At 62.2% G+C, this 55,623-nt stretch carries 55 protein-coding genes and 1 tRNA gene (2 of these 56 cut by a window edge); 33 read left to right on the top strand and 23 right to left on the bottom strand.

What is annotated here, in order from left to right; translation table 11 throughout:
• The 3 genes from INQ47_RS10275 to INQ47_RS10265 all read left to right on the top strand — a co-directional run.
• Positions 1-55, top strand: the 3' end of a protein-coding gene (locus INQ47_RS10275; RefSeq protein WP_010951565.1) for an HlyD family secretion protein. Its footprint begins 821 nt before the window's first position; 55 of the gene's 876 nt are visible here — the last part of the coding sequence; its start codon lies off the left edge, out of view; its stop codon occupies positions 53-55.
• Positions 52-1,470, top strand: coding sequence for an efflux transporter outer membrane subunit (locus INQ47_RS10270; RefSeq protein ID WP_252460324.1), 1,419 nt, complete (start codon positions 52-54; stop codon positions 1,468-1,470). The genes INQ47_RS10275 and INQ47_RS10270 overlap by 4 nt, the downstream gene beginning before the upstream one ends.
• 144 nt (positions 1,471-1,614) lie before the next feature.
• A complete protein-coding gene (locus INQ47_RS10265) occupies positions 1,615-3,525 on the top strand; it encodes an FTR1 family protein (protein WP_404701626.1) in 1,911 nt (636 codons plus the stop codon).
• 62 nt (positions 3,526-3,587) lie between these two features.
• On the opposite strand, the gene INQ47_RS10260 is transcribed toward INQ47_RS10265, so the two are convergent.
• Together INQ47_RS10260 and INQ47_RS10255 are read right to left on the bottom strand one after the other, a co-directional pair.
• Positions 3,588-3,833, bottom strand: a complete 246-nt coding sequence (locus tag INQ47_RS10260; RefSeq protein WP_021782549.1) for a TIGR02647 family protein — start codon at positions 3,831-3,833, stop codon at positions 3,588-3,590.
• A 69-nt stretch (positions 3,834-3,902) separates the two neighbouring features.
• Positions 3,903-4,205, bottom strand: a complete 303-nt coding sequence (locus tag INQ47_RS10255) for a hypothetical protein (protein ID WP_021782550.1) — start codon at positions 4,203-4,205, stop codon at positions 3,903-3,905.
• Positions 4,206-4,353: 148 nt separating this feature from the next.
• Between INQ47_RS10255 and INQ47_RS10250 the strand changes: the two genes are divergently transcribed.
• Positions 4,354-5,016: a glutathione S-transferase gene (locus INQ47_RS10250; RefSeq protein WP_176685289.1), complete on the top strand. Its 663-nt coding sequence runs from the start codon at positions 4,354-4,356 to the stop codon at positions 5,014-5,016.
• A 106-nt stretch (positions 5,017-5,122) separates the two neighbouring features.
• Here the strand turns inward: INQ47_RS10250 and argH are convergent, their stop codons facing one another.
• Positions 5,123-6,517, bottom strand: a complete 1,395-nt coding sequence (gene argH, locus INQ47_RS10245) for an argininosuccinate lyase (RefSeq protein WP_021782552.1) — start codon at positions 6,515-6,517, stop codon at positions 5,123-5,125.
• Positions 6,518-6,814: 297 nt separating this feature from the next.
• On the opposite strand from argH, the gene INQ47_RS10240 reads away from it, so the two are divergent.
• The 7 genes from INQ47_RS10240 to INQ47_RS10210 all read left to right on the top strand — a co-directional run bounded on the left by INQ47_RS10240 (position 6,815) and on the right by INQ47_RS10210 (position 13,194).
• Complete coding sequence (locus INQ47_RS10240; protein ID WP_021782553.1) at positions 6,815-7,558, top strand: LytTR family DNA-binding domain-containing protein; 744 nt, start codon at positions 6,815-6,817, stop codon at positions 7,556-7,558.
• Between the two features lie 118 nt (positions 7,559-7,676).
• On the top strand, positions 7,677-8,618 hold the full coding sequence (gene hemC, locus INQ47_RS10235) for a hydroxymethylbilane synthase (protein ID WP_021782554.1): 942 nt from the start codon (positions 7,677-7,679) through the stop codon (positions 8,616-8,618).
• Complete coding sequence (locus INQ47_RS10230) at positions 8,615-9,382, top strand: uroporphyrinogen-III synthase (protein WP_404701625.1); 768 nt, start codon at positions 8,615-8,617, stop codon at positions 9,380-9,382. The genes hemC and INQ47_RS10230 overlap by 4 nt, the downstream gene beginning before the upstream one ends.
• A gap of 45 nt (positions 9,383-9,427) precedes the next feature.
• Positions 9,428-10,528: a uroporphyrinogen-III C-methyltransferase gene (locus INQ47_RS10225; RefSeq protein WP_252460318.1), complete on the top strand. Its 1,101-nt coding sequence runs from the start codon at positions 9,428-9,430 to the stop codon at positions 10,526-10,528.
• Entirely contained in the window at positions 10,525-11,763 is a 1,239-nt protein-coding gene (locus INQ47_RS10220) for a heme biosynthesis protein HemY (protein ID WP_252460316.1), read from the top strand. Before INQ47_RS10225 ends, INQ47_RS10220 begins: the two co-directional genes overlap by 4 nt.
• Before the next feature lie 222 nt (positions 11,764-11,985).
• Positions 11,986-12,492 (top strand): disulfide bond formation protein B, encoded by a 507-nt coding sequence (locus tag INQ47_RS10215; protein WP_252460315.1) that lies wholly within the window; start codon positions 11,986-11,988, stop codon positions 12,490-12,492.
• Between the two features lie 231 nt (positions 12,493-12,723).
• Complete coding sequence (locus tag INQ47_RS10210; protein ID WP_021782559.1) at positions 12,724-13,194, top strand: Rsd/AlgQ family anti-sigma factor; 471 nt, start codon at positions 12,724-12,726, stop codon at positions 13,192-13,194.
• Positions 13,195-13,202: 8 nt separating this feature from the next.
• Here the strand turns inward: INQ47_RS10210 and INQ47_RS10205 are convergent, their stop codons facing one another.
• A complete protein-coding gene (locus INQ47_RS10205) occupies positions 13,203-13,841 on the bottom strand; it encodes an FKBP-type peptidyl-prolyl cis-trans isomerase (RefSeq protein WP_404701624.1) in 639 nt (212 codons plus the stop codon).
• Positions 13,842-14,019: 178 nt separating this feature from the next.
• Between INQ47_RS10205 and INQ47_RS10200 the strand changes: the two genes are divergently transcribed.
• Entirely contained in the window at positions 14,020-14,883 is an 864-nt protein-coding gene (locus INQ47_RS10200; protein ID WP_404701623.1) for an AlgP family protein, read from the top strand.
• On the opposite strand, the gene INQ47_RS10195 is transcribed toward INQ47_RS10200, so the two are convergent.
• Entirely contained in the window at positions 14,862-15,341 is a 480-nt protein-coding gene (locus INQ47_RS10195; RefSeq protein ID WP_404701622.1) for a TIGR02444 family protein, read from the bottom strand. The genes INQ47_RS10200 and INQ47_RS10195 overlap by 22 nt on opposite strands.
• A 50-nt stretch (positions 15,342-15,391) precedes the next feature.
• On the opposite strand from INQ47_RS10195, the gene INQ47_RS10190 reads away from it, so the two are divergent.
• The 3 genes from INQ47_RS10190 (at position 15,392) to INQ47_RS10180 (ending at position 18,720) form a co-directional block, all read left to right on the top strand.
• Positions 15,392-17,302, top strand: coding sequence for an ATP-binding cassette domain-containing protein (locus INQ47_RS10190; RefSeq protein WP_103443289.1), 1,911 nt, complete (start codon positions 15,392-15,394; stop codon positions 17,300-17,302).
• Positions 17,302-17,889 carry a mechanosensitive ion channel family protein gene (locus tag INQ47_RS10185; protein ID WP_252461688.1) on the top strand — a complete coding sequence of 196 codons (588 nt, stop codon included), beginning with the start codon at positions 17,302-17,304 and terminating at the stop codon, positions 17,887-17,889. The genes INQ47_RS10190 and INQ47_RS10185 overlap by 1 nt, the downstream gene beginning before the upstream one ends.
• Before the next feature lie 198 nt (positions 17,890-18,087).
• Entirely contained in the window at positions 18,088-18,720 is a 633-nt protein-coding gene (locus INQ47_RS10180) for a LysE family transporter (protein WP_103443291.1), read from the top strand.
• 45 nt (positions 18,721-18,765) lie between these two features.
• On the opposite strand, the gene INQ47_RS10175 is transcribed toward INQ47_RS10180, so the two are convergent.
• Together INQ47_RS10175 and INQ47_RS10170 are read right to left on the bottom strand one after the other, a co-directional pair.
• Entirely contained in the window at positions 18,766-19,521 is a 756-nt protein-coding gene (locus INQ47_RS10175; RefSeq protein ID WP_404701621.1) for a slipin family protein, read from the bottom strand.
• 2 nt (positions 19,522-19,523) lie between these two features.
• Positions 19,524-20,870 (bottom strand): nodulation protein NfeD, encoded by a 1,347-nt coding sequence (locus INQ47_RS10170; protein ID WP_252461686.1) that lies wholly within the window; start codon positions 20,868-20,870, stop codon positions 19,524-19,526.
• A gap of 98 nt (positions 20,871-20,968) precedes the next feature.
• On the opposite strand from INQ47_RS10170, the gene INQ47_RS10165 reads away from it, so the two are divergent.
• The 3 genes from INQ47_RS10165 (at position 20,969) to INQ47_RS10155 (ending at position 22,439) form a co-directional block, all read left to right on the top strand.
• A complete protein-coding gene (locus tag INQ47_RS10165; protein ID WP_252461685.1) occupies positions 20,969-21,427 on the top strand; it encodes an aminoacyl-tRNA deacylase in 459 nt (152 codons plus the stop codon).
• Between the two features lie 61 nt (positions 21,428-21,488).
• A complete protein-coding gene (locus INQ47_RS10160; protein WP_404701620.1) occupies positions 21,489-21,731 on the top strand; it encodes a DUF2789 domain-containing protein in 243 nt (80 codons plus the stop codon).
• Positions 21,732-21,800: 69 nt separating this feature from the next.
• On the top strand, positions 21,801-22,439 hold the full coding sequence (locus INQ47_RS10155) for an NADH:ubiquinone oxidoreductase subunit N (protein ID WP_404701619.1): 639 nt from the start codon (positions 21,801-21,803) through the stop codon (positions 22,437-22,439).
• A 6-nt stretch (positions 22,440-22,445) separates the two neighbouring features.
• Here INQ47_RS10155 and INQ47_RS10150 read toward each other — a convergent pair whose 3' ends face one another.
• The 3 genes from INQ47_RS10150 to INQ47_RS10140 form a co-directional block, all read right to left on the bottom strand.
• Positions 22,446-22,883 (bottom strand): CBS domain-containing protein, encoded by a 438-nt coding sequence (locus tag INQ47_RS10150; protein WP_404701618.1) that lies wholly within the window; start codon positions 22,881-22,883, stop codon positions 22,446-22,448.
• A gap of 169 nt (positions 22,884-23,052) precedes the next feature.
• On the bottom strand, positions 23,053-24,783 hold the full coding sequence (locus INQ47_RS10145) for a dipeptidase (protein WP_404701617.1): 1,731 nt from the start codon (positions 24,781-24,783) through the stop codon (positions 23,053-23,055).
• 162 nt (positions 24,784-24,945) lie between these two features.
• Positions 24,946-25,022 (bottom strand) — tRNA-Arg (locus tag INQ47_RS10140).
• 24 nt (positions 25,023-25,046) lie between these two features.
• Between INQ47_RS10140 and INQ47_RS10135 the strand changes: the two genes are divergently transcribed.
• From INQ47_RS10135 to INQ47_RS10120, 4 genes are all read left to right on the top strand, one after another.
• Positions 25,047-25,271 carry an aryl-sulfate sulfotransferase gene (locus INQ47_RS10135; RefSeq protein WP_404701616.1) on the top strand — a complete coding sequence of 75 codons (225 nt, stop codon included), beginning with the start codon at positions 25,047-25,049 and terminating at the stop codon, positions 25,269-25,271.
• A gap of 219 nt (positions 25,272-25,490) precedes the next feature.
• Entirely contained in the window at positions 25,491-26,933 is a 1,443-nt protein-coding gene (gene gabD, locus INQ47_RS10130; protein ID WP_176685274.1) for an NADP-dependent succinate-semialdehyde dehydrogenase, read from the top strand.
• A 182-nt stretch (positions 26,934-27,115) separates the two neighbouring features.
• Positions 27,116-28,393 (top strand): 4-aminobutyrate--2-oxoglutarate transaminase, encoded by a 1,278-nt coding sequence (gene gabT / locus INQ47_RS10125; RefSeq protein WP_110744842.1) that lies wholly within the window; start codon positions 27,116-27,118, stop codon positions 28,391-28,393.
• 137 nt (positions 28,394-28,530) lie between these two features.
• Positions 28,531-29,790 carry an HDOD domain-containing protein gene (locus tag INQ47_RS10120; protein ID WP_404701615.1) on the top strand — a complete coding sequence of 420 codons (1,260 nt, stop codon included), beginning with the start codon at positions 28,531-28,533 and terminating at the stop codon, positions 29,788-29,790.
• 108 nt (positions 29,791-29,898) lie between these two features.
• Here the strand turns inward: INQ47_RS10120 and INQ47_RS10115 are convergent, their stop codons facing one another.
• Positions 29,899-30,927 carry a GGDEF domain-containing protein gene (locus tag INQ47_RS10115; RefSeq protein ID WP_404701614.1) on the bottom strand — a complete coding sequence of 343 codons (1,029 nt, stop codon included), beginning with the start codon at positions 30,925-30,927 and terminating at the stop codon, positions 29,899-29,901.
• A 99-nt stretch (positions 30,928-31,026) separates the two neighbouring features.
• Positions 31,027-32,211: a delta-9 fatty acid desaturase DesA gene (gene desA / locus INQ47_RS10110; RefSeq protein WP_010951599.1), complete on the bottom strand. Its 1,185-nt coding sequence runs from the start codon at positions 32,209-32,211 to the stop codon at positions 31,027-31,029.
• Between the two features lie 146 nt (positions 32,212-32,357).
• On the opposite strand from desA, the gene dibA reads away from it, so the two are divergent.
• A complete protein-coding gene (dibA, locus tag INQ47_RS10105; protein WP_252461682.1) occupies positions 32,358-34,253 on the top strand; it encodes a phosphodiesterase DibA in 1,896 nt (631 codons plus the stop codon).
• A 27-nt stretch (positions 34,254-34,280) separates the two neighbouring features.
• Here the strand turns inward: dibA and INQ47_RS10100 are convergent, their stop codons facing one another.
• The 9 genes from INQ47_RS10100 to tcyJ all read right to left on the bottom strand — a co-directional run bounded on the left by INQ47_RS10100 (position 34,281) and on the right by tcyJ (position 43,306).
• Positions 34,281-34,925, bottom strand: a complete 645-nt coding sequence (locus INQ47_RS10100) for a methionine ABC transporter permease (protein WP_252461681.1) — start codon at positions 34,923-34,925, stop codon at positions 34,281-34,283.
• A complete protein-coding gene (locus INQ47_RS10095) occupies positions 34,915-36,024 on the bottom strand; it encodes a methionine ABC transporter ATP-binding protein (RefSeq protein ID WP_404701613.1) in 1,110 nt (369 codons plus the stop codon). Before INQ47_RS10095 ends, INQ47_RS10100 begins: the two co-directional genes overlap by 11 nt.
• Position 36,025: 1 nt before the next feature.
• Entirely contained in the window at positions 36,026-36,826 is an 801-nt protein-coding gene (locus INQ47_RS10090) for a MetQ/NlpA family ABC transporter substrate-binding protein (RefSeq protein WP_252461679.1), read from the bottom strand.
• The gene (locus INQ47_RS10085; RefSeq protein WP_252461678.1) at positions 36,819-38,204 is read right to left on the bottom strand and encodes an LLM class flavin-dependent oxidoreductase; all 1,386 of its coding nucleotides are present in this window, start codon (positions 38,202-38,204) and stop codon (positions 36,819-36,821) included. The genes INQ47_RS10090 and INQ47_RS10085 overlap by 8 nt, the downstream gene beginning before the upstream one ends.
• Positions 38,204-39,385: an SfnB family sulfur acquisition oxidoreductase gene (locus tag INQ47_RS10080; protein WP_404701612.1), complete on the bottom strand. Its 1,182-nt coding sequence runs from the start codon at positions 39,383-39,385 to the stop codon at positions 38,204-38,206. Before INQ47_RS10080 ends, INQ47_RS10085 begins: the two co-directional genes overlap by 1 nt.
• Before the next feature lie 141 nt (positions 39,386-39,526).
• Positions 39,527-40,768 carry an SfnB family sulfur acquisition oxidoreductase gene (locus INQ47_RS10075; protein ID WP_404701611.1) on the bottom strand — a complete coding sequence of 414 codons (1,242 nt, stop codon included), beginning with the start codon at positions 40,766-40,768 and terminating at the stop codon, positions 39,527-39,529.
• 317 nt (positions 40,769-41,085) lie between these two features.
• On the bottom strand, positions 41,086-41,844 hold the full coding sequence (gene tcyN / locus INQ47_RS10070; protein ID WP_021782583.1) for an L-cystine ABC transporter ATP-binding protein TcyN: 759 nt from the start codon (positions 41,842-41,844) through the stop codon (positions 41,086-41,088).
• Positions 41,845-41,846: 2 nt separating this feature from the next.
• Positions 41,847-42,515, bottom strand: a complete 669-nt coding sequence (tcyL, locus tag INQ47_RS10065) for a cystine ABC transporter permease (RefSeq protein WP_176685264.1) — start codon at positions 42,513-42,515, stop codon at positions 41,847-41,849.
• Positions 42,512-43,306, bottom strand: a complete 795-nt coding sequence (gene tcyJ, locus INQ47_RS10060) for a cystine ABC transporter substrate-binding protein (RefSeq protein WP_404701610.1) — start codon at positions 43,304-43,306, stop codon at positions 42,512-42,514. The genes tcyL and tcyJ overlap by 4 nt, the downstream gene beginning before the upstream one ends.
• A gap of 241 nt (positions 43,307-43,547) precedes the next feature.
• On the opposite strand from tcyJ, the gene epsC reads away from it, so the two are divergent.
• The 10 genes from epsC (at position 43,548) to INQ47_RS10010 (ending at position 54,304) form a co-directional block, all read left to right on the top strand.
• A complete protein-coding gene (epsC, locus tag INQ47_RS10055; RefSeq protein ID WP_021782585.1) occupies positions 43,548-44,480 on the top strand; it encodes a serine O-acetyltransferase EpsC in 933 nt (310 codons plus the stop codon).
• Positions 44,481-44,792: 312 nt separating this feature from the next.
• A complete protein-coding gene (betT, locus tag INQ47_RS10050; protein WP_172402802.1) occupies positions 44,793-46,754 on the top strand; it encodes a choline transporter BetT in 1,962 nt (653 codons plus the stop codon).
• A gap of 483 nt (positions 46,755-47,237) precedes the next feature.
• On the top strand, positions 47,238-48,569 hold the full coding sequence (locus INQ47_RS10045; RefSeq protein WP_021782587.1) for an OprD family porin: 1,332 nt from the start codon (positions 47,238-47,240) through the stop codon (positions 48,567-48,569).
• Positions 48,570-48,734: 165 nt separating this feature from the next.
• Complete coding sequence (locus INQ47_RS10040) at positions 48,735-49,373, top strand: peroxiredoxin (protein WP_003255836.1); 639 nt, start codon at positions 48,735-48,737, stop codon at positions 49,371-49,373.
• Between the two features lie 219 nt (positions 49,374-49,592).
• Complete coding sequence (ssuE, locus tag INQ47_RS10035; RefSeq protein ID WP_404701609.1) at positions 49,593-50,186, top strand: NADPH-dependent FMN reductase; 594 nt, start codon at positions 49,593-49,595, stop codon at positions 50,184-50,186.
• 84 nt (positions 50,187-50,270) lie between these two features.
• Positions 50,271-51,236, top strand: a complete 966-nt coding sequence (locus INQ47_RS10030) for a sulfonate ABC transporter substrate-binding protein (protein WP_404701608.1) — start codon at positions 50,271-50,273, stop codon at positions 51,234-51,236.
• Between the two features lie 59 nt (positions 51,237-51,295).
• Positions 51,296-52,444 carry an FMNH2-dependent alkanesulfonate monooxygenase gene (ssuD, locus tag INQ47_RS10025; RefSeq protein WP_404701607.1) on the top strand — a complete coding sequence of 383 codons (1,149 nt, stop codon included), beginning with the start codon at positions 51,296-51,298 and terminating at the stop codon, positions 52,442-52,444.
• A 10-nt stretch (positions 52,445-52,454) separates the two neighbouring features.
• Positions 52,455-53,252 (top strand): aliphatic sulfonate ABC transporter permease SsuC, encoded by a 798-nt coding sequence (ssuC, locus tag INQ47_RS10020; RefSeq protein WP_404701606.1) that lies wholly within the window; start codon positions 52,455-52,457, stop codon positions 53,250-53,252.
• Complete coding sequence (ssuB, locus tag INQ47_RS10015) at positions 53,249-54,061, top strand: aliphatic sulfonates ABC transporter ATP-binding protein (RefSeq protein WP_404701605.1); 813 nt, start codon at positions 53,249-53,251, stop codon at positions 54,059-54,061. Before ssuC ends, ssuB begins: the two co-directional genes overlap by 4 nt.
• Positions 54,062-54,088: 27 nt before the next feature.
• The gene (locus tag INQ47_RS10010) at positions 54,089-54,304 is read left to right on the top strand and encodes a molybdopterin-binding protein (protein WP_008095172.1); all 216 of its coding nucleotides are present in this window, start codon (positions 54,089-54,091) and stop codon (positions 54,302-54,304) included.
• 141 nt (positions 54,305-54,445) lie between these two features.
• Here INQ47_RS10010 and INQ47_RS10005 read toward each other — a convergent pair whose 3' ends face one another.
• Together INQ47_RS10005 and gshA are read right to left on the bottom strand one after the other, a co-directional pair.
• Entirely contained in the window at positions 54,446-55,078 is a 633-nt protein-coding gene (locus INQ47_RS10005) for a TetR/AcrR family transcriptional regulator (RefSeq protein WP_176685255.1), read from the bottom strand.
• Positions 55,078-55,623, bottom strand: partial view of a glutamate--cysteine ligase gene (gene gshA, locus INQ47_RS10000; protein WP_404701604.1) — the end only. Its footprint extends 1,047 nt past the window's final position; the window shows 546 of its 1,593 coding nt (coding positions 1,048-1,593); its start codon lies beyond the right edge, outside the window — the gene reads right to left on this strand; it ends in the stop codon at positions 55,078-55,080. The genes INQ47_RS10005 and gshA overlap by 1 nt, the downstream gene beginning before the upstream one ends.

Raw genomic sequence — 55,623 nt, 5'->3', positions numbered from 1 at the left:
CATGATCGCTGGGCGTACTGCCACGGTGTCGATCATCGAGGGCCAGCGCCCATGAAACAGCTGATCCTGGCAGGCCTGTGCCTGTCGTTGGGGGCCTGCATGATGGTGGGGCCTGACTATGAGGTGCCTGGGGATGCGGCCGTGCAACGCGATGACCTGAACGGCCCTCTGCGCCAGGATGCCGGCAGCGTCGTATCGGCACCGGTCCCCGAGGACTGGTGGCAGCTGTATCAGGATCAGCGGCTGAACGAGCTGGTGCGTCAGGCGCTGAGTGCCAACACCGAACTGCGCGTGGCGGCGGCCAACATCGCCAAAGCTCGCGCCCAGGTGGAGGTGGCTGAATCGCAAGGCGGCTTCAACGGTGGCGTCAAGCTCGGCGCTCAGCGGTTGCAGGAGTCGGGCGAAGCCTTCCTGCAGCCTGAGAAGGTGCCGGTAGCCAACATCGGGGAGGCCATCATCAGTGCCTCGTACCAGTTCGACCTGTGGGGCACCTTCAAGCGTGGTACCGAGGCTGCCAAGGCAAATGCCGACGCGGTGCAGGCCGCAGCCGACACTGCCCGCATCACGCTTGTGGCGGACGTGGTCAAGGCTTATACCCAGGTGTGCTCGGCCAACGAGGAATATCACATTGCCCGTGAGTCCCTCGATTTGCAGGAGCAGAGCGTGAAGCTCAACCAGCGCCTGCGCGATGCGGGCCGTGGCGACGAAACGCAGGTCACCCGCTCGCAGACCCAGTTCAAATCCTTGCGTGCCGAACTGCCACGCTTCAAGGCCGAACGCGAGACGGGCATGTACACCCTGGCCGCGCTGCTGGCCAAGCCGGTCGACCAGTTGCCTGCCGGTACCGCCGATTGCGCCGAGCTGCCGCACCTGAACCAGCTGGTCCCGGTGGGCGATGGCGCGGCCCTGCTCAAGCGCCGCCCCGACGTGCGTCAGGCCGAACGCCAGCTGGCTGCCGCCACCGCCTATATTGGCGTAGCCACCGGCGCCTTGTACCCGGACATCAGCATTGGCGCCCAGGTTGGCACCATCGGTATCCTGGAGAACCTTGGTGAGCCTTCAACCAACCGCTGGGGTTTTGGCCCGCAGATCAGCTGGACCATCCCCACCAACGGCACCCGTGCCCGCATTCGCATGGCCGAAGCCTCGACCCAGGCGGCCCTGGCGAACTTCGATGGCGTTGTGCTGAACGCCATCCGCGAGACCCAGACCCGCCTGGCGCAGTACAGCGCCTTGCTCGATCGGCGCGATGCGCTGGCCGAGGCGGAGAAGTCGGCCAAGGAAGCGTCGGACCAGACGCACCGGTATTACCAGGCGGGGCGTGAGTCGTTCCTGGCGGATTTGCAGGCGACGCGGACGTATACCGATATGCGTGCGCAGTTGGCTGCGGCCAATAGCCAAGTGGCGCTGGGGCAAATTGGCGTGTTCCTGGCGTTGGGTGGTGGTTGGAAGGGAATCTCCAAGCCCTGACGCGATCCTTGAGGGCTGGTCCTCTATGCCACCCACTTCATCTGATTTGTAGCAAGATTTTTCATGAAATCCGCCCAAGACCCTTGAGTGAAGCAAAGTGGAAGTGAACAATGTTCTCTTTCGCATTCACCTTCGAGACTGGCCATGAATACCCGTTCCCGTCTGCTTGCCTGGCTGCCGGCTTTGCTGCTTGGCCCGGTGCTGGCGCTGTGCAGCACCTTGGCGCTGGCCGAGTCCCCCGCCGATGCTGCCAAAGCCCAGCACCTGCTGGATTACATTGGCGCCGACTACCCGCCGACCGTACAAGACGGCAAGGTGATCGACGATGGCGAATACCGCGAGCAACAGGAGTTCAGCACGGTATTGGCTGACCTTGTAAGAGGCCTGCCCGCAAATACTGAACAAGCTGCTTTGGAACAGGGCGTCAAGGCGCTGCGTCAGGCCATCGACCAGCGTCAGGAAGGTACTGCGGTCGCCAAACAGGCCCGGCAGCTGGGTGCGCGACTGGCTGTGGCCTACGAGGTCAGCCAGGCACCGGTGATTACCCCGGACCCAGCCCGCGGTGCTGCGCTGTACGCGCAAAACTGCTCGATCTGCCACGGCGAAACCGGTGCCGGCGATGGCCCGGCTGGCGTAGGTCTGGAACCTGCACCCGCCAACCTGCGTGATGTCTCGCGCCTGGACCAGTTGAGCCTGTTCGACCTCTACAACACCCTGGCCCTTGGTATCGACGGCACCGAAATGCCGTCGTTTGCCGACCAACTGGACGACCGTCAGCGCTGGGATGTGGCTGCTTATATCGCCAGCTTCACCGCCAAGCCGGAAGCGGGCAAGGGTAGCAATACGTGGAACCTCGCCGACCTGGCTCGCCAGACTCCGGCCGAAGTTGCGGCCAGCGAAGGCACTGAAGCCGTAGGGGCATTCCGTGCCCAGCGTGCCCAGCCGCCCCAAGTAAAGCGCGGCCCGGCGCAATTGCTCGAATACACTGCCAGTACACTGGACAAGAGCCTGGCGGCCTACCGCGCAGGCGACCACGATCAGGCCTATGACCTGTCGGTGGCGGCCTACCTGGAAGGTTTCGAGTTGGTGGAGAGCTCGCTGGACAACATCGACACCCAGGCGCGCAAGAACACCGAAAAATCGCTGATGGCCTACCGTCAATCCCTGCAGGATGGTCTGCCCGTGGCCCAGGCCGAACAGCGTCTGGCCGAAGCCAAAACCAAGCTCGAGCAGGCGGCCAAGTTGCTGGGAAGCGATGGCCTGAGCTGGTCGCTGAGTTATATCTCCGGTTTGCTGATCCTGCTGCGCGAAGGCCTTGAGGCGATCCTGGTGCTGGCGGCGATCCTGGCCTTCCTGCGCAATACCGGGCAGCAGTCGGCAGTACGCAGCGTCAACATCGGCTGGGGCCTGGCGCTGGTTGCCGGCTTCGCCACCTGGGCGCTGGCGGCCTATGTGATCGATGTGGGGGGGGCCCAGCGCGAGCTGCTGGAAGGCTGCACCGCACTGTTCGCTGCAGTGATGGTGCTATGGCTGGGTGTGTGGATGCATGACCGGCGCCACGCCGCGGCCTGGAAGGACTACATCAAGAGCAGCCTGGTCAGCGGTGGCGGGCGCTTCGGCTTTGCTGTGCTGGCATTCTTCTCGGTATACCGCGAATTGTTCGAAGTGATCCTGTTCTACGAGACCCTGTGGCTGCAGGCAGGCCCTGCCGGGCATCAGGCGGTGCTGGCGGGTGGCGCGACGGCATTGTTGTTGCTGGTGGGCCTGGCTTGGGTGATTCTGCGGGGTTCGGCCAAGCTGCCGCTATCGCTGTTCTTCAGCATCAACGCCGCGCTGCTGTGCGCGCTGTCGGTAGTATTCGCCGGGCATGGCGTGAAGGCGCTGCAAGAGGCCGGCGTGCTGGGCACACGGCCGGTGGCGTTCTTCGAGTTCGATTGGCTGGGGATTCATGCCGATGCCTACTCGCTGTTGGCGCAGGCGGTGGCGTTGCTGGCCATCGTGCTCCTTTACGGCCGCTCGTGGCTGGCGGAAAGGCGCAGTGCTGCGGCCAACTGAGTGGAGCGTGCGCGGTCCCACAGGGACCGCGCAAGGCCTCAGATCTTGCGCAAGCCTGATGCTCAGGCCGGCTGTGGCGCCTTGAGAATGTTCTGCAGCAGTTGGACACTTTCAACGGCGTCATGACCCAGACTGGTCAGGTAGCCGCCATCCGGTTGATCGGTCAGCCCCTTCTCATGCAGGCGTTGTGCAGCCGCGATCAGGGCGGGGGATGCGGTGCTGGTTATCTTGATGCCTTCCTGGCTGCTGTCGTGTTTGAACAGCGCGAGTACTTCCAGTTCGTCGATCAGATCGGGGGTAAAAGGCATGGCAGCTCCTGACTTCCAGACAAGGATGGCGGCACCGTCAGCGGTGCCTGATCTTCGAGTGTAGCCGGGTTATTCGTCGTCGCCTTGATCCATCTCAGGCGGCAGCTCCGGCAGTGCCCGCAGAGCGTTTTCATACCACTCGCCGTTGAACGCACGGTCCTCTACCAGCATGTTGTCAATTTCGAAGGCCAGCACATGCGCCATCAGGTTGAGAATGTCTTCACGCTCATAGCCGACCAGCGTCAGCTTGTTGAAAGTGGCCTTGGCCGCAGGCGGCTCGCCGCTCTCGATCTGGTTTTCGATGGCTTGGGTCAGCGTGGCCTCGGCGAAGGCTTCGTCGTCGTCATTGCCGATGTCGGTGGGCTCGCTCATGGCGGTACTCCTAGGATGGGATGCAACAGTGTGCCATGCCTATGGCGGCAATGCCCGAGCATTGACGCGGTGCATGACGCTGGTCAGCGGCAGGCGTTCAGTCTATAAAAGCCAGGCCAACCCCTTACGGCCTGGAGGCTGTTACCTCATGCTCAAGCTTCATGGATTCTCGGTCAGCAACTACTACAACATGGTCAAGTTGGCCCTACTGGAAAAAGGTCTGCCCTTCGAGGAAGTCACCTTCTATGGCGGCCAGGCGCCACAGGCGTTGGAAGTGAGCCCGCGGGGCAAGGTTCCGGTGCTGCAGACCGAGCAGGGCTTCCTCAGCGAAACCAGTGTGATCCTCGACTACATCGAACAAACCCAAAGCGGCAAGGCACTGCTGCCGGCCGATCCGTTCGAGCAGGCCAAGGTGCGTGAGCTGCTCAAGGAAATCGAGCTGTACATCGAGCTGCCGGCGCGTACCTGCTACGCCGAGTCGTTCTTTGGCATGTCGGTCGAACCACTGATCAAAGAGAAAGCGCGTGCTGACCTGCTGGCCGGGTTTGCCACGCTCAAGCGCAACGGGCGCTTTGCACCCTATGTTGCGGGCGAGCAGATGACGCTGGCAGACCTGATGTTCTGCTTCTCGGTCGACCTGGCCAACGCGGTGGGCAAGAAGGTGCTGAACATCGACTTCCTGGCGGACTTCCCGCAGGCCAAGGCGTTGCTGCAGCTGATGGGCGAGAACCCACACATGGCGCGGATCTTGGCGGACAAGGAAGCGTCGATGCCGGCCTTCATGGAGATGATCCGCAGCGGTAAACGCTAAATTTTGTGTTGGGACATTCGCGGGTAAACCCGCTCCTACAGGGTCAGCACAACCGTTGTAGGAGCGGGTTTACCCGCGAACGAGGGCGAAGCCCTCGCCCCGGAGGTTAGCGAGACGCCAACAGGGCCTTGCCACGAACAACGGCAGCGCGCACCTGCGCCGGCGCCGTACCACCAATGTGGTTACGGGCATTCACCGAACCTTCCAGAGTCAGCACGGCAAACACGTCCTGTTCGATCTGGTCGCTGAACTGGCGCAGTTCGTCCAGGCTCATCTCGGCCAGGTCCTTGCCAGTGTCCACACCATACTTCACCGCGTGGCCAACGATCTCGTGACAGTCACGGAATGGCAGGCCACGGCGAACCAGGTAGTCGGCCAGGTCGGTAGCGGTGGAGAAGCCGCGCAGGGCCGCTTCACGCATGATGGCGTGCTTGGGTTTGATCGCCGGGATCATGTCAGCAAAGGCCCGCAGCGAGTCGCGCAGGGTGTCGGCGGCGTCGAACAGCGGTTCCTTGTCTTCCTGGTTGTCCTTGTTGTAGGCCAGCGGTTGGCCTTTCATCAGGGTCAGCAGGCCGGTCAGGGCGCCGAACACGCGGCCGCTCTTGCCGCGTACCAGCTCTGGCACGTCCGGGTTCTTTTTCTGCGGCATGATCGAGCTGCCGGTGCAGAAACGGTCCGGAAGGTCGATGAACTGGAACTGCGCACTGGTCCACAGCACCAGCTCTTCGGAGAAGCGCGAAAGGTGCATCATCGCCACGCTGGCCGCGGCGCAGAATTCGATGGCGAAGTCACGGTCCGACACGCCGTCCAGCGAGTTGCCGGCCACGGCTTCAAAGCCCAGCAGCTTGCAGGTCAGTTCACGGTCGATCGGGTAGGTGGTGCCGGCCAGCGCGGCGCTGCCCAGCGGCATGCGGTTGGTACGCTTGCGGCAGTCGACCAGGCGCTCATAGTCGCGGCTGAGCATTTCGAACCAGGCTAGCAGGTGGTGACCAAAGGTGACCGGCTGCGCGGTCTGCAGGTGGGTGAAACCAGGCATGATGGTTTCGGCTTCACGCTCTGCCTGCTCCAGCAGGCCCTGCTGCAGGCGGGTGATTTCGCCCAGGATCAGGTCGATTTCGTCGCGCAGCCAAAGGCGGATGTCGGTGGCCACCTGGTCGTTGCGGCTCCGGCCGGTGTGCAGCTTCTTGCCGGTGATACCGATGCGGTCGGTCAGGCGTGCTTCGATGTTCATGTGCACATCTTCGAGGTCGACACGCCAGTCGAAGTTGCCGGCTTCAATCTCGCCCTGGATGGTTTTCAGGCCATCGATGATGGTGTCGCGCTCGTCATCACTGAGCACGCCGACCTGCGCCAGCATGGTGGCATGGGCAATCGAACCCATGATGTCGTGACGGTACAGGCGCTTGTCGAAATCTACCGAGGCGGTGAAACGGGCGACGAAGGCGTCGACGGGCTCACTGAAGCGGCCGCCCCAGGACTGATTGGTCTTGTCGGTGCTCATGGATTCACTCATTGCAGGCGTGAACGAAAAAGTGGCGTCGATGATAGCAGGGTTGGGCTGGCTGCCGCAGGGCGCCGGTCGAGAGAAATGCCCGGAAAATCGCAGAGAAGGATTTCAAGGAATGAACGGCAGTGTTCCACGGACCGTCTACAGTTGGACAAAGGACTGGCAGTGAATCTGCCGGGCCGAGTGAATCTTTGGCCATCGCACCGGTCTAGAGCGTGACCGCAGTGTCGCTCGAACCACACCTGTCTACGCTATACCTGTGCGAGACTCATTCAGGAATCCAGCGCAATTATGAATGTCCTGATCGTTGATGACGAACCCCAAGGCCGTGAACGCCTCAGCCGGCTGCTCGGCGAACTGGAGGGTTACACAGTGCTGGAGCCCAGCGCCACCAACGGCGATGAGGCCTTGGCGCTGATTGAAAGCCTCAAACCCGATGTGGTCCTGCTGGACATCGGCATGCCAGGCCTGGATGGCCTGCAAGTCGCCGCTCGCCTGTGCGAACGCGAGGCGCCGCCCGCGGTGGTGTTTTGCTCCGGGGATGATGAATACGGTGCAGAGGCATTCAAGGACAGTACCCTCAGCCATGTGACCAAGCCCTTCCAGGCGCAGGCCTTGCGCGATGCCTTGCGCAAGGCCGAAAAACCCAACCGCGCTCAATTGGCGGCGCTTACCCGGCCGGCCAATGAAGGCGGCGGCCCTCGCAGCCATATAAGCGCCCGCACGCGTAAAGGCATCGAACTGATCCCTTTACCCCAGGTGATCTATTTCATTGCCGACCACAAGTATGTGACCTTGCGTCACGAAGCCGGGGAGGTGCTGCTTGACGAGCCACTCAAAGCCCTGGAGGACGAATTTGGCGAACGCTTCGTGCGCATCCACCGCAATGCGTTGGTCGCCCGTGAGCGCATAGAACGCTTGCAGCGCACCCCGCTGGGGCACTTTCAGCTGTATCTGAAAGGCCTGGACGGCGATGCCTTGACAGTCAGCCGTCGCCATGTGGCCGGTGTGCGCAAGATGATGCAGACCCTCTGAGGCCCTCGGGTCCAGGCCGCTCCTGCACCTGGCTGCGTATGACCTGTTGATCCGTATCTGCAAGCGATACCGGCGATGCTGTTATCATCGGCGGTATTTCTCTGGATCGGGGCGTTTCATGTCCACTCGCGAAATCCGCATTGCCACCCGTAAAAGTGCTTTGGCCCTGTGGCAGGCCGAATACGTCAAGGCCCGCCTCGAGCAGGCCCACACCGGTCTGAAGGTGACCCTCGTACCCATGGTCAGCCGTGGTGACAAGTTGCTCGACGCGCCGCTGGCAAAAATCGGCGGGAAGGGCCTGTTCGTCAAGGAACTGGAAACCGCGCTGTTGGACAACGAAGCCGACATCGCCGTGCACTCGATGAAAGACGTGCCCATGGACTTCCCCGAGGGCCTGGGCCTGTACTGCATCTGCGAGCGTGAAGACCCGCGTGATGCCTTCGTTTCCAATACCTTTGACAGCCTTGAAGCGCTGCCCGCCGGCAGTATCGTCGGGACCTCAAGCCTACGCCGCCAGGCCCAGTTACTGGCGCGCCGCCCGGACCTGCAAATCCGTTTTCTGCGCGGCAACGTCAATACCCGCCTGGCGAAGCTGGATGCCGGCGAGTACGACGCCATCATCCTCGCCGCAGCGGGCCTGATCCGTCTGGGCTTCGAAGACCGCATCACCTCCACCATCAGCGTCGATGACAGCCTGCCGGCAGGTGGTCAGGGCGCGGTGGGCATCGAGTGCCGCAGTGCCGACGTTGAGATCCATGCACTGCTGGCGCCACTGCACCATGTCGACACCGCTGACCGGGTGATGGCCGAGCGCGCGCTGAACAAACGCCTGAATGGTGGTTGCCAAGTGCCGATCGCCTGCTACGCGGTACTTGAAGGTGACCAGTTGTGGCTACGTGGCCTGGTCGGCCAGCCTAGCGGCGGGACCTTGCTGGTGGCCGATGCCCGTGCCCCGCGTGCTGCTGCCGAGACCTTGGGCGTACAGGTGGCCGAAGACCTGCTGGGGCAGGGCGCCGAGGCCATTCTCAAGGAAGTCTACGGCGAGGCCGGTCACCCGTGAGCCAATGGCGCCTGTTGCTGACCCGGCCTGCCGAGGACTGTGCCGCGCTGGCGCAAAGCCTGGCGGCAGCGGGCGTGGGTAGCAGTTGCCTGCCTCTGCTGGAAATTGAACCTATTACCGTGCAAGCCCCACAGCGACTGTCGCTGGAGGGCTTGCATGACTTCCAGGCGATCCTTGTGGTCAGCAAGCCGGCCGCCCGGCTGTTGCTAGAGCATCTGGCCCAGGCCAGCATCCAGCCTCCGCAGCGAGGCTGGTTCACCGTGGGTGAGGCTACCGCTGGGGTGCTGCAGGGTGCAGGGCTGGAGGTAAGCTTTCCGCCGCGTGGCGATGACAGCGAAGCCTTGCTGGCACTGCCGGCCCTGCGCCAGGCACTTACCGAGCCGGCACCGCGTGTCTTGATCGTTCGCGGCGTCGGAGGTCGCGAACTGCTGGCAGAGCGTCTTGTAGAGCAAGGTGCTAGTGTCGAATATCTGGAACTGTATCGTCGCTGCCTGCCGGCCTACCCGACGGGTACGCTGATGCGCCGCATTGAAGCGGAACGCCTCAATGGCCTGGTGGTCAGCAGTGGGCAGGGTTTTGAACATTTGCAGCAGATGGCCGGTGCCGATTGGCTGCGGCTGGCCCAGTTGCCGCTGTTCGTGCCCAGCCCGCGGGTTGCCGAGCAGGCCAAGGCCGCCGGGGCCCAACAGGTTGTGGATTGCCGTGGCGCCAGTGCCACGGCCTTGCTGGCAGCCGTGCAGCGTAGCGCTGCACCTGCCTCTTAAGGCGCTAAGCTGAATGCGGTGCGCCCCCATGCAAAGGATGGATACGTGAGCGAGACTGTCTTGTCCAATAACGATCAACCGTCGGCACAGGCGCCTGCGGAACCCGTTACCGCCCCACCTGCCAAGCGCTCCGGCAGTGGCCTGGCAGCGTTGGCCTTGCTGCTTGGTGCGGCCGGGGTGGCGGTAGGAGGGTGGGGTGTCTGGCAGGTGCGTCAACTGCAGGGCAGTGAGTTCAACCAGGGCCAGCACATCGAAGCGCTGAACCAGCGCGCCGAGGCGCTGCAGCAACGTGAGCAGCAGATCAGTGCGCAACTGGCCAGTCTGCCAGCTGCCAGCGAGCTGGAAGACCGCCGGCGTTTGGTAGCCCAGCTACAGGGCGACCAGCAACGTCTCAGTCAGCGCCTGGAAACCGTGCTGGGAGAAAGCCGCAAAGAGTGGCGCCTGGCCGAAGCCGAGCACCTCCTGCGCTTGGCTACCCTGCGACTTTCGGCGTTGCAGGACATCACCAGTGCCAAAGCCCTGGTCGAAGGCGCCGACGAGATCCTGCGCGAGCAGAGCGACCCGGGTGCCTTCGCTGCCCGCGAGCAACTGGCACGCAGCCTGGCCATGCTCAACAGCACTGAGCAACCCGACCGAACCGGCCTGTTCTTGAAACTGGCTGCACAGCGTGAGTTGGTACAGCAGCTGAGCGCCCAGTCACCCGAGTTCGACAGCAATGCCGATGCGCTTGGTGCCCTGACCGCCGACGGTGATGGTGCCAGCAGGCTGTCGCAGTGGTGGGCAGAAATATCCAAGTACTTCCAGATCGACTTCAACGCCGATGAAAACGTGCGTCCGTTGCTGGCCGGGCAGCAGCTGAACCAGCTGCGCCTGGCCTTGAGCCTGACTATCGAGCAGGCCCAGTGGGCGGCGCTCAATGGCGATGCCAAGGTTTACACGCAGGCGCTGGACGACGCCCGCAGCGTACTGCTGGCCAACTTCAACGCAGACAACCCGCAAAGCAAGGCCATGCTCGACAGCCTCAATGCCTTGGCCGATCAGCCGGTGTCGGTGGTTACCCCTGACCTCAGTGAAAGCCTGGCGGCAGTGCAGGCCTATATTCAGCGCCGTCACCTGCCGGCCGAGGCTGAAGGGGGCAAGCCATGAAACGTGTCTACTTGTTGGCCGTGCTTGCGATCGTGGTTGCTGCGGCACTGGGCATCGCGGTCGCCAAGCACAGCGGCTATGTACTGATTTCCTATGGTGGCTTCCGTTACCAGTCGGGGCTGTGGGCAGCCTTGGCTGGTGTTTTGGCGGTCGTCCTGCTGCTGTGGTTGCTGCGCTATCTGGTCGGCCTGGTGCTGACTTCCAGCGGCGTGGTCAACCCCTGGTCACGGCGTAACCGCAGCCGGCGTATCCGGCTGGCGATCGAACAGGGCCAGCTCGATCTCGCCGAAGGCCGCTGGGCCAGTGCCCAGCGACACTTGCACCGTGCCGCCGAGGCTGAGCGCCAACCGTTGTTGTACTACCTTGGTGCCGCGCGCGCGGCCAACGAGCAGGGCCGCACCGAAGACAGCGACAACCTGCTGGAGCGTGCCCTGGAGCGCCAGCCACAAGCGGAGCTGGCCATTGCCCTGACCCATGCCCAATTGCAGATGGACCGTGGCGAAAGCGATGGGGCCCTGGAAACCCTGCTGGCCATGCAGGAACGCCACCCGCACAACGGCCAGGTGCTGCGCTTGCTGCAACGCCTGCACCTGGAGCGCGGCGACTGGTCTGCACTGATCCGTCTGCTGCCCGACCTGCGCAAGGGCAAGGTGCTGCCGGCCGCTGAGCTGGCTGCTCTGGAACAACGTGCCTGGGGCCAGAACCTGAGCCTGGCCACCACCCGTGGCGAAGACACGCAAAGTGCACGTCAATCCTTGGAGCGCGCCTGGCAGCAGCTGACCGCAGCCCAGCGCCAGGAGCCACAACTGGTGCTGGCGTACGCCGAGCAATTGCGCCAGGTAGGTGCCCAGAACGAGGCCGAACAAGTGTTGCGCACTGCCCTCAAGCGCGACTACGAAAGCCATCTGGCCCGCCTTTACGGTCTGGTGCGTGGGGATGACCCGGCGCGTCAGTTGCAAACCGCTGAAGGTTGGCTCAAGGCTCACCCGCAAGACGCGAGCCTGCTGCTGACCCTGGGCCGTCTGAGCCTGCAGAACCGCCTGTGGGGCAAGGCGCGTGACTATCTGGAAAGCAGCCTGCGTATGGAGCGCAACCCCGAGGCCTGTGCTGAACTGGCCCGCCTGCTCGCCGGGTTGGGCGAGACCGAGCGCAGCAACCAGCTGTTCCAGGAGGGCCTTGGCCTGCTGGACGAGCGCCTGCTGGCGCTGCCTTTGCCAGAAGGCGTACGCGCCTGACCTACCCCATGGCCCGCGCCAAGGTGCGGGCTTTGGGGGCAGGTAATTTATCTTTTCCTGTCAGTTAGATCTGAAGTCCGTTTCTTCCGTCGTCTCCTACCGAATATCTGGAAATTTCCTACGCGATTCAGCGACTTGTCGTTGCTGTCGTGCCTTGAAACAAAGCGTGTCTTTCCTCTACCGTTTCAAGCCCCTACTTTTTCCCCGGGACCTTCACTGCCCATGCTGCCGGCCCGTTTGCGCACCTTTTTTCTTCCTGCCTGCCTGCTCGCACTGGCGGTACTGGTTGCGTCTTTCCGTCTGGAAAACACAGTGGGGCTGAAGCCGTGCCCATTGTGCCTCAGCCAACGGTTGCTGCTTGGCGTGTACGCGCTGCTGTGCTTCGCAGCCGTGCTGCAGGCGCCGGGCACGCAGGGCATCCTTCGTTACGCTCGGCTGGCGCTGGGCTGCTCGCTGGCCGGCGCATTGCTGGCCGCTCGGCATGTCTGGTTACAGGGTGCTGAGGGGGGCAATGAAGTATGCCCGGTGCCGATCGGGCGAGTGTTCGAGCAATCCTGGGGTGAGGCGGCGCGGCAACTGTTGCTGGGTGGTCCGGATTGCCGTTCGCTTGCCTGGAGCTTTCTCGATCTGACACTGCCGGAATGGAGCCTGTTGGCCTTCCTGCTGCTGGCGGTTCTGCCCTTGAGTTACCTGCTGGCGTATCGTTTCCGCACCCTGGCAAGAACATGACCTGGCGCAAGGTTGCGCCATTAGCGCGACCAATGGTGATGTAACAGGGTATTAAACGCTTGTATGAACTTTGTGTGCTGCGTACCTTGAAGGGCAGCACGCGCGGGAATAATCTCCCAGCACGCATACCGGAAAAACAACTGCTCGATGCCGTCCTGCTGATGTCACCTTTGTGCTGCGCGGTCGTAGTACGAGGTGCAGCGGCATCTACCCAGAAGGGAAGAGATCGCCATGCTCGATAGTTGTCAGAACGCCCAGGAACGCTGGGGTGGGGTTCACAAGCTGATCGACCGTTGGCTGGAGGAGCGCCAGGAACTGGTGCAAGCTTTTCGCGCCCTGCGCGATGTGAAGCCAGCCTTCGCCGACAAGGACACCAACGGGGACTTTTGCTCACTTCTGGTCGACTACGTTTCGGCGTGGCACTTCGAAGTCTGCGAGCAACTGGTCAGCGAGGCCAAGGCGTTCGGAGACGAGAAGGCGCTGAAGCTGGCCGAAGAGATCAACCCACGGATCAACGACAGTACTCAGATTGCACTGGCCTTCAATGACCATTGCGCCAAGGGGGAGTGCAAGGACACCGAACGCTTTGCCGAGAAGCTGGCCAAATTGGGTGGGTTGTTGCATGAGCGCTTCGAGCTTGAAGACTGCCTGATCGAAGTGCTGCACAACGCACACAAAGAAGAGGGTGCAGTGCAGGCCTGAGGTTGGCGTCAGTCGCCAATCGCCAGCAGTTCGATTTCGAATACCAAGGGGGTGTAGGGTGCAATCAGGTCTCCCGCCCCCTCGGCGCCATAGGCTTGCGCTGAAGGAATTACCAGGCGCCATTTGGCGCCAGTGCGCATTTTCGGCAAGGCGACTTGCCAGCCTTCGATAACCGAATCCAGGTTGAACCACTGGGGTGTCTGGTTTTGGTCGAATACCGAGCCATCCGGCAATCTGCCCACATAGCGCACCTGCACTTTGCCGCCTGCTCTCGGTTGAGGGCCCGTGCCTGCTTGCAGTTCGCTGTACAGCACACCTTCCGTTAGTTCGTGTACTCCATAACGCCCACGTTCATTAGCCATGAAACGCGTTTCGGCAGCCTGCAGCTGTTGCGCAGCGGCGTCACTTTCCTGGGTTTCATGCTGCTGGAGCACCGCCTGCATGTGTGCCTTGTCGAGCTTGAGGGGTTGCCCCTGATAGGACTGTTTCAGGCCTTCGACCAGCGCATCCAGTTGCAAGCCCGGCATCTCCTGGCGCAGGCGTTCACCCAGGCTGGCACCCAGGCTGTAGGCCAAATCGTGGTCGTCGTTGTCGGCCAGGGCAAGGGGCGCCATCAGGCATAAACCTAAAAAAAGATATCGAGGCAACGCCTGACTCCCAAATACCAGCAATGATTAATTCAGCAACTACACTTTCACGCAGCTGCAAGATAACAACTTTGCCCAGGCATGCAACGCGGCGTAAATATTACGGTCAACATGCCCTAGCGGCGGTAGCAGCAGAAGCATAGTATGAGCCGCAATCTCGTCAGCCAGGAGGTAAACCATGTCGGCCAAAAAGAAGCCAGTAAGTACGCCGTTACACCTGCTCCAGCAACTTTCGGGCAGCTTGCTCGAGCACTTGGAAGAGGCCTGCTCGCAAGCGCTGGCTGATGCGGAAAAACTGCTGGCGAAGTTGGAAAAGCAGCGTGGCAAGGCGCAGGAAAAACTGCACAACGGTCGCCTGAAACTGCAAGACGCGGCCAAGGCAGGTAAAGCCAAGGCGCAAACCAAGGCGCAAAAAGCCATCGGTGAACTTGAGGAGCTGCTCGATTCTCTCAAGGAACGTCAAACCCAGACTCGCTCTTACATTCAGCAACTCAAACGCGATGCACAGGACAGTCTCAAGCTGGCCCAGGGTGTAGGCAAGGTACGCGAAGCTGCAGCCAAGGCCCTTGATCAGCGTGCAGCTAAACCCGCCAAGCCAGTTGCAGCCAAACCGGCTGCCAGGGCGACCGCTGCCGCCAAGTCTACGGCCAAACCAGCTGCCAGGGCGACCGCTGCCGCCAAGCCTGCGGCCAAACCGGCTGCCAAGTCGACCGCTGCCGCCAAGCCTGCGGCCAAACCGGCTGCCAAGTCGACCGCTGCCGCCAAGCCTGCGGCCAAACCGGCTGCCAGGGCGACCGCTGCCGCCAAGCCTGCGGCTAAACCAGCAGCCAAGGCGACCGCAGCAGCCAAGCCTGCGGCCAAAGCCCCTGCTACCAAGCCAGCCACAAAACCAGCTGCCGCCAAGGCACCTGCACGCACGGCCGCCAAGCCTGCCGAGGCCAAACCCGCTACACCGGACGCCGCAACCAACTCGGCGAGCCCGGCTGCGGCAGCACCGTCGGCACCTGTGAGCACTCCTGCTCAGGCACCTTCGGCGTCCTGAAGCGCAGCCGCTGCGACGCGCAACTGAACTAGCGCGTCATGATGCAGAGCCTGGTCCGGCGCTAGCCGGGCCAGCCAGTCGTCCGCGGGCTCATGGGAGCCCACGGGCCACTGTCGCGAGCGTTCCTGCAAGCGCTCCAGCAGAGTTTTTTCTGCCCGCAATTCCAACTCTTTCACCTGTTCACGCAACGCCGCCAGTTGTGCATCATCCGATGCTTTCGCTCGCCATTGCTGGCGCAGGCTGCGTAGCGGGGCGACCACTTCACGCTGCCAGGGCTCGGCAAGTTCTTGCAGTGCTTGCGCGCGTTCGCCCAGTACGGCCACGCCACGTGCTTGCAGCCAGGTCGCGCACAGCAGCAGGCAGACATCGCCACCCAGTGCCTGCAGTTCAAGGCAGGCGGCCTCTACGCCGGGCCTGGCATACAGGGTCAAGGCGTAATTCCACAGGTCGGTGTGCATGGTTCCACTCGCGCTATGGGCCGAGGAAGCTGGTAGACTCCGCGACCATCATGATCAGACTATCCAACCTCACTTTACAGCGTGGTCCGCAGCGCTTGCTAGAAGGCGCCGAGATGACCCTGCACGCCGGTCACAAGGCCGGCCTGATCGGCGCCAACGGCGCCGGAAAATCCAGCCTGTTCGCCTTGCTGCGCGGTGAGCTGTCGCCCGATGCCGGTGACTGCCAACTGCCCGGCGACTGGCGCATCGCCCACATGCGCCAAGAGGTCGACACCCTTGATCGCCTGGCTGTGGATTATGTGCTTGATGGCGACGTGCGCCTGCGCAAGGTCCAGGCCGAATTGGCCGCGGCCGAGCAGGCCCACGACGGCACCGCCCTGGCGCGCCTGCACAGTGAGCTGGAAAGCGCCGACGGCTATACCGCCGACGCCCGTGCGCGCAAGTTGCTGGCTGGGCTGGGCTTCACCAACGAGCAGATGGACCGCCGTGTCGGCGATTTCTCTGGTGGCTGGCGGATGCGCCTGAACCTGGCCCAGGCCCTGATGTGCCCGTCCGACCTGTTGCTGCTCGACGAGCCCACCAACCACCTCGACCTCGACGCGATCCTGTGGCTGGAAGACTGGCTCAAGGGCTACCCCGGCACGTTGCTGCTGATCTCCCACGACCGTGACTTCCTCGATGCCGTGGTCGACCATGTGCTGCACGTCGAGCAGCGCAAGCTCAACTTGTACAAAGGCGGCTATACCGCCTTCGAGCGCACCCGTGCCGAGCGCCTGGCGCAGCAGCAGCAGGCCTACGAGAAGCAGCAGGCGCAGCGCGCGCACATGGAAAAGTACATTGCCCGTTTCAAGGCCCAGGCCACCAAGGCCCGTCAGGCGCAAAGCCGGATCAAGGCCCTGGAGCGCATGGAAGAGCTGTCGGCGGCGCACGTCGATTCGCCGTTCGACTTTGTCTTCCGTGAATCGCAGAAAATTTCCAGCCCGTTGCTGAGCCTTTCCGAAGGTTGCCTGGGTTATGGCGACAAGGCCATCCTCGACAAGGTCAAGCTGCAGCTCACCCCAGGTGCTCGTATTGGTCTGCTCGGGCCCAACGGCGCCGGCAAGTCGACCCTGATCAAGAACCTTGCAGGTGAGCTGGAGCCGTTGTCGGGCCGGCTGGTTCGCGGCGAGAACCTGGCTGTAGGCTACTTTGCCCAGCATCAGCTGGACTCGCTGGACGACAAGGCCAGCCCGCTGCTGCACCTGCAGCGCATCGCCCCTACCGAGCGTGAGCAGACGCTGCGCGACTTTCTCGGCGGCTTCGATTTCCATGGTGCCCGCTGTGACGAGCCGGTGGTGAACTTCTCCGGTGGCGAAAAGGCTCGCCTGGCACTTGCGCTGATTGCCTGGGAGCGGCCAAACCTGCTGCTGCTTGACGAACCGACCAACCACCTGGACCTGGAAATGCGTCTGGCACTGACCATGGCCTTGCAGGAGTTTGCCGGTGCAGTGGTGGTGGTATCCCACGACCGTCATTTGCTCAAGAGCACCACGGATGACTTCCTGCTGGTGGCCGACGGCAAGGTCGACACCTTCGACGGTGACCTGGAAGACTACAGCCGCTGGCTGGTCGAGTACCGCCAGCGCAGTGCGCCGGCCAGTAGTGCACCGGCCAACCCGGACAAGACCGACAAGAAAGCCCAGCGCCAGGCTGCCGCAGCCTTGCGCCAGCAGTTGGCACCGCACAAGAAGGCTGCCGACAAGCTGGAAAGCGAGCTCAACCAGGTGCACGCGCAATTGGCCGAGATCGAGACCGCGCTGGGTGATGGTGGCCTTTACGACGCGGCGCGCAAGGACGAGTTGCGCGACCTGCTGGCGCGCCAGACCAAGCTCAAGCAACGCGAAGGCGAGCTGGAAGAGGCCTGGATGGAAGCGCTGGAAACCCTTGAAAGCATGCAGGCCGAACTCGAGGCGTTGTCCTGATGGAGGAACTGCGTTCGCTGCTGCCAGGGCAATGGATGGATACTTTCTGGCTGGGCTTGCAGATACTCTTGATCCTGGTCGCGGCGTTCATCCTGCAGCGTATCGTCGCCCGTGGGCTTGGCCGACTCGGCCAGCGTTACCCGTTGCCACCGGAGTTGCTGGTGCCCGTTCGTGGTGGCCTGCGCTGGCTGATCATGGGCAGCGCGCTGCTGTTCGTGCTGGAGCGCCTGGGTGTTTCGGCGACTGTGTTGTGGACAGCACTTTCCGGCTTCGTAGCGGTAGCGGCGGTGGCCTTCTTCGCCATGTGGAGCGTGCTGTCCAACCTGTTGTGCGCGGTGTTGATCTTCACGGTTGGGCCGTTTCGCATCGGCGATGTGGTCGAACTGGTCGACACCCTCGACAAGCCCGGCGTGAAAGGTCGGGTGATCGCCATCAACCTGCTGTTCACCACGCTGCTGGAAATGCCCGAGGCGGGTGGGGCGCTTGTGCAGGTGCCCAATAGCCAGTTCTTCCAGAAGTCAGTACGACGCTGGCGCGGGGCCGAGGTGCAGGCCCTGCACAAAGAAACAGCTGTCGTAGCTGACTGAACCTGTACTGGCCCCTTCGCGGGCGCGCCCGCTCCCACAGGTATCCCACAGCGTCTGAAAATGCACTGTAGGTGTGGGAGCGGGCGTGCCCGCGAAGAAGTCAGGTCAGGCACCACAAATCCATCAGAAATCACTGGTTATTTTTTCGCCAAAACCTTAGCTTAACGTTTTGCAACAAATGTTCGAGCGAGGTGTGTGATGTCGATGGAAGTATGGTTGGGCTTCTTTGCTGCCTGCTGGGTGATCAGCCTTTCACCTGGTGCCGGGGCGATTGCCTCGATGTCCAGCGGCCTGCAATACGGCTTCTGGCGTGGTTACTGGAACGCCTTGGGCCTGCAGTTGGGCCTGATCATGCAGATCGCCATCATCGCCGCCGGCGTCGGTGCCATCCTGGCCGCCTCGGCCACGGCGTTCCAGGTCATCAAGTGGTTTGGCGTCGCCTACCTGGTGTACCTGGCCTACAAGCAATGGCGTGCACTGCCGATGGACATGAGCGATGAATCAGGCGTGCGCCCGATCGGCAAGCCGCTGAGCCTGGTGTTCCGTGGTTTCCTGGTCAACATCAGCAACCCCAAGGCGCTGGTGTTCATGCTGGCGGTGCTGCCGCAGTTCCTCAACCCGCATGCGCCGCTGCTGCCGCAATATGTGGCGATCACCGTGACCATGGTCACTGTCGACCTGCTGGTGATGGCGGGGTACACCGGTTTGGCTTCGCATGTGTTGCGCATGTTGCGCACACCCAAACAGCAGAAGCGTTTGAACCGGACCTTTGCCGGGTTGTTCATTGGTGCAGCCACCTTCCTCGCGACCTTGCGCCGCGCGCCGGTCTGACAGACCGAATACAGGCCATTCGCGGGCAAGCCCGCGATTGGTCCATCACTCTTTCTCCTTGCCAGCCAGCCCCTTCAGCAAATCTATCGGCAGCGGGAAGACGATGGTCGAGCTCTTGTCCCCGGCAATCGCCCCCAGTGTCTGCATATAGCGCAACTGCATCGCCCCCGACTCTTTGCTCAGCATTTGCGCGGCTTGCATCAGTTTCTCCGACGCTTGCAGTTCACCTTCGGCATGAATCACCTTGGCCCGACGTTCGCGCTCGGCCTCGGCCTGGCGGGCGATGGCGCGTATCATCGACTCGTTCAGGTCAACGTGTTTGATCTCGACGTTGGCCACCTTGATGCCCCAGGCATCCGTCTGTGCATCCAGGACCTGGCGGATGTCCAGATTCAGTTGCTCGCGCTCTGCCAGCAGCTCATCCAGTTCGTGTTTGCCCAGCACCGCTCGCAGGGTGGTCTGGGCCAGCTGGCTGGTCGCCACCAGAAAATCCTCGACCTGAATGATCGCTTTCTGCGGGTCGAGCACGCGAAAGTACAACACTGCGTTGACCTTGACCGAAACGTTGTCGCGGGTGATCACATCCTGCGGCGGCACATCCAGTACCACTGTACGCAGGTCGACCCGTACCATTTGCTGAATCACCGGGATCAACAGGATCAGCCCCGGCCCTTTGACCTGCCAGAAGCGCCCCAGCTGGAACACCACGCCGCGCTCGTATTCGCGCAGGATGCGAAACGCCGACAGCACCAGCATGGCCAGCACGATCAGCACTGCGCCGAAACCGAATTGCATGAACATGCTCATTCTCCTTGCGTCGCAGGGGCGGCGGCGCTCACTTCCAGCATCACGCCATGGCGCGCGGTCACCCGCACGTTCTGGCCAGTTTGCAGCGGCGTTGCGCACCGCGCTTGCCATGGCTCGCCCTGAGCCAGCACGACACCACGGAATGGGTCGCTTGCCATCACTTGGGTGACGGTGACCAGGCTGCCGACCAAGCCGGCGTCGCCACTGACCAGCGCCCGTTGTCGGGCCTTGAGAGCCATGCCCAGCACGCCACCGATCAGTAATGCCGAGAGCAGCGCCAGGGTGCCGACCAAGGCCAGCGGGATGCCGAAACCGGGGGCGTCGGTGTCGATCAGGATCAACGCGCCGACCACAAAGGCAACGATGCCGCCGAAGCCGACCACGCCGAAACTGGGCAAGAAGGCTTCGGCGATCATGAAGGTAATGCCAAGCAGGATCAGCGCCACCCCGGCGAAACTCACCGGCAATAGCTGCAGCGCATACAGCGCCAGCAGCAGGCAGATACCACCGACCACACCACCCACCGCAGAACCGGGGTTCATGAATTCGAACAACAGGCCGTAAACGCCGATCATGATCAGGATCAGTGCCACGCTGGGGTTGGTGATCACCGCCAGAACCCGTGTGCGCCAGTCCGGCAGATGCTCGACCACGCGGGCGCCTGCGGTCTGCAACTGCCGTGGCTGGCCGGCCACCTGCAGCGTTTTGCCGTCGAGCTTGCGCAGCAGGTCAGGCAGGTCATCGGCCACCTGATCGATCACGTTCAGGCGCAAAGCCTCGCTGGCGGACAGGCTGACCGCTTCGCGCACGGCCTTCTCCGCCCAGTCGGCGTTGCGGCCGCGCATTTGCGCCAGTCCACGGATGTAGGCAGCAGCGTCGTTGACCTGTTTGCGTGCGAGGGTTTCATCGTCGCCGCCTTTGGCCTTGTCGTCATCGGGCGTGCCAGGCGAGCCGCCGATCCGCACCGGCGTGGCAGCACCCAGATTGGTCCCGGGCGACATCGCCGCAATATGGCTGGCGTAGAGAATATAGGTGCCGGCGCTGGCGGCGCGGGCTCCGCTGGGGGCAACGTAGCTGGCGACCGGCACAGGACTGGCGAGAATTGCCTTGATCATCTGGCGCATGGCGCTGTCCAGCCCGCCCGGGGTATCCATGCGGATAACCACCAGTTGCGCGCCTTGCGCCTGCGCCTGGCCGAGGCTGCGTACCAGGTAGTCGGCGCTGGCCGGGCCGATGGCGTCGTCGATGCCCAGCACCCACACCGCGCCGGGCGCTGCCTGGCCACCTGGCGTGATGCCAAGCAACAACAGCAGCAACAGCCAGCGCCAGCAGTGGGCGATCACCTGTCGTCACCTCATTTGCGCGTATTACACAAGTTTAGCCCCGACCACCCGTACCCGGCCTAAAATTGAAGATTGGGGGGCGAAACCGGAGGTGCATCATGCGTATGGCAAAGACCCTGCAGGCCAGCCTGGACAAGGCCAACTGCGACTACGACATCATTCCCCACCCACATTCGGCCACCAGCCTGGAGTCGGCCCGTATGGCCGGCGTGCCCGCCGAACGGGTCGCCAAGGCGGTGATGGTCGATGACCGTCACGGCAACTACATCATGGCCGTGCTACCGGCCAACCGGCATCTGGACATGGACAAGGTGCGTATGTCCGGGGCCTGGCATCTGACCCGTGAAAGCGGTCTGCCGAGCCTGTTCAATGACTGCGAACGCGGTGCTGTGCCGGCCCTTGGCGATGCTTACCAGATAAAAATGCTGCTCGACCCGAGTCTTACCCGCCAAGGCGATGTCTACCTGGAGGCGGGTGATCACGATCACCTGATTCACATGAGCATGGAGCAGTACATGAAACTGGTGCCGCACGCCGAAGTGTGCGAGCTGTGCTGATGTTTTCAAACCAATGCCAGGCGGGCGTCGTGGACGGCTTGCCTGGCGCTCAGGAGGAACCATGGAAGCGCCGATCCATCCCTTTGCCGACCTGTTCAAGCAGTTGGGCTTGCCCGACGATCCCAAGAGTATCGATCAGTTCATTACCAGTCATTCACCGCTGAAGAACGAGATCAAGCTGGTGGATGCGCCGTTCTGGACCGACGCTCAGCGTGCATTTCTCAAGGAAAGCATCATTGACGACTCTGATTGGGCTGTGCCCTTCGATCAACTCAACGAAGCATTGCGCCGCCCCCGAAAATAAAGCGCCGAGTGGCACCTGACGAGTGATCGGCCGTTGCTATGCTCAGGAAAACAATAAGGGGATAGCGCGATGAAAGATCCCTACGCACCAGGTTTCTGGTGTTCCGTGACGATCCTGGGCACCCTGACGGCCAGTTACTTCTATGGCATCAGGCAGACGCAACAGATGGACCAGGCGGTGCATTTCCTGTATGCCGCTGCAGCAGTCACTGTGGCGGTTGCTCTGGTGGCGCTGACATGGATCGCCTGGCAGCAGTTGCGCCTGAACAAGCGCGAAGTGGTGCAGGGGCGAACGTTGCTGACCATCTGGAACACCAAGGTTGCACTACGCCGCGTCGAGACGGTTTTCGACCGCTATTTCTGGGGCAGCTACTGGCATTCGGGGCGTACCTTCGAAGAGGTCATGGGCGAGCTCAGGGGCACTCCGCTGGAGCAGAGCCTGGATGCGCTGAAGCGCCAGTGCCGGGTGCTCGACCGCGAAATCCATGACCGCCATCACCACTGGCTGGCCAATGCTCGCGACCTGTCCAGCGTGGCACAGGCTATGGCCCGTGAACGCTACCAGCTGGACCTCGGCGAGCCGACGCACAGCGGCCACGGCAATACGGCAGTGCTCAACCGTGACCTGGAAGTGCTGGTGTACACCTGGTCGGCGCGCTTGCGTAGCTTCGACCATCAGCTGGACGAGCTGGAGCGCGCCTACCATTGAGGCGCTTCATTCGCCGCGGATGTACTGCTCCATTTGCTTGATCAGGCTGGCCTGTTCGGCGATGGTTTCCTTGACCAGGTCACCGATCGACAGCAGGCCGAGCAATCTGCCGTTTTCGACCACCGGCAGGTGACGCAGGTGGCGGTCGGTCATCAGGTTCATGCAGTAATCGAGCTTTTGCTTGGGGGCCACGGTGACCACCGGTTCACTCATGATTTCGCGCACCGGCGTGGCCGCGGAAGAGCGGCCCTTGAGGACCAGTTTGCGCGCATAGTCCCGTTCGCTGACGATACCCACTACCTGGCCACCCTCGACGACAGGTAGCGCACCGACGTTTTTCTCCGCCAGCAGTTTCAGGGCGTCGAGCACCGAGTCATCCGGGCCGATGGTGTAGACGGTCTGGTGCTGGGACTTGGTCTTGAGGATTTGTTCGACGGTCTTCATACGGGCCTCTGCGGGTGAAAAAAGCACTGTCTCGGAGTAACTAAAGCATCCGGTACGGCGCTCTGCACGGCAATGCAGGAAACGGCATGGAGGCGATTGAAAAACGTCATTGCTGTTCGCTTGTAACGGCCTTTTCGCGGCTAAAGCCGCGAAGAGGCCGTACTGCCCATCAAAGCTTCGGCATCTGCCCGATCCGCGCCACCATTTCGCTCACTATCTGCAGGTCCAGCATGAACTGTTCCACGGTCTTGAACTCGTTGTCGTTGTGCCCGGTGTACTTCACGTCCGGCATCGCCAGGCCAAATTGCACACCGTTGGGAAGATCGTGCACCGAAGTCGCGCCGGCCGAGGTACCGAACTCATGCTTCATACCCAGGTTCTCGGTGGCCACGGCGAGCAGGGCCTGGACCCATTCGCCTTCAGGGTTACGGTACATCGGTTCGTCCAGGCTGTAATCGAACGCCACCGAGGTGTTGCTTTGTCGGGTCCATTTGCCCAGTTTGTCGGCCAGTTCTTCCTTGATCGTGGCGATCGGCTTCCCCTTGGGAATGCGCAGGTTTACCGCCAGCTTCAAGCCTTTGTCATCCACCCCGACAAAGGTCAGCGAAGTGGTCAGCGGGCCCATGAACGGGTCCTTGAAGGCCACGCCGAGCTTGTTGCCCAGGTAGTCCAGGCCCCAGTTGTCGGCGGCATAGCGGGCAGCGTCGGTAAAGTGGTTGTGCTTGAGCGACACCTGCTGGCCGAGGCCATTGATGAAGTCGAGCATACGCGCCACCGGGTTGATGCCGGATTCCGGCTCCGAAGAGTGTGCGGAAACACCGGTCACGGTGAGCAAGACTTGCTTGCCGTCGGCCTTGGCGTCGATGCTGAAGTCGCTTCCATGCTGCTTCACATATCTGGCGCCGGCTTGCTGCAGGTGCTTGGCCAGCTGTGCCGGGTTGTCAGAAATCAGGGTCGCAACCGAAGTTGTCGGGATCTGGTTGGTCGCCAGGCCACCGGTCAGGTTGACGATCTCGGCACCCTTGCCGCTGGCCGGGCGCTTGTTGAAGCTGGCCATGACCGTGCCGTAGCCCTTCTCGGCAATCACTACCGGGTAGCCGCCGTCGAGGGCCAGGTTGTAATCGGGCGTAGGGTTGCGCTCGAAGTAGTAGGGAATGGCATCACCGCTGGTTTCTTCGGTGGTGTCGATCAGCAGCTTGAACTGCCGGGCGAGCGGCAGGTTTTCGTCCTTGGCCACTTTCAGCGCGTACATCGCCACCACGATGCCGTTCTTGTCGTCCTCGGTGCCGCGGCCGTACATGCGGTCACCCACCAGGGTGACCTTGAACGGGTCCAGGCGCGTACCATCGGCCAGCTTCCAGTTATCCGGGTTGACCGGCACTACGTCAGCGTGGGCATGGATGCCGATCACTTCCTTCCCGCTGCCAAGCGAGATCTCGTACACCCGGTTGTCGATGTTGCGGAAGGCCAGGCCGAAGCTGTCGGCCAAGGCCTTGATCCTGTCGGCGATCTTGAGGAATTCAGGGTTTTCGTACTGCGGCGTACCCTCGACGTTGAAGGTGGGGATGGCTACCAGTTCACGCAGGGTTTCGGTAGCGGCCTTGCCATACTTGATGCGGGTATACAGGCCGAGCAGGCGGTTGATCTCGTCTTGTTGCCCGGCGGCCAATGGCTTGTTGGCCAGGTAGGCGTCGACGGTTGCCTCGAGGTTGTCGGCCTTGCCCAGGTCGCTGCCTTTGAGCTTGCCGAGGAATTGCTTGAAGTCGCTTGGGTCGCTGCCGTCGAAGGCTTTGACGATAGCTGCGGACTGCTGCTGGGTGAGGTTGGCCTGGGCAGGCTGGGTGAACAGGCCAATGCTGGCCAGCAACAGGGTGGTGGCGGTGAGTTTTTTCAACTGCATGGTTGTGCGCATTCCTTCGCCAATCATTGTTATGGGTTACCCGTTCAGAGAACGGGAAGACGCCCACGCTAACATCAATGACCCGTGGCACGGGAGTACCAGAAAGGTGACATGGCGCACAAACGAAAAAGCCCCGGGCTCAGGCCCAGGGCTTTCTTGATATGGCGCACTCGGCGGGATTCGAACCCACGACCCCTGCCTTCGGAGGGCAGTACTCTATCCAGCTGAGCTACGAGTGCAACGCGCACGCATGATACCCATCTGTGTCGTTGACGTCCATCGCCTTGATCTGTAGCTGTTTTTACCGTGTTGGCTGTGCAGATACCCGGGGGCGGATACACGGCAATACCGATCGAACTGTCGGCCGGGGTGGTACCGGCCGTAACTGGACCCACGTCAATGCCGTCGACTACGCAGCCGATGGCGACAGCATCATCGTTTCAGCCAACCATCAGGGTGTGTTGAACATTGGCCGTGACAAGCAGTGAAACGAATTTTGGCTTCGCCCCGAGTCTGGCCGCAGCATCGTCTACCCTTTAGCGGCCATTCTACGGGTGATTTCAGATGGGCTGTTCAACCATTCGTTCTTTTTTTCGAACAGCCTATTGTCCAACACCCCAGCAGCCGCTTAGCATTCGTTTGAGATTTCAAACGCTCGATGCCCTGCCTTGGGCGCTTTTCAACAATCAACAATTCGGGAAGCCGACATGCAGCTCAAAGACGCTCAGTTGTTCCGCCAGCAAGCCTATATCAATGGTGAGTGGCTGGATGCGGACAACGGCCAGACCATCAAGGTGACCAACCCGGCCACCGGCGAAGTCATCGGTACCGTGCCGAAGATGGGCACCGCGGAAACCCGCCGCGCCATCGAAGCCGCTGACAAGGCCCTGCCGGCCTGGCGTGCCCTGACTGCGAAAGAGCGTTCGGCCAAGCTGCGTCGCTGGTTCGAACTGATGATCGAGAACCAGGACGACCTGGCTCGCCTGATGACCACCGAACAGGGCAAGCCGCTGGCCGAAGCCAAGGGCGAAATCGCCTACGCTGCCTCGTTCATCGAGTGGTTCGCCGAAGAAGCCAAGCGCATCTACGGTGACACCATCCCGGGCCACCAGCCAGACAAGCGCCTGATTGTCATCAAGCAGCCAATCGGCGTTACCGCGGCCATCACCCCGTGGAACTTCCCGGCCGCCATGATCACCCGTAAAGCCGGCCCGGCCCTGGCCGCTGGCTGCACCATGGTGCTCAAGCCTGCTTCGCAAACCCCATACTCCGCTCTGGCCCTGGTTGAGCTGGCCCACCGTGCCGGCATCCCGGCAGGCGTGCTGAGCGTGGTTACCGGTAGCGCCGGCGAAGTTGGCGGCGAACTGACCGGCAACTCCCTGGTACGCAAGCTGTCCTTCACCGGCTCGACCGAGATCGGTCGCCAGCTGATGGAGGAATGCGCCAAGGACATCAAGAAGGTTTCCCTGGAGCTGGGTGGCAACGCCCCGTTCATCGTGTTCGACGACGCCGACCTGGACAAGGCGGTCGAGGGCGCGATCATCTCCAAGTACCGCAACAACGGCCAGACTTGCGTTTGCGCCAACCGTATCTACGTGCAGGACGGCGTCTACGACGCGTTCGCCGAGAAGCTGGCCGCTGCAGTTGCCAAGCTGAAGATCGGTAACGGCCTGGAAGACGGCACCACCACAGGCCCGCTGATCGACGGCAAGGCTGTCGCCAAGGTCCAGGAGCACATCGAGGACGCCGTCAGCAAAGGCGCCAAAGTGCTGTCCGGTGGCAAGCTGATCGAAGGCAACTTCTTCGAACCGACCATCCTGGTAGACGTACCGAAGACCGCTGCTGTCGCCAAGGAAGAGACGTTCGGCCCACTGGCGCCGCTGTTCCGCTTCAAAGACGAAGCCGAAGTCATCGCCATGTCCAACGACACCGAGTTCGGCCTCGCCTCGTACTTCTACGCCCGTGACATGAGCCGTGTGTTCCGTGTCGCCGAAGCCCTGGAATACGGCATGGTGGGTATCAACACCGGCCTGATCTCCAACGAAGTGGCGCCGTTCGGTGGTATCAAGGCTTCGGGCCTGGGCCGCGAAGGTTCCAAGTACGGTATCGAGGACTACCTCGAAATCAAATACCTGTGCATCAGCGTCTGATCGCACGGTAAAGGCTTTACCTCTGCCAGCGGGGCGCGAGAGCGACGTCTCGCTGGCCTTTTTTACATTGCAGTACCTGGTGGCCAGGGCGTTCACGACAGTCGATCAACGAATACTGTTCGCGAGCACTCCCAGCCACCCCCGAATAAAAGCGCCATTCCTGACGGCGCAATGAGGGCATTATGAGCAAAACCAACGAATCCTTGATGCAACGTCGTGTAGCTGCCGTCCCACGTGGCGTCGGCCAGATCCACCCGATCTTCGTCGACACCGCGAAGAACTCGACCGTGATCGACGTTGAAGGCCGCGAACTGATCGACTTCGCCGGCGGCATCGCAGTACTGAACACCGGCCACCTACACCCGAAAGTGGTTGCAGCCGTGCAAGAGCAGCTGACCAAGGTCAGCCACACCTGCTTCCAGGTGCTGGCTTACGAACCCTACGTAGAGCTGTGCGAAAAGATCAACAAGCTGGTCCCAGGCGACTTCGACAAGAAGACCCTGCTGGTCACCACCGGCTCCGAAGCCGTTGAAAACGCCGTCAAGATCGCCCGTGCTGCCACTGGCCGCGCTGGCGTCATCGCCTTCACCGGCGGTTATCACGGCCGTACCATGATGACCCTGGGCCTGACCGGCAAGGTCGTGCCGTACTCCGCTGGCATGGGCCTGATGCCAGGCGGTATCTTCCGCGCCCTGTTCCCGAGCGAACTGCACGGTATCAGCGTTGACGACGCCATTGCCTCGGTCGAGCGCATCTTCAAGAACGACGCCGAGCCGCGCGACATCGCCGCGATCATCCTCGAGCCAGTACAAGGCGAAGGCGGTTTCCTGCCAGCGCCGAAAGAGCTGATGAAACGCCTGCGCGCCCTGTGCGACCAGCACGGCATCCTGCTGATCGCCGACGAAGTACAAACTGGCGCTGGCCGTACCGGCACCTTCTTCGCCATGGAACAGATGGGCGTTGCGCCTGATCTGACCACCTTCGCCAAATCCATCGCTGGCGGCTTCCCGCTGGCCGGTGTGTGCGGCAAGGCCGAGTACATGGACGCCATCGCTCCAGGCGGCCTGGGCGGCACCTACGCCGGCTCGCCGATCGCTTGCGCCGCGGCCCTGGCTGTGATCGAAGTGTTCGAAGAAGAAAAACTGCTGGACCGCAGCAAGGCTGTGGGTGAGCGCCTGACCGCCGGCCTGCGCGAAATCCAGAAGAAGCACCCGATCATCGGCGACGTCCGTGGTCTGGGCTCGATGATTGCCGTCGAAGTCTTCGAGAAAGGCACTCACACCCCGAATGCTGCCGCTGTTGGCCAGGTTGTCGCCAAGGCTCGCGAAAAGGGTCTGATCCTGCTGTCTTGCGGCACCTACGGCAACGTCCTGCGTATCCTGGTTCCGCTGACCGCCGAAGACGCGCTGCTGGACAAAGGCCTGGCCATCATCGAAGAGTGCTTCGCTGAAATCGCCTGATGTGACGTGCTCCAGAAAAAACCCGCCCAGGCGGGTTTTTTTATGCCCAGAAAAGCCATGTGGCGCTATGGTTGTCGGAGGACTCGCTTTGGAAGCTGCGACGGACTGTGTGTCAGGGTATTCAGGAGTAGTTGGCGATGAGTGCTGCAGCCCCCACCCCACCAAGCGTACTGATTGTCGAAGGCGATCCTTGGGTACGGGATTTACTCAGCGAGATGCTGCTCAGCGTACGTTGTGATGCCCGCCTGCAGGTATGCACTGACGGCTCGCAGGCACTCAGTGCCTTGTCCAGCAAGCCTGACCTGATCATCGCCGCCCGCGAGCTGGCCGGTGTCGATGGCCTCGACCTGCTGCGCAAGGTGCGCGCCAAAGGGCCAGGGGTACCGTTCATTCTCATGAGTAACCGCAATGACAGCGCCAGTGTGCGTGAAGCGCTGCCCCTGCACCCCACTGCTTACCTGAGCAAGCCGTTGAATCTGGATAACCTGCGCAAACGCCTGGAAGAGTTGCTGCTGGCTGTTGGCGAGGAGATTGCCTGCCCGGTACCGGCATTGCAGGCGGGTGCCAGCCTGCCGGCCTACCTTGAGCAGCGCCGCGCCAGCGCCGATGGCGGGCCGCTGCTGGCCGATGTGCAGGTTGCGATCAATCGAGCGCTCAACCCCCAGGGCCTGAACCTCAGAGTGCTCGAAGAGGAGGTGTCTAACGACCCGCAGGTCACGGCGGTGCTGATCGCTGCCGCCAACAGTGCGGCACTGCACCGTGAAGCCCCGGTGCAGACGTTGCTGCAGGCCCTGAACAAGCTTGGCAGTACCCAAAGCATGAACCTGATTCTGGGTATGACCCTCAAGCGCAGCGCACGCCTCAGCGACCCACTGTTGGCGGAGCACGCGGCCCGTTACTGGGACCTGTCGCTGCACACTGCCGAATATGGTCGCACTTTGGCGCGCATGCTCGAGCTGGACGAGGGGCGGTGTTATTGCGCGGGCTTGCTGCATTGCCTGGGCGACCTGGCGGTGTTGCGTTGCCTGCAGGAGTGGCGGCTGGCCGGGGGCGATCTGGACGAGCGCAATGTGCAGCAATCGCTGGAGGAGTTTGGTGCGGCGTTCGGCTCGGCGCTGCGTACTCGCTGGCGTTTGCCGCTGGCACTGCGCGAGTTGATCGCTGCGATCTACCAGTTGGGTGGTGGAGTTTACTCGCTGGAGATCCTGGCCATGAACCTGGCTGGGCAGTTGTCGCGGCTGCCGGCTGAGCAGGGGCTGGAGAAGGTGGCCAGCGGCAAGACGGCGCGCCTGCTCAAGCTTGGCCTGCCGGAGCTAAGCCGGTTGCTTAAGGTGGAGAACCCGGAAGCAAAGCCGCAGGAGGAACCGCCGATGGCTGAGGCCGAGGTCTCCAGCTGAGATTCGGGGGCCGCATTGCGGCCCTTCGCGGGCTTGCCCGCTCCCACAGATGTGGCGCCGGGTCCGCGAATACCGGCCAAAGCCGGTGCCCTACTCCGTGCCGCCTGATCAGCCGCGGACTATCTGGTTCTTGCCCTGGCGCTTGGCCCTGTACATTGCCGCATCGGCTCGAGCATACAGGCTGTCCAGCGTCACATCCTCATCGGTCAGCCCGGTCAGCCCCTGACTCACGGTCACCCCGTAAGTCTGCTGCCCATGGCTGAAGCTCAAGTGCTGAATCTGCCGCTGCAAGCGCTCGGCAATCTGCTCCGCGACCTGAGCGTTGCAGCCCGGAAACACCGCCGCAAATTCTTCGCCGCCAATGCGCCCGAACAGGTCGCCCCGGCGTAGCACGGCCTTGCCGCTGTCGGCGATGTGTTGCAGCACCTGGTCGCCTTCCTGGTGGCCATAGCTGTCGTTGATGCGTTTGAAGTCGTCGATATCCAGTAGCAGGAAAGCCAGCGGTGTACCGTCCTCGCGAGCACTGTCGAAGGCCTGCTGAGCACATTCGAAGAAGTGCCTGCGGTTACTGCTTTGGGTCAGCACGTCGGTGGTGGCCAGGCGCTGCAGTTCGCCTTCAAGCTGCTTCTTCTCGGTGATGTCTTCGGCGATACCGACGATGATTACCCGGTCGCTATCGTGCTGCTGGTTGATGTAGCACTTGTCGCTCAGCCAGCGCATTTGCCCGTCGGCATTGAGGATGCGGTACTCGCGGTCTTCCACCGCACCCTTGAGCAGGACCTGGGCCAGGCTACGTTCGGCGAACTCGAGGTCGTCGGGGTAGATGCTGTCACGCCATTCGTTGTAGTCAGCCAGCACCAGGCTGACCGGGCGGCCGAAGATGCGCTCGTAGGCTGGGCTCACGTACAGCACCTGACGGGTTTCCCAGTCGAAGGCCCAGAGCACAGCGTTGACGCTGTCGAGCAACGAGCTGAACAGCTGATCGCGCTCGCTCAGGCGGGCAACCTCGCCTTGGGCGTGGAGTAACGCCAGCAAGGTCTGGGCGGCTTCGGGAGGTGGGGTGCCGGGAAATATCGTTGGAATGTTCTTGGCCATGTGCACGGAGCAGGTCTCAACGTGAAGGCGTGCGGCCAGCATCCGGCCCGCCACGCAGGCGATATTCCAGATTCGAGTGGAGAGGTGGGGGCTAAGTTCCGAACGGCACGCCCCGCTGAGAGGCGTGCCGATCAACGGCGGTCAGGCGCCGGTCGGGCGCAGCGAGTAAGTCTTGAGTTGTGCTGCGAAGTCACGCAGTGCCTGGATGCCGCTGGTTTCGGCCTCGTGTACCCAGTCTTTCATGGCCGCCAGCATGTCGTGGCCGTTGGCGCTGGTGCGCGCCCAGATCTGCTGCAGGGCCAGGCGCTTTTCGTAGATCGTTTTCAGTGCCTGGCTGTGCGCGAGCATGGACTCGATGCGCACGTGGTGGCGATCTTCCAGCAGGCTGGTTTCGCGCGAGAGCAGCCGTTTGGCACGGCGGAAGCGGTGACGCACCGAGGCGTCGACGCGGGCCAGTTCCTGTTTCACCAGCGGACCGATCACCAGCTTGCGGTACTGGGCCATGATCTGGAAGCGGTTGTTGAGGATGGCCATGGCGGTGTCCATGTCCAGGCTGGCCTTGCCGGCCACCCGGTGGGCGATGGGCGCCACGCGCTGCACCTTGGCCAGGCGCAGCAGGCAGAACAGGCGGATCCACGCCCAGCCCATGTCGAACTCCCAGCGTTTGACCGAGAGCTTGGCCGAGTTGGGATAGGTGTGGTGGTTGTTGTGCAGTTCTTCTCCGCCGATGACGATGCCCCATGGCACCAGGTTGGTGGCAGCGTCGCGGCATTCGAAGTTGCGATAGCCCAGGGCATGCCCCAGGCCGTTGACCACACCGGCGGCCCAGAACGGAATCCACATCATCTGCACCGCCCATATGGTGATGCCTATGGTGCCGAACAGCAGCAGGTCGATCACCGCCATCAGTGCGATACCGCCCAGTTTGTAACGCGAGTACAAGTTGCGCTCGATCCAGTCATCCGGGCAGTTCTTGCCATAAATGCGCAGGGTTTCGGGGTTGCGCGCCTCTTCACGGTACAGCTCGGCACCTTTGCGCAGCACTGTGCCGAGGCCCTTGTACACCGGGCTGTGAGGATCGTCGGGGGTTTCGCACTTGGCGTGGTGCTTGCGGTGGACGGCGGTCCACTCGCGGGTGTTCTGCGCCGTGGTCAGCCACAGCCAGAAGCGGAAGAAGTGCTTGAGCGCGCCGTTGAGCTCCAGGGCCCGGTGCGCGGAGTAGCGATGCAGGTAGACCGTGACGCTGACAATGGTCACGTGGGTCATCAACAGAGTGATGCCGACCAGTTGCCAAGCCGACAGGTCGAGCAGGCCGTTATACCACATAGGTGCAAATACCCTCGAAATGCAGGGGGAAGGGCTGATTATCCCTTGGCGGGGAAATAAAACCAGTCAACCGTTGAGATAGGAGGTCACGACATGTTTCAGCCTTTATAATGCCCACTCCTTTTTGATGGCCTTTCCCACCCGACATGTCTGTTTCCGTTCGCGACGCCTTGCGCATGGCTGCGCTGTATGTGGTGCTCTCGATCCTCTGGCTTGCGCTGGCGGAGGTGATGCTGCACAGCATGACTGACGACCCCTTGGCATTGACCGTGGGGCGGCAGATCAATGTGGTGGTCTGGGTGCTGCTCAGTGCGGTGCTGATCTATGTGTCGCGCGTGCGCCTGCTCAATTTCATCGGCCATGGCGCGCGTTTGCGTTGTGAAGACCGTGAACGGCTGCGCATGGCTGCCGCGGTGTTCGACAGTACCCTCGAAGGTGTGCTGGTGACCGACCGCCAGGGCCTTATCGTGCACGTCAATCGTGCCTTCATGCGCATCACCGGCTACCAGCAGGATGAGGTCATCGGCCAGCGCCCGAACAAGTTCAAGTCCGGCCACCATGGCCTGGCCTTCTACCAGCAGGTTTTCGCCACCCTGGCCGAGAAGGGCGAGTGGAGCGGTGAAATCTGGAACCGGCGCAAAAGCGGTGAAATCTACCCGCAGTGGCAGACTATTTGCGCCATTCGCGACGACGAAGGTGAGCTCAGCCATTACGTGGCGGTGTTCAGTGACATCAGCGCCATTAAACATTCGGAACAGGAACTTGCCTACCTGGCCCACCACGACCCGCTGACCGGCCTGCCCAATCGCCTGCTGTTTACCGACCGGGTAGAGCAGGCATTGGCGGCGGCGCAGGCCAACAAGCGCGGTTGCGCCTTGTTGCTGCTGGACCTGGATCATTTCCAGAGCATAAACGACGGCCTGGGCCATACCATTGGCGACCAGTTGTTGAAGCTGGTGGGCGAGCGTCTGGGCGAGGTGTTGGGTAACGGTATGACCCTGGCGCGCCTGGGCGGCGACGAATTCGGTGTGCTGGCCGAGAACTGCCAGCAGGTCGGCCAGGCGGGCAAGCTGGCGCAATGCATCATCGAGCGCATGCGTGAGCCGTTTCAGTTCGAGGGCAATCGCCTGTTCATCAGCGCCAGCGTCGGAATCAGCCTGTACCCCAGCGATGCCTTGGGTGCCGAGCAGTTACTGCGCAATGCCGACTCGGCGTTGTACAAGGCCAAAAGCAACGGGCGGGCCTGCTATGCCCTGTACACCGAAGAGCTGACTGCCCATGCACAGCATCGGGTCGAGACCGCCGCTGAATTGCGTCGGGCCCTGGAGCAGGATGAACTGCGGGTGTACTTCCAGCCGGTACACGACCTGGCATCAGGCCGACAGGTCGGGGTCGAGACGCTGGTGCGCTGGCAGCACCCCAGGCGCGGCCTGGTACCGCCGGGTGAGTTCATCCCGATTGCCGAACGCACCGGCCTGATTGCCGAGATCGATACCTGGGTGCTGCGCCAGGCCTGCCGGCAAATGGTGCAGTGGCAGGCTGAAGGCCGGCAGCTGGCATTTGTGGGGGTGAACATCTCCAGCCGCCTGTTTGGCCAGCACGAACTGTATCAGCAGGTAGCCGAGGTGCTGCACGACACCGGCCTGGCTCCGGCCTTGCTGGAGCTGGAAGTGACCGAAAGCGCGGTGATGGAAGACGCTGAAGTGGCACTGGAGCAACTGCACCGTTTGCGCGAGCTGGGGGTGACCCTGGCCATCGACGACTTTGGCACCGGGTATTCGTCACTGCTGCGGCTCAAGCGCTTGCCGGTGCAGAAGTTGAAAATCGACCAAGGGTTTGTAGCTGGGTTGCCACTGGATGAGGATGACATCGCAATTGTGCGGGTGATCATTGCCTTGGCCCGTAGCATGGGTATGCAGGTGCATGCCGAGGGCATCGAGCAGGCGGAACAGGCCACCTTCCTGTTGCAGGAGGAGTGCCAGCTGGGTCAAGGGTACTGGTTCGGGCGGCCAGTGCCGGCTGAGGATCTTCGCTGGGATTGAGAGCGGGCTGCAAAGCAGCCCCAGACCTCAACGCTTGTTCAAACCCTTCGCCAGGCGGTCCCCGCCCAACTGGATCAACGCCACTAACGCTACCAGCATGGCGATCACGGTCAGCATGATCTGGCTGTCGAAACGCTGGTAGCCATATCGATAGGCGATATCCCCCAGCCCGCCGGCACCAATCGCCCCGGCCATCGCCGACGAGTTGATCAAGGTCACCAAGGTAATGGTGAAGCCCCCTACGATGCCCGGCAGCGCCTCGGGCAACAGTACATGCCAGACGATGTGCCTGCGTCGGCAGCCCATGGCCTGTGCGGCCTCCACCAGGCCATGGTCGACTTCACGCAGGCTCACCTCGGCAATCCGCGCAAAGAACGGTGTGGCGGCAATGGTCAGCGGCACCACGGCCGCCCACACGCCATAAGTGGTCCCCACGACCAAGCGGGTGAAAGGAATCAGCGCAACCATCAGGATCAGAAACGGAATCGAGCGGAACAGGTTGACGAAGGCGCCCAGCACCCGGTTCAGCAGCGGCGCCTCGAAGATCCCGCCCTTGTCGCTGGTGACCAGCAGCACCGCCATGGGTACCCCCGCCAGCAGGGCGATCAGTGACGAAACCCCAACCATCAGCAGCGTATCGAGCAAGCCTTCCAGCAGGCGATCAAACCACATGGCCCAGTACCTCCACGTCTTCGGCCCAACGGCGGGCACGTTCCTGCAATTGATGGGTGTCGTGCGGCGAATGTTGCACCGAGAGGATGAGTTGCCCCAAAGCCTGTTCGCCGATGGTTTCCACGCTGCCCTGCAGCAGACGCACACGCCCGCCGAGGTCGGTGAACAGGGCAGACAGCTCTGGTTCACCGAGCACAGTCAGTTTCAGCACTACGGCGCTGTTGCGGCCCGCCGCGCTGGCCTGGAGGCTGGCCTGCAGTGCGGCGGGTAGCTTGGCCTGCAAAGGGGCGAGCAGGGTGCGGGTGACCTCGTGACGGGGTGAACCAAACACCCGCCAGACCTCGCCCTGCTCGACCACTGCGCCGCGTTCCAGCACCACTACCCGGTGGCAGATGTCGCGAATCACCGCCATTTCGTGGGTGATCAGCACGATGGTCAGGCCCAGGCGCTGGTTGATATCGCGCAGCAGCTCCAGGATCGAGGCGGTGGTTTCCGGGTCCAGCGCCGAGGTGGCCTCGTCGCACAGCAGGATCTCGGGGGTGTGCACCAGTGCCCGGGCAATGCCCACGCGCTGTTTCTGCCCGCCGGACAGTTGCGCCGGGTACACGTGATGTTTTTCCTGCAGGCCGACCAGTTCCAGCAACTCGCGCACCTTGCGCTGGCGCTCGGGCTTGGCCACGCCGGCCACCTTCAAAGGCAGTTCGACGTTCTGCCACACGGTCTTGGCCGACATCAGGTTGAAATGCTGGAAGATCATGCCGATGCGCCGGCGCAGGGCCACAAGGTGGTCCTTATCGAAAGGCGCGATATCCACCTGGTCGATCAGTACGCGGCCCTGGCTGGGTTGCTCCAGGCGGTTGATGGTGCGCAGCAGTGATGACTTACCGGCGCCGCTGCGGCCGATGATGCCGAAGATCTCGCCATGGCGGATGTTCAAGTCGATGTCTTGCAAAGCCGGTTGCGCCTGACCCGGGTAGGTTTTGCCCAGGCCGATGAAGCGCACATGGGCTTCATTGACCTCGGGGCGCAGGGCCTGCTCCGTGGCCGTTGGCGGCAGTGCTTGTGGTGTAGGCGCGCCGAGCGCGCTGGCCTGGCTCATGTCAGCCTTCCCAGCCGGCTTGGTAGAGCTTGCCGTGAGCGTTGTCCAGCGCAGCGCGTACCGCTGGTGAATGCTGGTAGATGTCGACGAACTTGGCCAGGCGTGGATCGTCCTTGCTTTGTGGGCGAATGACGAACTGGATCACGTACTCCTTGTTTTCCAGCCCGTCGAACAGCAACGCCGAGGTGGCATCGAAGGTATTGGCCAGGCGGATGTAGGCCGGGTAACCCTGCACCAGGTCGGCGTCGTCGTAGGCACGTACCAGTTGCACCGCCTCGACCTGAAGGATCTTCAGCTTTTTAGGGTTGGCGACGATGTCATCCTCGGTGGCCTTGTAGCCCACGCCTGGCTTCAGGGTGATCAACCCGGCCTTGGCCAGCAGCAGCAGGCCACGGCCGCTGTTGATCGGGTCGTTGGCGATGGCCACGCTGGCGCCTTCGGGCAGCTCGGCAAAGCTTTTGTACTTTTTCGAGTACAGGCCAACGTTGTTGATGATGCCCGGGGCGTAAGGCACGAGGTTGAAGCCTGCAGCAGCCTTGGCGTTTTCCAGGAACGGGATGTGCTGGAAGTAGTTCACGTCGATGTCGCCGCTGTTTAGGCTGACATTGGGCGCAATCCAGTCGCTGAACTCGATCAGCTTCACTTCCAGGCCTCGCTTGTGGGCTTCCTCCACTGCGGCTTCCAGCGGAATGGCAAAGGCCGAGGTGGTACCGATCTTCAACGGCTCGGCAGCAAGTACACCGGCGCACAGGCCGAGGGTGGTGGCCATGGCCGCGACGGGCCGGAACAGTTTCTCAAGCATGGTGCAGGGCTCCAGTCGGGGCAGGGGTAAAGCGGTAAGCCGAGCCAGGATGGTCGGCGGGCAAATGCGGGTGGTCGGCCTGGAACAGCTTTTCGCGCAGGGTGCCTTCGGTGTAGGCCGTCTTGTAGCGGCCACGCTGCTGAAGTTGCGGGATGACCAGCTCGATGAAGTCCTCGAAGCTCTCCGGGGTGACGGTGCGGGTCAGGTTGAAACCGTCCAGGCCGGTTTCATCGATCCACGCGATCAACTGCTTGGCCACCTGTTCAGGTGCGCCGACCAAGGTTACGTAGCGGCCGCCCAGGGCGTGCTGCTGCAGCAGGCGCCGGCGGGTCCAGGCGCTGTCTTGCAACTGGCGCGTGGCTGACTGGATGGCGTTGCCCTGGTTGAAGGCAATGGGCTCGTCCAGCTCATAGGCGGCGAAGTCGATGCCCGTGGACGCGGCGAAGTGCGCTACCCCCGCTTCGGCGCTGGCGTGACGCAGGTACTCGGCGTGTTTGGCCTGGGCCTGCTGCTCGGTGGCCGCAACGACCACCGTGATGCCCATGAACACCTTGATCGCCTGCGGGTCGCGGCCGGCGGCCTGGGCGGCCGCGCGAACCTTGTCGACCTGGGCGCGCGTGGCTGCCTTGTCCTGGCCACTGATGAACACGCATTCGGCATGGTTGCCGGCGAAGGCCAGGCCACGCGGCGAGCTGCCGGCCTGGAACAGCACCGGGGTGCGCTGCGGGGAGGGCTCGCACAGGTGGTAGCCTTCGACCTTGTAGAACTCGCCCTGGTGCTGAACCTTGTGCACCTTGTCGGGCGTGGCGTAGACGCGATGCTGGCGGTCGGCGACCACTGCGTCATCGGCCCAACTGCCTTCCAGCAGCTTGTACAACACCTGCAGGTAGTCATCAGCCTGGTCGTAGCGGCGATCATGCGCCGGTTGCTGCGCCAGCCCCATGGCCCGGGCGGCGCTGTCTAGATAGCCGGTGACGATGTTCCAGCCCACCCGGCCATTGCTCAGGTGGTCGAGTGTGGAAAGGCGCCGGGCGAACAGGTACGGCGCCTCGTAGGTGAGGTTGGCGGTAAGGCCGAAACCCAGGTGGCGAGTGACTGCAGCCATGGCGGAGACCAGCAGCAGCGGGTCGTTGACCGGCAACTGGATCGACTCCTTGAGGGTGACGTCCAGTGACTGGCCGTAGATGTCGTAGGTACCGACGATGTCGGCAATGAAAAGCCCGTCGAACAGACCGCGCTCCAGCAGGCGTGCCAGGTTGGTCCAGTAGTCCAGAGTCTTGTACTGGGTCGAAGTGTCTCGTGGGTGGGTCCACAGACCGTGGTTGATGTGCCCGATGCAGTTCATGTTGAAGGCATTGAGCAGAATCTGCTTGGCCATCAGATGGTCCCCCGGCGTGGCGGGTTGGCATCGTTGAGGTAGTAGTTGCCGATGGCGTGGTACTTCCAGCGCACCGGGTCGTGCAGGGTGTGCACGCGAGCGTTGCGCCAGTGGCGGTCGAGATTGTGCTCGGCCAATGTTGCCTGGCTGCCGCCCAGTTCGAACAGGGTGGTACCGGCTGCGAGGGAAATTTCGGTGCTGATGGCACGTGCTTCGGCCACGGCAATGGAGGCGGCGGCAACGTTGTCGACAGTGCTGTCGTCGCGGGCGCGGTCGAGGTATTCGCCGGCGCGCTCGAGCAGGGCTTCGGCCGCATGCAAGCGGATAGCCAGTTGGCCGAAACTTTTCAGCGTCAGCGGGTCATCCGTGGCGTTGTCCAGGCCGGAATCGATCCACGGACGGCTGCGGGTGCGCACGAAGTGCAGGGTATCTTCATAGGCGGCGCGGGCAATGCCGGTGTCGATGGCGGCATGGAGGATCTGCGCCAGCGGGCCGACCGGGGTGGGGCGCTCGAAGGCGCTCTGGAACGGCACCACGTCGGCTGCGCTGACGTACACGTTGTCGAACACCACCGAACCGCTGCCGGTGGTGCGCTGGCCGAAGCCGCTCCAGTCGTCGATCACCTGCAGCCCCTGGCTGTCGGCCTGGACGAAAGCCAACTGCTGTATGCCTTGCTCATCCACGACCGAGGTTGGAATGCGCTGGGCATAGATGGCGCCTGTGGAATAGAACTTGCGCCCGTTGATGCGGAAACCGTCGCCGTCACGGCTCAGGCGGGTGGTGCGCTCGTGGGCGGTCTTGGTGCCCAGCTCGGCCAGGGCATTGCCGAAACGGCGGCCGGCCAGTACCTCGGCGTACAGGCGCTGTTGCTGTTCGGGGCTGCCGTTTATCCGCAGCACTTCCAGACCGTAGAAATGATTCTGTGGAATCTGCCCGAGCGAACCGTCGGCCTGCGCGATACGGGCGATGACCTTGGCCAGGGTGACGTTGGACACGCCGGCACCGCCGAAGGCTTTGGGCACGCTGATGGCCCACAGGCCGGAGCGGGTGAACAGCTCGAGTTCGGCGAGCGGCAGGCGGCGCTCGCGGTCGCGCAAGGCGCTGTCGCGGCGCAGTTGCTGGGCGATGTCTTCGGCGACGGCCAGGGCTTGGGCGTCGCTGGTGATGATAGCGATTGTCATGGAGTTCTCCGGGGGCCGCTTCGCGGCCCTTCGCGGGCTTGCCCGCTCCCACAGGTAAAGTGATGCCAGTTCAGGCGTTGGCAATCCTGTGGGAGCGGGCAAGCCCGCGAAGGGCTGCGCAGCAGCCCCAAAGGCAGCAAATCAGACCCAGGAATGCCGTGCAGGCAGGGTGCCGTTAAGGTGGTAAGCGCCCACCGCGTGGTACTTCCAGCGCACCGGGTCGTGCAGGGTGTGCACCCGGGCATTGCGCCAGTGGCGGTCGAGGTTGAACTCGGCAAGGGTGGCGCGGCTGCCGGCCAGCTCGAACAGCTTTTCGCTGGCCTGCAGGGCAATTTCGGTCGTCAGCACCTTGGCCTCCGCCACTGCGATCGAGGCACGTGCCGCGCTGGCTGCGTCGATTGGCGCAGCATTGACCTCGTCGAGTACCCGAGCAGCTTTGCACAGCAGCGCTTCGGCGGCGTGCAGCTCGAGTTTCAGGCGGCCGATGTCGGCAATTACATAAGGGTCGTCACTGGCACGGTCGACGTTGGCTTCAATCCACGGCCGGGACTTTTCGCGCACGAAGGTGATCGCATCATCAATGGCTGCTTCGGCGATGCCGGCGTCGATTGCCGCCTGGATCAGCTGCGAAGCTGCGCCCTGAATGTTGGGGATATCGCGCTGGCGCCAGTTGTCGATCACCAGTTCCGCGTCTACCGATACCTGGTCCAGCAGCACGGTACCGCTGGCGGTGGTGCGCTGGCCGAACCCGGACCAGTCATCGACAATGCGTAACCCTGGGCTCCCCCGGCGCACGAATGCCAGGCGCTGGCGGCCTTCGTCGTCGAGGGCTTTTACCGCCACCCAATGGGCGAACAAGGCACCGGTGGAGTAGAACTTCTCGCCACTTATACGGTAGCTATCGCCGGCGCGTGTGATTCGGGCCTTGAGGGTTAGGGTGTCTTTGGTGCCGCGCTCAGGCCCGGCATTGCCGATGCGCCAGCCGTCGAGCACGCTGCGGAAGATCAGCGCTTGCTGCTTCTCGCTGGCCGTCAGGCGCAGCAGCTGCAGCATGCCGAACTGGTTCTGCGGGATCTGCCCCAAGGCGGGGTCGGCGGCGCTGATCAGGCGGAACACTTCGGCGACGGTTTCGAACGACACGTCGGCGCCACCGTAGGCCTTGGGTACGCTGATGCTGCCCAGACCGCTGCGGGTAAACAGTTCGATTTCGGCCCAGGGCAGTTTGCGTTGCTGGTCGCGGCGGGCAGCGTGTTCGCGGGCGACCTTGGCCAGTTCGCGGGCGGCTTGCAGGGCTTCGGCGTCGTTGCGCAGTACCTTGGCCGGCAGCAGCGGTGGCGAGCTGTCGAGATCACTTTGGAATAGGGTATTGGCTTGGCTGGGCATCAGTACCGCTCCTTGGCTGCACTCAATGTCCTGGCGTTACGCACTGGGGTGATCGTGATCCTGACCATTCCTGACCTCACAAAATAATTATGTCGCTGCAGCTGATCGCGACAGATGTGTGCTGGTCCGGTGGTCCGGTTTATATACCCTAATGATTTATAAAAACTTTATGAACTAACTCTTTGGAATATGTATAGAAGGAGGATTTGCTACGGGCGTGCCGGCGTCTTCGCGGGCAAACCCGCCCCTACCCATGCCTCAAGATCTGTGCAAGTCACTGTAGGAGCGGGTTTACCCGCGAAAGGGCCGGAACAGGTCTACTCGGAGGCAGCAGTCCCGAGGAACTTGCGCAAGAACTGCCGCGTACGCTCTTCCTTTGGCGCCGCAAACAGGGCCTTGGCCTCGCCCTGCTCCACGATCACGCCCTTGTCGAAGAAGATCACCCGGTTCGCCACATCCCGGGCAAAGCTCATCTCGTGGGTGACGATGATCATGGTGCGCTTTTCCTCGGCCAGGCCGCGGATGGTCGCCAATACTTCACCGACCAGCTCCGGGTCCAGCGCCGAGGTCGGTTCGTCGAACAGGATTACCTCCGGTTCCATGGCCAGGGCACGGGCGATGGCCACCCGTTGCTGCTGGCCGCCGGACAGGCGCCGTGGGTAGGCGTCTTCCTTGCCCGCCAGGCCGACTTTGGCCAGCAGGCGCCGGCCAAGCTCGATGGCCTGCTCGCGAGGCGTTTTCTTGACGACCACCGGCCCCTCGATCACGTTCTCCAGGGCGGTGCGGTGGGGGAACAGGTTGAAGTTCTGGAATACGAACCCGGCCTGCTGGCGCAAACGGCGAATCGCACTCTGCTGCCCGCCCAAAGGGCGGTTGGCATCGATGCTGATGGCGCCGATCTGGATCTGCCCGGCATCGGGGGTTTCCAGCAGGTTCAGGCAGCGCAGGAAGGTGGTTTTGCCCGAGCCACTGGGGCCGATGATGGCCACGACTTCACCGGGCTGCACGGTCAGGTCGATACCGTTGAGCACGGTCTGGCCCTTGAACCGCTTGGTCAGGCCTTTCACTTCAATCATGCTCAATGCTCCTGGTCATGCTGGTTGACCCGCGCTTCCATGCGGTTCTGGAAGTGCGCAAGGATGCTGCACAGCACCCAGTAGATGACCGCGACCGCCACGTACATGGTGAACACTTCGAACGTGCGCGCGGTAATCAGCTGGGCTTGGCGGAACAGCTCGGGCACCTGGATGGTGGCCGCCAGGGCAGTGTCCTTTACCAGCGAGATGAAGCTGTTGCCCAGCGGTGGCAACGCGGTGCGCAAGGCCTGCGGCAGGATCGCCCGGCGCATGGCTTGCACGCGGGTCATGCCGATGCTGGCGGCTGCTTCCCACTGGCCGCGGTCGATCGAGGAAATCGCTGCGCGCAGGATCTCGCAGATGTAGGCCGCCATGTTCAGCGACAGGCCGATCAGTGAAGCGGGGATCGGGTCCAGCTCGATGCCGATTTGCGGCATGCCGAAATAGATCACGAACAGCTGCACTAGCAGCGGCGTGCCGCGGAAGAACGACACGTAGACCCGCGCCAGCCAGTTCAGCGGCAGAATCTTCGACAGCCGCATCAGTGCCAGGGCAAAGCCCAGCACCAGGCCGAAGAACATGCCGCCGACACTGAGCAGCACCGTATAACCCGCGCCCTTCAGCAGGAAGGGGGCGGAGTCGATAACGAGTTGCAGGCTTTCAGCGATCATTTGGTGACATCGGCACCGAAGTACTTCTCGGACAGCTTGGCCAGCGTGCCATCAGCTTTGAGCTTGTCGATGGCCTTGTTGATGGCTGCCAACAGTTCCGGCTCACCCTTGCGTATGGCCACGCCGCTTTCCAGGCGCGAGAAGGCATCGCCGGCAAGTTCGGTGTCCTTGGCTTTTTGCGCGTATTCCAGCGCGGCCAGGCGGTCGATCAGAATGGCGTCGATACGGCCGTTGCGCAGGTCGGCGAACTTGCTTGGGTCGTCTTCATAGGTGCGCACATCGGCTTGCGGTACGTCCTTTTTCACCCATTGCTCGTAGTTGGTACCAAGGCCTACGCCGACCTTTTTGCCGGCCAGATCCTGCGCGCCCTTGATGTTCAACTGCTCGGCTTTCTTCTTCAGGATCAGTGCCTGGATGCCGGAGATAGTGTAGGGCTCTGAGAAGTCGTACTTTTTCTTGCGTTCTTCAGAAATGGTCACCTGATTGACCACTACATCCAGGCGCTTGGATTCCAGCGCGGCCAGGATGCCGTCCCACTTGGTCGGCTGGATCTTGGCCTTGACCCCCAGCTCCTTGGCCAGCAGCTCGGACAGCTCCACTTCGAAGCCGGTCAGTTTGCCGTTTTCGTCCTGGAAGCTGAATGGCGGGTAGGTGCCCTCGAGGCCGACGTTGATGACGCCTTTTTCCTGGATGGTCTTCAATTGCTCGCCAGCGAAAGCCTGGCTGAGCAGGCCGGCACCCAGCAGGAGGGCCAGGCTGGCGTTGAGTAGCGGTTTGGCGAATTTCGACATTTCAGAGCCCCGCGCGTGTTGTCTAGGTAGTGAGGTGGCGACTATAGGATTGGCTGCATTGAGGGTAGGCGACGATCCCCACCCCGTCATCGCGGCTTATGCCTGACTTAGCGCAGGATGGAATAAAGCGTTGTTTTTTCCAAGCCTTGGATTTGCCGTAAAGTGGACTGCATGTAGGCAGGTTCGGCCCTTTCGCGGGCCTGGCGACAAAATCAGATGGCCTATACGGCAGGAGAAAACCGTGAGCGAACAACCTTCATCCGCGCATTGGCAGTTGCAGAGCATTGTCACTGGCCTGCGCGGGGCCCGTGAGCAATGGCGCACCCGCAATGGCCGCAGCATTGGCGAGCAGGGCGGGCGCGAGCTTCCGTCGCGCGAAGCGATGCGACAGATTCTGGAGCAACTGTGCGGCGCGCTGTTCCCCATGCGCCTGGGGCCAGTCGACCTGCGCGAAGAAAGTGAAGACTTCTACGTCGGTCATACCCTGGATGCCGCGCTGACCGCCTTGCTGGCCCAGGCTCGTCTTGAACTTCGCTATGCGGCACGACAGAGCAAGGCTGAGCTGGCTGGCGTCGACGCCCGTGCGCTGAGCCTGATCCAGGGCTTTGCCGCTGCGCTACCGGAACTGCGTGTACTGCTCGACACCGATGTACTGGCCGCCTACCACGGCGACCCGGCTGCGCGCAGCGTCGATGAAGTGCTGCTGTGCTACCCGGGCATCCTGGCGATCATCCACCACCGGCTGGCGCACCACCTGTACCAGGCTGGCCTGCCGCTGCTGGCGCGGATCAGCTCTGAGCTGGCGCATTCTGCCACCGGCATCGACATTCACCCGGGGGCGCAGATCGGCCCGAGCTTCTTCATTGACCACGGCACCGGTGTGGTCATTGGTGAAACCGCGATCATCGGCGAGCGCGTGCGCATCTACCAGGCGGTGACCTTGGGCGCCAAGCGTTTCCCCAGCGATGAGTCGGGGACTCTGCACAAAGGCCTGCCACGGCACCCGATCGTCGAGGACGATGTGGTGATCTATGCCGGCGCCACGGTGCTGGGGCGTATCACCATCGGCAAGGGTTCGACCATTGGCGGTAATGTGTGGCTGACTCGCAGTGTGCCGGCTGAAAGCAACATTACTCAGGCCAATCTGCAGCTGGATTGCCAGGACAAGAACTGATCCCGCATTGAAATTGCCTGTGCCGGCCTCTTCGCGGGCAAGCCCGCGCCTACACGGAACGTACCAAATGTAGGTGCGGGTTTACCCGCGAAGAGGCCGGAACAGGGCGACCCCAATCAGCGCCCCAATTCGCATTGAAATCCGATCCATGTTTAACTTGAACGCTTGTTCAATGAAAAACGCTGGTCCGCTGCCGGTGTTCAACAGGAGGATTCCTTTGCTGAACCCGTTCATTCCGAACCTCACGTCAGTCGACGAGGTGCACGCCCGATGAGTGCACCGAACCCTTCCCTTTCCAATGGCAAGATCCGCATGAACCCCCCGGTGTTCTACTTTGCGGCGAGTTTCATCCTCATCTTTGGCCTGGTAGTCATCTCCAATCCGCAAGCCGCAGGTGACTGGTTGCTGGCGGCGCAGAACTGGGCGGCCAACACGGTCGGCTGGTATTACATGCTGGCGATGACGCTGTACCTGGTCTTCGTGGTGGTCACCGCCTTGTCTGGCTACGGCAAGATCAAACTCGGTGCCGACCACGACGAACCCGAGTTCAGCTACCTGTCGTGGGCCGGCATGCTGTTCGCCGCCGGCATCAGCATCACGCTGTTCTTCTTCTGTGTCTCCGAACCGCTCACCCACATGCTGCAACCGCCCCAAGGCGAAGCAGGCACGGTCGAGGCCGGGCGCCAGGCGATGCAGATCCTGTTCCTGCATTGGGGCTTGCATGGCTGGGGCGTGTTCGCCTTCGTCGGCATGGCATTGGCCTATTTCGCCTACCGGCACAACCTGCCACTGGCCCTGCGTTCGGCGCTGTACCCGTTGATTGGCAAGCGCATCAACGGCCCGATCGGCTATGCGGTGGACGGCTTCGGCATCATCGCCACGGTGTTCGGCCTGGGTGCCGACATGGGCTTTGGGGTGCTGCATCTGAACGCGGGCCTGGACTACCTGTTCGGCATCAGCCACAGCCAGTGGGTGCAGGTGATCCTCATCACCCTGATGATGGGCGCGGCTGTGGCCGTCGCCGTGGCCGGGGTGGAGAAGGGCGTGCGGGTGATGAGCGATATCAACCTGTTCCTGGCCTGTGCGCTGCTGCTGTTCGTGCTGTTTGCCGGGCCTACCCAGCACCTGTTCAACACGCTGATCCAGAACCTGGGCGACTACCTGGGGGCGTTGCCGCGCAAAAGCTTCGACGTGTATGCCTATGGTGAGAACCGTGGCTGGCTGGGCGGCTGGACCGTGTTCTACTGGGCCTGGTGGATTGCCTGGGCGCCGTTCGTGGGCCTGTTCATCGCCCGCATTTCCCGGGGCCGCACCATTCGCGAGTTCGTCTTTGGCGTGTTGCTGATCCCGCTGGGCTTCACCCTGGCGTGGATGTCTATCTTCGGCAACAGCGCCCTGGACCAGGTGATCAACCACGGCATGACCGCGCTTGGCCAATCGGCGCTGGATAACCCGTCGATGAGCCTGTACCTGCTGCTGGAAACCTACCCCTGGAGCAAGGCGGTAATCGCCACCACGGTGTTCATCAGCTTCGTGTTCTTCGTCACCTCGGCCGACTCGGGTACCGTGGTGCTGTCGACCTTGTCGGCCAAGGGTGGGGGAGCTGATGAGGATGGGCCGAACTGGCTGCGTATCTTCTGGGGGGCGATGACTGCGCTGATCACCAGTGCGCTGTTGTTCGCTGGCAGCATCGATTCGCTGAAGTCGGCAGTGGTACTGACTTCGCTGCCGTTCTCGCTGATTCTGCTGTGCATGATGTGGGGGCTGCACAAGGCGTTCTACCTGGAGTCGCAACGGCAAATCGCGCAGATGCACTCGCTGGCCCCGTTCGCCCAGTCACGCCGGGGGCGTGGCGGCTGGCGCCATCGCCTGAGCCAGGCGGTGCACTTCCCGTCGCGTGATGAGGTGTACCGCTTCATGGATGATGTGGTGCGCCCTGCGATTGCCGATGTGCGTGAAGTGTTCGAGCAGAAAGGCCTGGTACTGATCACCCAGGACGACCCTAGCCATGACAACGTCAGCCTGAAGATTGGCCATGGCGAGGAGCAGCCGTTCATTTACCAGGTGCAGATGCGTGGCTATTTCACGCCATCGTTCGCCTTGGGGGGGCTGGGTACGCAGGAGTTGAAGAACCGCCGCTATTACCGGGCGGAGGTGCACCTGAGCGAAGGCAGCCAGAACTATGACCTGGTGGGCTATAGCAAGGAGCAGATCATCAACGACATCCTCGACCAGTACGAGCGGCACATGCAGTACCTGCATTTGGTCCGCTAGACCGACGGGGCCGCTCTGCGGCCCATTCACAGCACAAGGCTGCACATGCAGGTTCATGCTGCAGGGCTGTCGTGCGTCGCGGTCAACCCATCCCGCATTCCACGTCGCAATGCCGCTGGCCTACAGGGGATCGCCTCCGTAGGTCAGCACTCCCGCGCTAATCAAGAACGAAACTCATTAGGCTATAAGCAAACGTTTGCTTATAGCTAAAAGCTATTATTCGTTGCGATTCTATAGTGACCGGAAGTAAAAATTTCTAACATATTCCTTAAAAATCTTACAAATTCATAAAACGGTCATTTTGGTTTTATAGGATTGTCATTATCCTGTAGCGCAGGTGGCGTCTTAGACCAAAGTCGCGAAACGTTTAGAAACGATTGACTTAATGGTCACGCTTTGGGACTAAATCGCCCATCCCGGTGAGCGGGGCATCAGACCCCTCCGCCAGAGATACACAAAAATTAGAACGTAGAGGAGCAAAACATGTACAAATCCAGCCTGGCTCTGGCCGTGGCACTGGGGGTTCTCGCCCAGCAAGCAGGCGCTGCCGGTTTCGTTGAGGACAGCAAGCTGTCGCTCAGCTCGCGCACCATGTACTTCAACAATGACAACCGTGACGGCGGGGCTGACAACCGCGAATCGGGTCAGGGCTTCAAGCTCGACTACCTGTCCGGTTTCACTGAAGGCACCGTTGGTTTCGGTGTAGACGTCCAGGCCCTGTGGGGTATTCATCTGGATGGCGGCCGCGGCAAACACCCTGACAACAGCTCCTTCTTCCCAAGTGACACCGACCGCTCGGCTGTAAGCCAGTGGGCCCGCGTGGGTGGTAACGCCAAGGCGCGTTTCTCGAAGACCGAAGTTCACTATGGTAGCGCTCTGGCGCCGAACCTGCCGATTCTGGTCTCCAACGATGGCCGCCTCCTGCCGCAGACCTTCGAGGGTGGCACTATCCAGTCGAAGGAAATCGACAACCTGACCATCAACGCCGGTCAACTGACCCATGCCATGGGCCGTGCTTCGAGCAACCGTACCGGCCTTTCGGTCAACGGCGCCACTGCCGATAGCAACAAGTTCATCTACGGCGGTCTGGACTACAAGCTCACCCCTGACTTGACGCTGCAGTACTACTACTCGAACCTGAAAGACTTCTACAAACAGCACTTCCTGGGTGCGACCCACGTTTTCAAGATTGCTGATGATCAGTCCTTCAAAACCGACCTGCGCTACTTCGATAGCAGCAGCGATGGCAAGAACGGCGGACCAGGAGCGTATAACTTCAATAACAACGGCGGTTACGAGAAAAATGACGGCAAGGTCGATAACAAGACCTGGTCCGCAATGTTCACGTACACCTTGGGTGGTCATTCGCTGATGTTGGGCCATCAACAAGTCAGTGACGACGGTGGCTTTGTCTGGCTGAACCAGGGCTCGGTCCGCGATGGCAACAACCGTCCGGAAGGCGCCGGCGGCTCCAGCTTCTACCTGTTCACCGACAGCATGATCAACCAGTTCGCCAAGGCTGGTGAAAACACCACCTTCGGTCAGTACGCCTACGACTTCGCTCGCCTGGGCGTGCCGGGCCTGAAAGCGTCGGTTTCCTACCTGAAAGGTGAAGATGGCAAAAACGCCGTTGGCGGCGGCCACTTCAGCGAGTGGGAACGTGACGCCCGTGTCGACTACGTTATCCAGGACGGCACCTTCAAGGGCCTGGGCGCCAGCCTGCGTCACGGCGTCTACCGTGGCACCGGCACCAGCTCGCTGGCTGACCAGGACCAGACCCGCCTGATCTTCAACTACACTTACAACTTCCTGTAAGCCGTAGCTGAACAAGAAGCCTCGCCTGATGCGAGGCTTTTTTATGTCTGCAGATTTTTATGAATTTTGGTTATAAATAAATTGTTATTTATTCCTTTTGTTCTTGGTCGATTGCAGGCACATTGAATCCCTAAGGTACAGAACCCAGCCCAGGAGCCGCAGCCCATGAGCCTCAAACTCGGCGATATCGCCCCCGATTTCGAACAGGATTCCAGCGAAGGCAAGATCCGCTTCCACGAGTGGCTGGGCAACAGCTGGGGGGTGCTGTTCTCCCACCCGGCCGACTTCACCCCGGTGTGCACCACCGAGTTGGGCCTGACCGCCAAGCTCAAGGACGAATTTGCCAAGCGCGGGGTCAAGGCCATCGCCCTGTCGGTGGACCCGGTCGACTCGCATCACAAGTGGATTGATGACATCAACGAAACACAGAATACCGTGGTCAACTTCCCGATCATCGCCGACGCCGACCGCAAAGTGTCCGACCTGTACGACCTGATCCACCCGAACGCCAGCGACACCCTGACCGTGCGCTCGCTGTTCATCATCGACCCGAACAAGAAGGTGCGCCTGACCATCACCTATCCGGCCAGTACCGGGCGCAACTTCAATGAAATTTTGCGGGTGATCGACTCGCTGCAACTGACCGACAACCACAAGGTCGCCACACCAGGTAACTGGCAGGACGGCGACGAGGTGGTGATCGTGCCTTCGCTCAAAGATGAGGAGGAGATCAAGCAGCGCTTCCCCAAAGGTTACCGGGCGGTCAAACCCTATCTGCGCCTGACCCCTCAGCCAAATCGTTAATGGAATCCTCGTTGCATTGCTCTTAGCCAAGCAGGGATTTTCGGGCCGTTTCGACGGCCCTTTTTTATGCCTGTTAAAAACCTGTGGGAGCGGGCGCGCCCGCGAAGAGGCCCTCGCGCATATAGACAATAATAGAATAAACAAATGAATAAATATGATTTCTAGATATATGAAGCGACTGTTAATGTTACCTCCAACAGAACACAAGGAAGCGCTGCAATGCTGGTCGTCTCAATCGGTGGTAGCCCAAGTCTCCGTTCACGTTCCGGCGTGCTGCTCGAGCGTTCGCGCCAGTGGCTGCAGGAGCGCGGCGTTGAAGTGGTGACCTTCCAGGTGCGTGACTTCTCCGCCGAAGACCTGTTGCATGCCCGTTTCGATAGCCCCCAAGTGCAACACTTCCAGCAGTTGGTGGCCCAGGCGGATGGCCTGATCGTTTCTACCCCTGTCTACAAAGCATCGTTTGCCGGTGCGCTGAAGACATTGCTCGACCTGCTGCCCGAACGCGCACTGACCCACAAGATCGTGTTGCCAATCGCCACTGGCGGCAGCATCGCCCACATGCTGGCGGTGGATTACGCATTGAAGCCGGTGCTGTCGGCACTCAAGGCACAAGAGACCCTGCAAGGGATTTTTGCCGACGACAGCCAGGTGGCTTACGCAGAAGGCACAAAGCCCGCGCAGTTGGTACAGGCGCTGGAAGAGCGCCTGCAGGACTCGCTGGAAACCTTCCACGCGGCCTTGGCCCGTCGGCCGAACCCCGTGGCGCCCGGCGTACTGAACGAACGTCTGATCAGCGCTCGCTGGAGCATCTAACGGCATTACCCGCTTCACCACCTTACTCGCCCGTTAACGAGGTAAGCAGGTGCAACCCGAACCCCATTCGCACAGGAGAGCGCCATGCGCATAGTCTTCTTGCGTCGTGGTCTGGTCGCCCTGTTTGCGGCGGCTGTGTCCTTCGGCGCCATTACCCAAGCCCAGGCCGAGAGCCTGCGTATCGGTTACCAGAAATACGGCACCTTGGTGCTGCTCAAGGCCAAGGGCACGCTGGAGAAACGCCTGGCCGAGCAGGGAGTACAGGTGCAATGGACCGAATTCCCCGGCGGCCCGCAGCTGCTTGAAGGGCTGAACGTCGGCTCCATCGATTTCGGTGTAACCGGCGAGACCCCGCCTGTGTTCGCTCAGGCCGCTGGCGCCGACCTGCTCTATGTCGCCTACGAGCCGCCAGCGCCGCACAGCGAAGCGATCCTGGTGCCCAAGGGCTCGCCCATCCAGGCGGTGAAGGACCTCAAGGGTAAAAAGGTCGTCCTCAACAAAGGCTCCAACGTGCACTACCTGCTGGTCCGCGCCCTGGAAGACGCCGGCCTCAAGTACAGCGACATCCAGCCTGTCTACCTGCCGCCGGCCGACGCCCGCGCCGCCTTCGAGCGCGGCAGCGTGGATGCCTGGGTGATCTGGGACCCGTACCAGGCCGCCGCCGAGCAGCAGCTGCAAGCGCGCACCCTGCGTGACGGCAAGGGCCTGGTCGACAACCACCAGTTCTACCTCGCCACCCGCAACTATGCGACACAGCACCCTGCGGTGATCAACACCGTGATCGAGGAAGTGCGCGCCGTGGGTGAATGGTCCCAGGCCAACCCGCAGGAAGTGACCGACCAAGTCGCCCCGCTGCTCGGCCTGCCTGCCGACGTCACCCTCACCTCGGTCAAGCGCCAAGGCTACGGCGCTGCGCCGCTGACCCCGGACGTGGTGGCCGCGCAGCAGAAGATCGCCGACACCTTCCAGGCGCTGAAGCTTATTCCCAAGCCGCTGAGCATCAAGGACGTGATCTGGACACCCCCGGCCAAGGTCGCTAGCGCGCCTTGATTGACTGCCTGTGCCGGGGCGCCGCTCCGGCTAGAGCCACCCTTGAGGAGACGACTCCAATGAGCCTTAACATTTTCTGGTTTCTTCCAACCCACGGCGACGGCAAGTACCTGGGCACTTCCGAAGGCGCACGTGCGGTCGACCACGGTTACCTGCAGCAGATCGCGCAGGCCGCCGACCGCCTTGGTTTTGGTGGGGTGCTGATCCCGACCGGGCGCTCGTGCGAGGACTCCTGGCTGGTGGCCGCGTCGCTGATCCCCGTGACCCAGCGCCTGAAGTTCCTGGTAGCCCTGCGCCCGGGCATCATTTCGCCGACCGTGGCAGCACGCCAGGCGGCCACCCTCGACCGCTTGTCCAATGGCCGTGCGCTATTCAACCTGGTGACCGGTGGTGACCCGGACGAGCTGGCGGGTGACGGCCTGCACCTGAACCACCAGGCGCGCTACGAAGCTTCGGTCGAGTTCACCCGTATCTGGCGCAAGGTGCTGGAAGGCGAAAACGTTGATTACGACGGTAAGCACATCCAGGTAAAGGGCGCCAAGCTGCTCTACCCGCCAATTCAGCAACCACGCCCACCGCTGTATTTCGGCGGCTCGTCCGAGGCCGCTCAGGACTTGGCGGCCGAACAGGTCGAGCTGTACCTGACCTGGGGCGAGCCTCCGGCAGCCGTTGCCGAGAAGATTGCTCAGGTGCGCGAAAAAGCAGCTGCTCAGGGGCGCGAAGTCCGCTTCGGTATTCGCCTGCACGTGATTGTGCGCGAAACCAACGAAGCGGCTTGGGCCGCTGCCGACCGCCTGATCTCGCACCTGGACGATGACACCATCTCTCGTGCCCAGGCTTCGCTGGCGCGCTTCGACTCGGTGGGCCAGCAGCGCATGGCTGCCCTGCACAGCGGCAAGCGCGACAACCTGGAAGTCAGCCCCAACCTGTGGGCTGGCGTTGGTTTGGTACGTGGCGGGGCTGGCACCGCACTGGTGGGTGATGGCCCGACGGTGGCGGCGCGGGTGAAGGAATATGCCGACTTGGGGATCGATACATTCATCTTCTCGGGTTATCCACACCTGGAAGAGTCGTATCGGGTGGCTGAACTGCTGTTCCCCCACCTCGATGTGCAACGCCCGGAGCAACCGAAATCCGGTGGCTACGTAAGCCCGTTTGGCGAGATGGTGGCCAACGACATCCTGCCCAAATCCGTGTCGCAGAGCTGAGGGCCGGGCCATGAGTCGTGCAACTTCCTCCAACCTGACCCAGCGCCTGGCGCCGTGGGCGCTGCCGGTGCTGCTGTTGGCAATATGGCAGCTGGCCGTGAGCGCTGGCTGGCTGTCGATGCGTATCCTGCCGGCGCCTAGCGCAGTGTTAAGCGCTGGCGTCGAGCTGGTGCGCAGCGGCGAAATCTGGACCCATCTGGCCATCAGCGGCTGGCGTGCAGGCCTGGGCTTTGTGATCGGCGGCAGCATCGGCCTGGTACTGGGTTTCATCACTGGCCTGTCGAACTGGGGCGAACGCCTGCTCGACAGCTCGGTACAGATGATCCGCAACGTGCCGCACCTCGCGCTGATCCCGCTGGTGATCCTGTGGTTCGGTATCGACGAGTCGGCAAAGATCTTCCTGGTCGCGCTGGGCACGCTGTTTCCGATCTATCTGAACACCTACCACGGCATTCGCAACGTTGACCCAGCGTTGGTGGAAATGGCGCGCAGCTATGGCTTGTCCGGCTTCGGCCTGTTCCGCCAGGTGATCCTGCCGGGGGCGCTGCCTTCGATCCTGGTGGGTGTGCGTTTTGCCCTGGGCTTCATGTGGCTGACGCTGATTGTTGCCGAAACCATTTCAGCCAACGCTGGCATCGGCTACCTGGCCATGAATGCTCGCGAATTTCTTCAGACCGACGTGGTCGTGCTGGCCATCGTCCTGTACGCCGTGCTCGGCAAGCTTGCCGACCTTGCGGCCCGAGGCCTGGAGCGTGCCTGGCTGCGCTGGCACCCGGCCTATCAAGTTGCCAGGAAGGAGGGCGCATGACCGTGTTCAAGGAACAGCCGCCACGCCTGCTGCGTGGCATCCCGCTGGCCTCCAAGGGCCTGCGCAAGGCCTTTGGCCAGCGCGACGTGTTGAAGGGCATCGACCTGCACATCCCGGCCGGCCAGTTCGTAGCTATTGTCGGCCGCAGCGGCTGCGGCAAGAGCACCTTGCTGCGGCTGCTGGCCGGGCTGGACCAGCCCACCGCTGGTCGGTTGCTGGCCGGTGCCGCGCCGCTGGAAGAGGCCCGTGAAGAAACCCGCCTGATGTTCCAGGACGCGCGGCTGCTGCCGTGGAAGAGGGTGATCGACAACGTTGGCCTTGGGCTGTCTGGCGACTGGCGCTCGCGTGCGCTGGAGGCCTTGGATGCGGTTGGCCTGGCCGACCGCGCCAACGAATGGCCGGCAGCGCTCTCGGGAGGCCAGAAGCAGCGCGTGGCTTTGGCCCGAGCCTTGATTCACCAGCCCCGTCTGCTGCTGCTGGACGAGCCACTGGGGGCGCTGGATGCATTGACCCGCATCGAGATGCAGCAACTGATCGAACGCCTGTGGCGTCAGCACGGCTTCACTGTGCTGCTGGTCACCCACGACGTCAGCGAGGCGGTTGCCGTGGCTGACCGGGTGATCCTGATTGAGGACGGCGAGGTCGGGCTCGACCTCACTGTTGACCTGGCACGGCCCCGGGCGCGTGGTTCGCACCGTCTGGCCGCGCTGGAAAGCGAAGTGCTCAACCGTGTTCTGTCCACCCCGGGCACTGCGCCCGAGCCGGACCCTGTAGCCCCTCTGCCCACGCAACTGCGTTGGGCGCACTGAATCCCGGAAGCCAAAAGGAAGCAAACCATGACTATCAAAGCCATCAACGTTCGCAACCAGTTCAAAGGTACTGTGAAAGAAATCCTAGAAGGCCCGGTACTGTCGGAAATCGACGTGCAGACTGCCTCGGGTATCGTGACTTCGGTCATCACCACCCGCTCGGTAAAAGAGCTGGAGCTACAGGTTGGCAGCGAAGTGATTGCCTTCGTAAAGTCGACTGAAGTGTCTATTGCCAAGCTGTGATGCTGCTGCTCGATAATGGGGCTGCTTTGCAGCCTTCGCGGGCACGCCCGCTCCCACAGGTACTTCGCAAGCTCCAGGGTGTGCGCGGTCTCTGTGGGAGCGGGCGTGCCCGCGAAGGGCCGCCAAGCGGCCCCAGATTTCTCAGCTGGAACGCTTGGCCAGATACGGCGGCAGATACAACCCCAGATACGCCTCGAATACACGCTTGCCTTCCTCGGCCATGCGCGGGGTGATCGCCTCGTGCAACTGCACCGACCGTGCATACACCCGGTCGCTCAATTCCATGCCCAGGGCAAACACATCCACATCCAGTGGCATCACCGGCAGGTGAAAATGCTGGTCGAACAACTTGTACATCAAGTCGCCCAGTTCCATGTCGTGCTGCCGGTCGGCCTGCACCACCTCGCTCAGGCCATGCTGCGCCAGGATCAACTGCCGCGCTGCCGCATCCTCGTTATAGATATCAAGCATGCGTTCTTCGATCAGCCGTGACAGCTCGTGCCAGGTGCTGAACGCGCTGCTGTCGATCGGTGCGCTCAGGGCTTCGCGAAACGCCCGGTGTACATCCGCAGTAAGCGCCTCCAGCAAGGCCGGCACGCTGGCGAAGAAGTGATACACCGACGACGGTGGAATCTGCGCCCGCTCGGCCACGCTGTAGATAGAAAGTGCCGCCACCCCTTGCTCGGCCAACAGCTCACGCGCAGCCGCCAGGATCGCCTCAATTCTGGCCTGGCTGCTGGCGCGCGGTTTGCGCGGGGTAGTGGTGCGGTTCATCAGCTGCTGATTGCCAGGATGCTGGCCTGGTAGGCGCCAACGAACAGGTCGAAGTCACCGACTTCTTCCTGTTCCAGCTCAGACTGCCTGGCGAGCGACTCGCGGGCCAACGTCTCGAATGCCTGCTGTTTTTCGTTGCTCAGTGGTTGCTCGCGGAAAGTCTCGGCGTGCACACGGCTCTGGCGCAGCGAGAACTGGACGAAGCTCTCGTCATGCTCGGTCATGCGTGCCAGCACCTGGGCAGACGGGGTCAGTGAGGTGTCGTCGACCTTGGCCTGCTGGGCATCCAGGGCCTTGGCGTGCTCATCAGAGCCTTGCGCCTGATCGAGCAGGTTGGCCAACTCGCGGATACGCTCGATCAGCTCGCTGGCCCAGTCCTTCAGGCTGATCGGCTGGCCATTGCGGTGCAACTCCAGGCCAGGACGACGACCTTCCTTGACCACGGTCAGGAAGTTGCTGGTGCACTGGCCGCACTCGCCGTTGTCCAGTTGCGGGCTGTCTTCCAGCGCGCAGAACAGCAGGAATGCGTCGAGGAAGCGCGCCTC

It is taken from the genome of Pseudomonas sp. 3HC3, from assembly GCF_044904505.1.
GTDB lineage: Bacteria > Pseudomonadota > Gammaproteobacteria > Pseudomonadales > Pseudomonadaceae > Aquipseudomonas > Aquipseudomonas putida_Y.
The sequence above is the reverse complement of the archived record's forward strand: the minus strand, read 5'-3'. Positions and strand labels throughout refer to the sequence as shown.

Excerpts from the sequence above, each read along its gene's own strand:
- INQ47_RS10215 (WP_252460315.1), top strand. The coding sequence starts at position 11,986 with ATGCTGCCGGCCCGTTTGCGCACCTTTTTTCTTCCTGCCTGCCTGCTC.
- INQ47_RS10190 (WP_103443289.1), top strand. The coding sequence starts at position 15,392 with ATGATCAGACTATCCAACCTCACTTTACAGCGTGGTCCGCAGCGCTTG.
- ssuC (WP_404701606.1), top strand. The coding sequence starts at position 52,455 with ATGAGTCGTGCAACTTCCTCCAACCTGACCCAGCGCCTGGCGCCGTGG.
- INQ47_RS10115 (WP_404701614.1), bottom strand. The coding sequence starts at position 30,927 with ATGCTGGCCGCACGCCTTCACGTTGAGACCTGCTCCGTGCACATGGCC.
- INQ47_RS10010 (WP_008095172.1), top strand. The coding sequence starts at position 54,089 with ATGACTATCAAAGCCATCAACGTTCGCAACCAGTTCAAAGGTACTGTG.
- INQ47_RS10030 (WP_404701608.1), top strand. The coding sequence starts at position 50,271 with ATGCGCATAGTCTTCTTGCGTCGTGGTCTGGTCGCCCTGTTTGCGGCG.
- tcyN (WP_021782583.1), bottom strand. The coding sequence starts at position 41,844 with ATGATTGAAGTGAAAGGCCTGACCAAGCGGTTCAAGGGCCAGACCGTG.
- INQ47_RS10005 (WP_176685255.1), bottom strand. The coding sequence starts at position 55,078 with ATGAACCGCACCACTACCCCGCGCAAACCGCGCGCCAGCAGCCAGGCC.
- INQ47_RS10165 (WP_252461685.1), top strand. The coding sequence starts at position 20,969 with ATGCGTATGGCAAAGACCCTGCAGGCCAGCCTGGACAAGGCCAACTGC.
- INQ47_RS10255 (WP_021782550.1), bottom strand. The coding sequence starts at position 4,205 with ATGAGCGAGCCCACCGACATCGGCAATGACGACGACGAAGCCTTCGCC.
- dibA (WP_252461682.1), top strand. The coding sequence starts at position 32,358 with ATGTCTGTTTCCGTTCGCGACGCCTTGCGCATGGCTGCGCTGTATGTG.
- INQ47_RS10080 (WP_404701612.1), bottom strand. The coding sequence starts at position 39,385 with ATGACAATCGCTATCATCACCAGCGACGCCCAAGCCCTGGCCGTCGCC.
- INQ47_RS10260 (WP_021782549.1), bottom strand. The coding sequence starts at position 3,833 with ATGCCTTTTACCCCCGATCTGATCGACGAACTGGAAGTACTCGCGCTG.
- INQ47_RS10220 (WP_252460316.1), top strand. The coding sequence starts at position 10,525 with ATGAAACGTGTCTACTTGTTGGCCGTGCTTGCGATCGTGGTTGCTGCG.
- INQ47_RS10145 (WP_404701617.1), bottom strand. The coding sequence starts at position 24,783 with ATGCAGTTGAAAAAACTCACCGCCACCACCCTGTTGCTGGCCAGCATT.
- INQ47_RS10250 (WP_176685289.1), top strand. The coding sequence starts at position 4,354 with ATGCTCAAGCTTCATGGATTCTCGGTCAGCAACTACTACAACATGGTC.
- INQ47_RS10175 (WP_404701621.1), bottom strand. The coding sequence starts at position 19,521 with ATGTTCATGCAATTCGGTTTCGGCGCAGTGCTGATCGTGCTGGCCATG.
- INQ47_RS10265 (WP_404701626.1), top strand. The coding sequence starts at position 1,615 with ATGAATACCCGTTCCCGTCTGCTTGCCTGGCTGCCGGCTTTGCTGCTT.
- INQ47_RS10185 (WP_252461688.1), top strand. The coding sequence starts at position 17,302 with ATGGAGGAACTGCGTTCGCTGCTGCCAGGGCAATGGATGGATACTTTC.
- tcyL (WP_176685264.1), bottom strand. The coding sequence starts at position 42,515 with ATGATCGCTGAAAGCCTGCAACTCGTTATCGACTCCGCCCCCTTCCTG.
- INQ47_RS10120 (WP_404701615.1), top strand. The coding sequence starts at position 28,531 with ATGAGTGCTGCAGCCCCCACCCCACCAAGCGTACTGATTGTCGAAGGC.
- gabD (WP_176685274.1), top strand. The coding sequence starts at position 25,491 with ATGCAGCTCAAAGACGCTCAGTTGTTCCGCCAGCAAGCCTATATCAAT.
- betT (WP_172402802.1), top strand. The coding sequence starts at position 44,793 with ATGAACCCCCCGGTGTTCTACTTTGCGGCGAGTTTCATCCTCATCTTT.
- ssuE (WP_404701609.1), top strand. The coding sequence starts at position 49,593 with ATGCTGGTCGTCTCAATCGGTGGTAGCCCAAGTCTCCGTTCACGTTCC.
- INQ47_RS10155 (WP_404701619.1), top strand. The coding sequence starts at position 21,801 with ATGAAAGATCCCTACGCACCAGGTTTCTGGTGTTCCGTGACGATCCTG.
- hemC (WP_021782554.1), top strand. The coding sequence starts at position 7,677 with ATGTCCACTCGCGAAATCCGCATTGCCACCCGTAAAAGTGCTTTGGCC.
- INQ47_RS10090 (WP_252461679.1), bottom strand. The coding sequence starts at position 36,826 with ATGCTTGAGAAACTGTTCCGGCCCGTCGCGGCCATGGCCACCACCCTC.
- argH (WP_021782552.1), bottom strand. The coding sequence starts at position 6,517 with ATGAGCACCGACAAGACCAATCAGTCCTGGGGCGGCCGCTTCAGTGAG.
- ssuD (WP_404701607.1), top strand. The coding sequence starts at position 51,296 with ATGAGCCTTAACATTTTCTGGTTTCTTCCAACCCACGGCGACGGCAAG.
- INQ47_RS10100 (WP_252461681.1), bottom strand. The coding sequence starts at position 34,925 with ATGTGGTTTGATCGCCTGCTGGAAGGCTTGCTCGATACGCTGCTGATG.
- ssuB (WP_404701605.1), top strand. The coding sequence starts at position 53,249 with ATGACCGTGTTCAAGGAACAGCCGCCACGCCTGCTGCGTGGCATCCCG.
- desA (WP_010951599.1), bottom strand. The coding sequence starts at position 32,211 with ATGTGGTATAACGGCCTGCTCGACCTGTCGGCTTGGCAACTGGTCGGC.
- INQ47_RS10040 (WP_003255836.1), top strand. The coding sequence starts at position 48,735 with ATGAGCCTCAAACTCGGCGATATCGCCCCCGATTTCGAACAGGATTCC.
- gabT (WP_110744842.1), top strand. The coding sequence starts at position 27,116 with ATGAGCAAAACCAACGAATCCTTGATGCAACGTCGTGTAGCTGCCGTC.
- INQ47_RS10240 (WP_021782553.1), top strand. The coding sequence starts at position 6,815 with ATGAATGTCCTGATCGTTGATGACGAACCCCAAGGCCGTGAACGCCTC.
- INQ47_RS10150 (WP_404701618.1), bottom strand. The coding sequence starts at position 22,883 with ATGAAGACCGTCGAACAAATCCTCAAGACCAAGTCCCAGCACCAGACC.
- INQ47_RS10085 (WP_252461678.1), bottom strand. The coding sequence starts at position 38,204 with ATGGCCAAGCAGATTCTGCTCAATGCCTTCAACATGAACTGCATCGGG.
- tcyJ (WP_404701610.1), bottom strand. The coding sequence starts at position 43,306 with ATGTCGAAATTCGCCAAACCGCTACTCAACGCCAGCCTGGCCCTCCTG.
- INQ47_RS10200 (WP_404701623.1), top strand. The coding sequence starts at position 14,020 with ATGTCGGCCAAAAAGAAGCCAGTAAGTACGCCGTTACACCTGCTCCAG.
- INQ47_RS10045 (WP_021782587.1), top strand. The coding sequence starts at position 47,238 with ATGTACAAATCCAGCCTGGCTCTGGCCGTGGCACTGGGGGTTCTCGCC.
- INQ47_RS10075 (WP_404701611.1), bottom strand. The coding sequence starts at position 40,768 with ATGCCCAGCCAAGCCAATACCCTATTCCAAAGTGATCTCGACAGCTCG.
- INQ47_RS10195 (WP_404701622.1), bottom strand. The coding sequence starts at position 15,341 with ATGCACACCGACCTGTGGAATTACGCCTTGACCCTGTATGCCAGGCCC.
- INQ47_RS10210 (WP_021782559.1), top strand. The coding sequence starts at position 12,724 with ATGCTCGATAGTTGTCAGAACGCCCAGGAACGCTGGGGTGGGGTTCAC.
- INQ47_RS10160 (WP_404701620.1), top strand. The coding sequence starts at position 21,489 with ATGGAAGCGCCGATCCATCCCTTTGCCGACCTGTTCAAGCAGTTGGGC.
- INQ47_RS10180 (WP_103443291.1), top strand. The coding sequence starts at position 18,088 with ATGTCGATGGAAGTATGGTTGGGCTTCTTTGCTGCCTGCTGGGTGATC.
- INQ47_RS10270 (WP_252460324.1), top strand. The coding sequence starts at position 52 with ATGAAACAGCTGATCCTGGCAGGCCTGTGCCTGTCGTTGGGGGCCTGC.
- INQ47_RS10095 (WP_404701613.1), bottom strand. The coding sequence starts at position 36,024 with ATGAGCCAGGCCAGCGCGCTCGGCGCGCCTACACCACAAGCACTGCCG.